At 43.5% G+C, this 57,671-nt stretch carries 50 protein-coding genes and 2 tRNA genes (2 of these 52 cut by a window edge); 29 read left to right on the top strand and 23 right to left on the bottom strand.

Features of this window, described 5'->3' with window-relative positions:
* Positions 1-754, top strand: the 3' portion of a protein-coding gene (miaA, locus tag AAA938_RS03990; RefSeq protein WP_338227349.1) for a tRNA (adenosine(37)-N6)-dimethylallyltransferase MiaA. 212 nt of this gene lie to the left of the window's left edge; only the last 754 of its 966 coding nucleotides appear in the window; the start codon falls outside the window, past its left edge; its stop codon occupies positions 752-754.
* Here the strand turns inward: miaA and AAA938_RS03995 are convergent.
* A complete protein-coding gene (locus AAA938_RS03995) occupies positions 712-1,047 on the bottom strand; it encodes a hypothetical protein (protein ID WP_338227350.1) in 336 nt (111 codons plus the stop codon). The two genes, miaA and AAA938_RS03995, sit on opposite strands and share 43 nt — an antisense overlap.
* 1 nt (position 1,048) lies before the next feature.
* A complete protein-coding gene (pfkA, locus tag AAA938_RS04000) occupies positions 1,049-2,023 on the bottom strand; it encodes a 6-phosphofructokinase (protein WP_338227351.1) in 975 nt (324 codons plus the stop codon).
* 143 nt (positions 2,024-2,166) lie between these two features.
* Here pfkA and AAA938_RS04005 point away from each other — a divergent pair, with 143 nt between their 5' ends.
* The 4 genes from AAA938_RS04005 (at position 2,167) to AAA938_RS20240 (ending at position 6,153) form a co-directional block, all read left to right on the top strand.
* Entirely contained in the window at positions 2,167-3,054 is an 888-nt protein-coding gene (locus AAA938_RS04005; RefSeq protein WP_338227352.1) for an aldo/keto reductase, read from the top strand.
* A 63-nt stretch (positions 3,055-3,117) separates the two neighbouring features.
* Positions 3,118-5,283, top strand: coding sequence for an acylase (locus AAA938_RS04010; RefSeq protein WP_338227353.1), 2,166 nt, complete (start codon positions 3,118-3,120; stop codon positions 5,281-5,283).
* A gap of 340 nt (positions 5,284-5,623) precedes the next feature.
* Positions 5,624-5,851: a hypothetical protein gene (locus tag AAA938_RS04015; protein WP_338227354.1), complete on the top strand. Its 228-nt coding sequence runs from the start codon at positions 5,624-5,626 to the stop codon at positions 5,849-5,851.
* Between the two features lie 44 nt (positions 5,852-5,895).
* Entirely contained in the window at positions 5,896-6,153 is a 258-nt protein-coding gene (locus tag AAA938_RS20240) for a type II toxin-antitoxin system RelE/ParE family toxin (protein WP_420915722.1), read from the top strand.
* 125 nt (positions 6,154-6,278) lie between these two features.
* Here the strand turns inward: AAA938_RS20240 and AAA938_RS04020 are convergent.
* Positions 6,279-6,352, bottom strand: a tRNA-Arg gene (locus AAA938_RS04020).
* A gap of 9 nt (positions 6,353-6,361) precedes the next feature.
* The gene (sucC, locus tag AAA938_RS04025) at positions 6,362-7,576 is read right to left on the bottom strand and encodes an ADP-forming succinate--CoA ligase subunit beta (protein ID WP_338227355.1); all 1,215 of its coding nucleotides are present in this window, start codon (positions 7,574-7,576) and stop codon (positions 6,362-6,364) included.
* A 139-nt stretch (positions 7,577-7,715) separates the two neighbouring features.
* On the opposite strand from sucC, the gene AAA938_RS04030 reads away from it, so the two are divergent.
* Positions 7,716-8,366, top strand: a complete 651-nt coding sequence (locus AAA938_RS04030) for an ABC transporter ATP-binding protein (protein ID WP_338227356.1) — start codon at positions 7,716-7,718, stop codon at positions 8,364-8,366.
* A 5-nt stretch (positions 8,367-8,371) separates the two neighbouring features.
* Here AAA938_RS04030 and AAA938_RS04035 read toward each other — a convergent pair whose 3' ends face one another.
* Positions 8,372-8,854 carry a peroxiredoxin gene (locus AAA938_RS04035; protein WP_338227357.1) on the bottom strand — a complete coding sequence of 161 codons (483 nt, stop codon included), beginning with the start codon at positions 8,852-8,854 and terminating at the stop codon, positions 8,372-8,374.
* Positions 8,855-8,973: 119 nt separating this feature from the next.
* Here AAA938_RS04035 and AAA938_RS04040 point away from each other — a divergent pair, with 119 nt between their 5' ends.
* From AAA938_RS04040 to AAA938_RS04050, 3 genes are read left to right on the top strand one after another with little or no spacing between them, the layout of a single operon-like run.
* The gene (locus AAA938_RS04040; protein ID WP_338227416.1) at positions 8,974-9,777 is read left to right on the top strand and encodes a DMT family transporter; all 804 of its coding nucleotides are present in this window, start codon (positions 8,974-8,976) and stop codon (positions 9,775-9,777) included.
* Positions 9,778-9,836: 59 nt separating this feature from the next.
* The gene (locus AAA938_RS04045) at positions 9,837-10,727 is read left to right on the top strand and encodes a hypothetical protein (RefSeq protein ID WP_338227358.1); all 891 of its coding nucleotides are present in this window, start codon (positions 9,837-9,839) and stop codon (positions 10,725-10,727) included.
* A gap of 27 nt (positions 10,728-10,754) precedes the next feature.
* Positions 10,755-13,499: a CHAT domain-containing protein gene (locus AAA938_RS04050; RefSeq protein ID WP_338227359.1), complete on the top strand. Its 2,745-nt coding sequence runs from the start codon at positions 10,755-10,757 to the stop codon at positions 13,497-13,499.
* Here the strand turns inward: AAA938_RS04050 and AAA938_RS04055 are convergent.
* The 6 genes from AAA938_RS04055 to AAA938_RS04080 all read right to left on the bottom strand — a co-directional run bounded on the left by AAA938_RS04055 (position 13,456) and on the right by AAA938_RS04080 (position 18,902).
* A complete protein-coding gene (locus AAA938_RS04055) occupies positions 13,456-14,502 on the bottom strand; it encodes an ABC transporter transmembrane domain-containing protein (RefSeq protein ID WP_338227360.1) in 1,047 nt (348 codons plus the stop codon). The genes AAA938_RS04050 and AAA938_RS04055 overlap by 44 nt on opposite strands.
* A 25-nt stretch (positions 14,503-14,527) precedes the next feature.
* The gene (locus AAA938_RS04060) at positions 14,528-15,595 is read right to left on the bottom strand and encodes a hypothetical protein (RefSeq protein WP_338227361.1); all 1,068 of its coding nucleotides are present in this window, start codon (positions 15,593-15,595) and stop codon (positions 14,528-14,530) included.
* Positions 15,596-15,607: 12 nt separating this feature from the next.
* Complete coding sequence (locus AAA938_RS04065) at positions 15,608-16,420, bottom strand: DUF2490 domain-containing protein (protein WP_338227362.1); 813 nt, start codon at positions 16,418-16,420, stop codon at positions 15,608-15,610.
* 250 nt (positions 16,421-16,670) lie between these two features.
* Positions 16,671-17,411 (bottom strand): hypothetical protein, encoded by a 741-nt coding sequence (locus tag AAA938_RS04070; protein ID WP_338227363.1) that lies wholly within the window; start codon positions 17,409-17,411, stop codon positions 16,671-16,673.
* Positions 17,412-17,530: 119 nt separating this feature from the next.
* Positions 17,531-18,301 carry a hypothetical protein gene (locus tag AAA938_RS04075; protein WP_338227364.1) on the bottom strand — a complete coding sequence of 257 codons (771 nt, stop codon included), beginning with the start codon at positions 18,299-18,301 and terminating at the stop codon, positions 17,531-17,533.
* Positions 18,294-18,902: an RNA polymerase sigma factor gene (locus AAA938_RS04080; protein WP_338227365.1), complete on the bottom strand. Its 609-nt coding sequence runs from the start codon at positions 18,900-18,902 to the stop codon at positions 18,294-18,296. Before AAA938_RS04080 ends, AAA938_RS04075 begins: the two co-directional genes overlap by 8 nt.
* Before the next feature lie 163 nt (positions 18,903-19,065).
* Here AAA938_RS04080 and AAA938_RS04085 point away from each other — a divergent pair, with 163 nt between their 5' ends.
* Genes AAA938_RS04085 through AAA938_RS04095 form a run of 3 tightly spaced genes read left to right on the top strand, consistent with a single transcriptional unit; the run spans position 19,066 to position 21,693 of the window.
* Positions 19,066-20,562 carry a nicotinate phosphoribosyltransferase gene (locus AAA938_RS04085; RefSeq protein WP_338227366.1) on the top strand — a complete coding sequence of 499 codons (1,497 nt, stop codon included), beginning with the start codon at positions 19,066-19,068 and terminating at the stop codon, positions 20,560-20,562.
* Complete coding sequence (pncA, locus tag AAA938_RS04090; RefSeq protein WP_338227367.1) at positions 20,549-21,175, top strand: bifunctional nicotinamidase/pyrazinamidase; 627 nt, start codon at positions 20,549-20,551, stop codon at positions 21,173-21,175. The genes AAA938_RS04085 and pncA overlap by 14 nt, the downstream gene beginning before the upstream one ends.
* A gap of 2 nt (positions 21,176-21,177) precedes the next feature.
* A complete protein-coding gene (locus AAA938_RS04095; RefSeq protein ID WP_338227368.1) occupies positions 21,178-21,693 on the top strand; it encodes an acyl-CoA thioesterase in 516 nt (171 codons plus the stop codon).
* A gap of 6 nt (positions 21,694-21,699) precedes the next feature.
* On the opposite strand, the gene AAA938_RS04100 is transcribed toward AAA938_RS04095, so the two are convergent.
* On the bottom strand, positions 21,700-22,017 hold the full coding sequence (locus AAA938_RS04100; protein WP_338227369.1) for an antibiotic biosynthesis monooxygenase family protein: 318 nt from the start codon (positions 22,015-22,017) through the stop codon (positions 21,700-21,702).
* 110 nt (positions 22,018-22,127) lie between these two features.
* Between AAA938_RS04100 and AAA938_RS04105 the strand changes: the two genes are divergently transcribed.
* The 9 genes from AAA938_RS04105 (at position 22,128) to AAA938_RS04145 (ending at position 33,590) form a co-directional block, all read left to right on the top strand.
* A complete protein-coding gene (locus tag AAA938_RS04105; RefSeq protein WP_338227370.1) occupies positions 22,128-23,069 on the top strand; it encodes a DUF4097 family beta strand repeat-containing protein in 942 nt (313 codons plus the stop codon).
* A gap of 407 nt (positions 23,070-23,476) precedes the next feature.
* Positions 23,477-23,845: a hypothetical protein gene (locus tag AAA938_RS04110; RefSeq protein WP_338227371.1), complete on the top strand. Its 369-nt coding sequence runs from the start codon at positions 23,477-23,479 to the stop codon at positions 23,843-23,845.
* Between the two features lie 92 nt (positions 23,846-23,937).
* Positions 23,938-26,436, top strand: coding sequence for a YbcC family protein (locus AAA938_RS04115; RefSeq protein WP_338227372.1), 2,499 nt, complete (start codon positions 23,938-23,940; stop codon positions 26,434-26,436).
* Positions 26,436-28,373, top strand: a complete 1,938-nt coding sequence (locus AAA938_RS04120) for a proton-conducting transporter transmembrane domain-containing protein (RefSeq protein WP_338227373.1) — start codon at positions 26,436-26,438, stop codon at positions 28,371-28,373. Before AAA938_RS04115 ends, AAA938_RS04120 begins: the two co-directional genes overlap by 1 nt.
* Before the next feature lie 33 nt (positions 28,374-28,406).
* Entirely contained in the window at positions 28,407-30,002 is a 1,596-nt protein-coding gene (locus AAA938_RS04125; protein WP_338227374.1) for a SulP family inorganic anion transporter, read from the top strand.
* Between the two features lie 110 nt (positions 30,003-30,112).
* Complete coding sequence (locus tag AAA938_RS04130; RefSeq protein WP_338227375.1) at positions 30,113-31,459, top strand: hypothetical protein; 1,347 nt, start codon at positions 30,113-30,115, stop codon at positions 31,457-31,459.
* Positions 31,460-31,627: 168 nt separating this feature from the next.
* Positions 31,628-32,083 (top strand): Rieske (2Fe-2S) protein, encoded by a 456-nt coding sequence (locus tag AAA938_RS04135; protein ID WP_338227376.1) that lies wholly within the window; start codon positions 31,628-31,630, stop codon positions 32,081-32,083.
* 32 nt (positions 32,084-32,115) lie between these two features.
* Positions 32,116-33,045, top strand: a complete 930-nt coding sequence (locus AAA938_RS04140; RefSeq protein ID WP_338227377.1) for a DUF5777 family beta-barrel protein — start codon at positions 32,116-32,118, stop codon at positions 33,043-33,045.
* Positions 33,042-33,590 (top strand): YceI family protein, encoded by a 549-nt coding sequence (locus AAA938_RS04145; protein ID WP_338227378.1) that lies wholly within the window; start codon positions 33,042-33,044, stop codon positions 33,588-33,590. Before AAA938_RS04140 ends, AAA938_RS04145 begins: the two co-directional genes overlap by 4 nt.
* An 82-nt stretch (positions 33,591-33,672) precedes the next feature.
* Here AAA938_RS04145 and AAA938_RS04150 read toward each other — a convergent pair.
* Positions 33,673-33,746: transfer RNA gene (locus AAA938_RS04150), tRNA-Ile, on the bottom strand.
* A gap of 533 nt (positions 33,747-34,279) precedes the next feature.
* Here AAA938_RS04150 and AAA938_RS04155 point away from each other — a divergent pair.
* Together AAA938_RS04155 and AAA938_RS04160 are read left to right on the top strand one after the other, a co-directional pair.
* Positions 34,280-34,909 (top strand): HAD family hydrolase, encoded by a 630-nt coding sequence (locus tag AAA938_RS04155; protein ID WP_338227379.1) that lies wholly within the window; start codon positions 34,280-34,282, stop codon positions 34,907-34,909.
* A complete protein-coding gene (locus AAA938_RS04160; protein ID WP_338227380.1) occupies positions 34,902-36,011 on the top strand; it encodes a site-2 protease family protein in 1,110 nt (369 codons plus the stop codon). The genes AAA938_RS04155 and AAA938_RS04160 overlap by 8 nt, the downstream gene beginning before the upstream one ends.
* Before the next feature lie 43 nt (positions 36,012-36,054).
* On the opposite strand, the gene AAA938_RS04165 is transcribed toward AAA938_RS04160, so the two are convergent.
* From AAA938_RS04165 to AAA938_RS04190, 6 genes are all read right to left on the bottom strand, one after another.
* Positions 36,055-36,351, bottom strand: coding sequence for a rhodanese-like domain-containing protein (locus AAA938_RS04165; RefSeq protein WP_338227381.1), 297 nt, complete (start codon positions 36,349-36,351; stop codon positions 36,055-36,057).
* A gap of 1 nt (position 36,352) precedes the next feature.
* A complete protein-coding gene (locus AAA938_RS04170; RefSeq protein WP_338227382.1) occupies positions 36,353-38,191 on the bottom strand; it encodes a T9SS type A sorting domain-containing protein in 1,839 nt (612 codons plus the stop codon).
* Between the two features lie 4 nt (positions 38,192-38,195).
* Entirely contained in the window at positions 38,196-38,939 is a 744-nt protein-coding gene (locus AAA938_RS04175) for a PASTA domain-containing protein (protein ID WP_338227383.1), read from the bottom strand.
* Positions 38,940-39,070: 131 nt separating this feature from the next.
* Positions 39,071-42,145: a T9SS-dependent choice-of-anchor J family protein gene (locus AAA938_RS04180; protein ID WP_338227384.1), complete on the bottom strand. Its 3,075-nt coding sequence runs from the start codon at positions 42,143-42,145 to the stop codon at positions 39,071-39,073.
* Between the two features lie 14 nt (positions 42,146-42,159).
* Positions 42,160-42,408 carry a NifU family protein gene (locus AAA938_RS04185; protein ID WP_338227385.1) on the bottom strand — a complete coding sequence of 83 codons (249 nt, stop codon included), beginning with the start codon at positions 42,406-42,408 and terminating at the stop codon, positions 42,160-42,162.
* Between the two features lie 6 nt (positions 42,409-42,414).
* Positions 42,415-43,509 (bottom strand): Mrp/NBP35 family ATP-binding protein, encoded by a 1,095-nt coding sequence (locus tag AAA938_RS04190; RefSeq protein WP_338227386.1) that lies wholly within the window; start codon positions 43,507-43,509, stop codon positions 42,415-42,417.
* Positions 43,510-43,666: 157 nt separating this feature from the next.
* Between AAA938_RS04190 and dnaG the strand changes: the two genes are divergently transcribed.
* From dnaG to AAA938_RS04215, 5 genes are all read left to right on the top strand, one after another.
* Positions 43,667-45,607, top strand: a complete 1,941-nt coding sequence (dnaG, locus tag AAA938_RS04195; protein WP_338227387.1) for a DNA primase — start codon at positions 43,667-43,669, stop codon at positions 45,605-45,607.
* An 81-nt stretch (positions 45,608-45,688) separates the two neighbouring features.
* A complete protein-coding gene (locus tag AAA938_RS04200; RefSeq protein ID WP_338227388.1) occupies positions 45,689-46,900 on the top strand; it encodes a bifunctional 3,4-dihydroxy-2-butanone-4-phosphate synthase/GTP cyclohydrolase II in 1,212 nt (403 codons plus the stop codon).
* A gap of 91 nt (positions 46,901-46,991) precedes the next feature.
* On the top strand, positions 46,992-47,627 hold the full coding sequence (locus tag AAA938_RS04205; RefSeq protein ID WP_338227389.1) for a hypothetical protein: 636 nt from the start codon (positions 46,992-46,994) through the stop codon (positions 47,625-47,627).
* Positions 47,628-47,631: 4 nt separating this feature from the next.
* A complete protein-coding gene (surE, locus tag AAA938_RS04210) occupies positions 47,632-48,411 on the top strand; it encodes a 5'/3'-nucleotidase SurE (RefSeq protein ID WP_338227390.1) in 780 nt (259 codons plus the stop codon).
* A gap of 185 nt (positions 48,412-48,596) precedes the next feature.
* The gene (locus AAA938_RS04215; RefSeq protein ID WP_338227391.1) at positions 48,597-50,465 is read left to right on the top strand and encodes an ATP-binding protein; all 1,869 of its coding nucleotides are present in this window, start codon (positions 48,597-48,599) and stop codon (positions 50,463-50,465) included.
* Here the strand turns inward: AAA938_RS04215 and AAA938_RS04220 are convergent.
* The 4 genes from AAA938_RS04220 to AAA938_RS04235 form a co-directional block, all read right to left on the bottom strand.
* Complete coding sequence (locus tag AAA938_RS04220; RefSeq protein WP_338227392.1) at positions 50,421-51,293, bottom strand: type 2 periplasmic-binding domain-containing protein; 873 nt, start codon at positions 51,291-51,293, stop codon at positions 50,421-50,423. The genes AAA938_RS04215 and AAA938_RS04220 overlap by 45 nt on opposite strands.
* Positions 51,294-51,358: 65 nt before the next feature.
* A complete protein-coding gene (locus AAA938_RS04225; protein WP_338227393.1) occupies positions 51,359-52,684 on the bottom strand; it encodes an MFS transporter in 1,326 nt (441 codons plus the stop codon).
* 23 nt (positions 52,685-52,707) lie between these two features.
* A complete protein-coding gene (locus tag AAA938_RS04230; RefSeq protein ID WP_338227394.1) occupies positions 52,708-55,146 on the bottom strand; it encodes a glycoside hydrolase family 31 protein in 2,439 nt (812 codons plus the stop codon).
* Positions 55,147-55,328: 182 nt separating this feature from the next.
* Positions 55,329-56,357, bottom strand: coding sequence for a LacI family DNA-binding transcriptional regulator (locus AAA938_RS04235; protein ID WP_338227395.1), 1,029 nt, complete (start codon positions 56,355-56,357; stop codon positions 55,329-55,331).
* 334 nt (positions 56,358-56,691) lie between these two features.
* Here AAA938_RS04235 and AAA938_RS04240 point away from each other — a divergent pair, with 334 nt between their 5' ends.
* Positions 56,692-57,671 carry the 5' portion of a SusE domain-containing protein gene (locus tag AAA938_RS04240; protein WP_338227396.1) on the top strand. Its footprint extends 58 nt past the window's final position, so only the first 980 of its 1,038 coding nucleotides appear in the window; its start codon is at positions 56,692-56,694; its stop codon lies beyond the right edge, outside the window.

The following is a 57,671-nucleotide window of genomic DNA, read 5'->3' on the forward strand; positions in this document are numbered from 1 at the left end:
TCATCTTGTTAATAGCCTTTCTATCCATGAGGAGTACGATGTGAGGAAGTTTGAAACAGATGCACTAAAGATTTCCGAGGATCTTTTTCAAAGAAAAAATGTAGTCATTGTCACTGGTGGTTCAGGCCTATTTGCGGACGCACTGACTGAGGGAATGGATGAAATTCCCACCGTCGATCCGGAAATCAGGGAGCAAATCATCGGCGAATACGAAAAGAATGGCTTGGAATGGCTGCAGGAGCAAATTGCAAATCTAGACCCAGATTATTATTCCCAAGTAGACAGGCAAAATCCCCAACGGCTGATGCGGGCTCTGGAAGTAATTCGAGGAACAGGAGCGAGGTTTAGTAGTTTTAGAAAAAAAGCTAAAGCCGACCGCCCCTTTCAAACAATAAAGATCGGACTGAATCGGGACCGGGAGGAACTCTATCAGCGAATTGATCTTCGCATGGACCAAATGATCAGGGAAGGTCTTTTTGAAGAGGCACAAGCTCTTTTTGAGTACCGAAATCTGAATGCCTTGCAGACAGTGGGGTATTCGGAGATTTTTGGTTTTTTGGAAGGGAAATACGATCGGGAAGAGGCTGTCCGCTTATTGAAGAGAAACAGCAGAAGATACGCCAAGCGCCAACTGACCTGGTTTAGAAGAGATGAAGCTATCCGATGGTTTCACCCTGATCAGGAATCGGATATTTTTAGCTGGATAGCCAATCAGATGGGTCCAAACCCGCTGAGCTTAGCCACCCAATTGTAAGGGGCTTTTTTGATCAGCTGATTGTACTGAAACTGATTTACTTTGAGTTCTCGGATCAGTTGGAGGCTGGAATCGGAAATCTTCGTATCAGTTCCCGCCTTTTTCAATTTCTCCATAATTTGGGATGGTTCCGTTACTTGATCTTTTTCCAATTCCAAATTGGGATGGGCTGATGCCAATCGATCAAGCAGGTCTTTCTGCAAATTGAGCTTTCGCTGCATGGTAGTTTTTACCGTCAGGAAAAAAAGCAGGCAAGCCCCGCCCATGGTAAGAAATAGAGGAATAAATCCCATATCAGATACTTAGGATGTCAATTAGTTTCAGATGGTCTTCGATCAATGGCTTGGGTTTGCCAATACAGTCTCCAAATGGGGTGTAAACGACTTGTTGATTCATCACTCCGGCCATACAATTGGTTTTGCCACTGAGTAAGCCTTCCACAGCAGCCATTCCACATCGGCTTGCCAAAACCCGGTCTCTGGCGGTTGGTTTGCCGCCTCTTTGAATATGACCTAAGGTGGTTACCTTAAATTCCTTCTCCGGATCTTTGATAGCCGTTTTGACCTTTTGCATGATTTCTTCGGCATTGCCCAAGTCATCCCCTTCAGCTACAACAATGATACTGGAGGTTTTTGTTTTGCGAAGATTTTTCAAAGACTTGACCACCGATTTCAGATCGGTTTGGGTTTCTGGTACCATTACAAACTCGGCACCCCCTCCGATTCCTGATTCTACAGCGATAAAGCCAGCATCCCGTCCCATCACTTCGATGAAAAAGATCCGGTCATGGGCTGCTGCAGTATCCCTTATTTTATCAATGGCTTCCAAGGCAGTGTTGACCGCAGTATCAAATCCGATGGTGTAGTCGGTTCCATAGATGTCATTGTCTATCGTCCCTGGACATCCTACAGTCGGTATTCCAAATTCCTCAAAAAACAGCTTGGCTCCGGTAAATGTCCCGTCACCTCCTATGGCTACCAGACCTTCTATGCCCAAAATTTTCAAATTATCGTAGGCCTTTTTTCTTCCTTCCGGAGTACGAAATTCCTCAGAACGGGCAGATTTGAGCATAGTGCCCCCTCTTTGAACAATATTACTTACTGAATGAGAATAAAGCCTCTTGATATCCCCCTCAATCATCCCTTCGTAGCCCCGTTGAATTCCATAGACTTCGAGTCCTTTGTAGATTCCCGTGCGCACAACGGCACGGATGCATGCGTTCATTCCCGGTGAATCTCCTCCTGAGGTAAAAACCGCAATTTTTTTCATGGTATAGGTTTTAAGCGCCCCAAAAATAGCCAATCTTCCAGCATATCATCCCAGAAATCGAAAAATTGAAGAGGAATTTATGGACAGATTTTCAGAGCTTGCTTACCTTAATTTGTATTTGAGGTAATTGTTCTAAAAAGTCTATGAATTCTGAATCCTTTTCTTTTTCACTTGGCAATTTTCCAATCGGGCTAGGTTGTATGTCTTTGCCTGAGCAATATTCGGAGGCAGAGAAAATACTTGAAGAAGCTTGGCAAGGAGGAATCCGGTTTTTTGATACGGCAGATCTTTATCAGGCCGGAAGAAATGAATCCAATTTGGGAAAGTTCCTTCAGGGAAAAAGGGATCAGGTGATTTTGGCCACCAAAGTGGGAAATCAACTGAATCCGGATGGAAAATCCTGGACTTGGAATCCTTCCAAGTCCCACATTTTGGATGCCGTAGAGAAATCGCTGGAAAGACTCAGGACGGACTATATCGATCTATACCAATTGCATGGAGGTACCATTGAAGACCCTTGGGAAGAGACTTTGGAAGCTTTTGAAATCCTCAAATCTCAGGGTAAAATTCGGGCTTTTGGGATTTCTTCTATCCGACCCAATGTGATTCGAAAGGTCATGCGCATGAATCCTCCTGCCACGATCATGATGCAGTATTCTCCATTGGACAGAAGGCCTGAGGAAGAGGTTTTTACTGTGTTGGAAAAGACGGATACCAAGGTTTTGGTGAGAGGAGGAATGACCAAAGGAATGCTGATTGACAAGGCGGCGGGTCCTTTTTTAGACCTTTCTGCACAGGAAGTCGAAGAGATTAAAAAGGAAATTCATTCTTTGGGGTTCTCTCCTGAATCGGTACTGATCAAATATTCTCTTGTAGAAAAATCCGTGGGAATGCTAGTGATCGGAGCCAGCAGTCCAGCGCAATTGAAAAGAAATTTGGAAGCTTATCAAGAAAGCCAAAACATCCCGGAGGAACTGATTTGGAATCTCAAGGGAAAGTTTACCCCCAACCAATACCAAGACCATCGATAAGATATTCATTTTGAGATTGCCGCTTTTTAGCTTATTTGTCTTTTGAAAAGGAATAGAAAACCCATGAAAAACTCACTCTTGCTTTTGGCCTTCCTGGCCTTTTTTTCCTGTAATACCCAAGAAACTGACCCGGAAATCGCCCGTTGGGAAGCACAAGCTGAACAAGTCGAAATCATTCGTGATGATTTTGGTGTGCCCCATATTTATGGAAAAACAGATGCTGATGCTGTTTTTGGCCTCTTGTATGCTCAATGCGAGGATGATTTTCGAAGAGTGGAAAGAAATTACGTTTGGGCGATAGGTCGCTTGGCCGAACTGGAAGGGGAGGAGGCGATCTACTCTGATGTCCGGGCCAATTTGTATATGACCGAAGCCGAGGCCAAGGCAGCCTACGAAAAGGCACCGGATTGGCTGAAAACCCTCTGCGTGGCTTTTGCTGATGGAATCAATTATTACCTGCATACACATCCGGAGGTGACTCCTCAAGTGATTACCTACTACGAGCCTTGGATGCCGATGTTCTTTTTTGAAGGTTCGATCGGTGGAGATATCGAGCGGATTTCTACCCAACGATTGAAAGCCTTTTATGAGGAAGATAAAGCTCTGGCTTCATGGGATGCTGAAAAAGAGATGGAAATGCTGCGGGAAGAACCCAAAGGCTCTAACGGAATTGCCATTGCGCCAAGTCTTTCCGAATCCGGAAATGCTATGCTGCTGATCAATCCGCATACTTCTTTCTATTTCCGTCCGGAAGTCCATGTAGTTTCAGAAGAGGGCCTGAATGCCTATGGTGCAGTGACTTGGGGACAGTTTTTTGTCTATCAGGGTTTCAATGAAAAGACCGGTTGGATTCACACCTCGACTTTTGTGGATTTTATCGATGAGTTTGAAGAGGAGATTTTGGAGGAAGATGGGATGCTTTTGTACAACTATGGAGGGGAAAAGCGGGAGATCAAGACTCAGGAAATCACGCTGAAGTACAAAGATGGAGAGGAGCTGAAGTCCAAATCTTTCACCCTTTACCGAACTCATCATGGACCAATTACCCACAAGGGAGATAATGGCTGGGTAGCCACCAAAATTAACTGGGACCCGGTCAATGCTTTGATTCAAAGCTATACCCGAACCAAGCTGAATAACTATGCGGAATTCAAAGAAATGATGAATATCCGCACCAATTCTTCGAACAACACGGTTTTTGCGGATGCGGAAGGAAACATCGCTTACTTCCACGGGAATTTTATCCCAAAAAGAAATCCGGAATTTGACTTTTCCAGACCGGTGGACGGAAGTGACCCGGCTACAGATTGGCAAGGATTGCATACCGTGGATGAAAGTATTTTGATCCTCAATCCGGAAAATGGTTGGATTCAAAACTGCAATTCCACTCCGTTTACCGCCGCGGGCCCCTTCAGTCCAAAAGCTGAAAATTATCCAAACTACATGGCTCCTGATCAGGAGAATTTCCGTGGAATCCATGCGGTCAAAGTACTCCAAAACGTCCAAAAACTGAATCTGGATAGCTTTTTGGCATTGGCTCATGATCCCTATTTACCTGCATTTGAATACCTGATTCCTGAGTTGGAGCAGGCATTTTTGACTGCCGGAAAGGGCAAAGAGAACCTGAAGGAAGCGGTTGATCTTTTGGCCGCCTGGGATTACAGAACGGGATTGAATTCAGTTCCCATGTCCTTGGCTCATTTCTATGGAGAAAACTATCAGCGAAGATTCCGAAGCATGAACCGATTTATCAATCCTTCCAAGGCTTCAGCACCCAAACCGGTTGAGATTTTGGAAGTATTGGAAGAAACTATCACGAAAATGGATGCTGACTTTGGTACTTGGAAAACCCCTTGGGGTGAGGTTAACCGATTCCAGAGACTCAGTGGAGATATTGAGCTAAAGTATGATGATAACAAACCCTATGTCCCTGTATCCTATGCTTCCGGTAACTGGGGAGCTTTGGCAGCCTACGGAGCAAGAACCTTCGAAGGAACCAAACGGCTCTATGGCTACCGGGGAAATAGCTTTGTGGCAGTAGTTGAGTTTGGTGAGAAGGTTCGTGCCAAGACCATCCTAGCAGGAGGTCAAAGTTCCGATCCGAATTCCCCACACTTCTTTGATCAAGCCCAGCGCTATGCCGATACCAATTTCAAAGAAGCAGCTTTCTATCGGGAAGATGTAGAGAAAAGAGCAGAGGAGAGATATCAGCCGGGGAAAAGAAAGTAATCCAAGAAAAGGGGCTTCGCTTTTGAGGCCCCTTTTTTTGTGGTTTGTCGAGAAAAAAAATTGGAAATCAAGGTTAATCCTGCCTTTAAGTCTTCGTGGCAATTTTCTAAAACAAAAAAAAGCCCAGACTTTCGTCTGAGCTTTCTAAGTACAGCCGGAAGGATTCGAACCCTCCACCTTTGAAACTGATTAAGTCTAAGTTTTCAGTTCTAATTTTTTGCCTAAAATCAAAATTTAAATTGCCTATCTTTAAAATTACATGAAATGCCCATGTGGAGAGTTTTCAAGCAGGGGAATGATTATCAGGGGCATTTCATCTGACTGAAAAAATTTAAAATAGATGAAAGTGCCCGGAATAAAGGAAGAATTGAAAACACTGATTGAGAAAGAGGATGACTTTCAGCTTTTAGAGTCGATTAAAACCTTGTTGGTGAAGTCCAGTTTTGATCCGGTTCTTAAAGAGAAACTTACCTCAAGAGCTTTAAAAGCTGAAAAGGATATCCTAGCAGGCAGGTTGTATTCTAGAGAAGAGTTAGAAAAAATTCTTGAGGCCAAGCTAGGTCAATGAGGATAATCTATACTGAACAATCCTTAATAAGCCTTGAGGATTCCATGCAGTTTTTGTTAAAGGTTCAAAGAATACCTCTTGAGAAAGTATTGGAGATTAAAAATCAACTTTTGAATAAGGTAGATAGCTTGGGAAAAAATCCTGATTTGGGTCAATATGAGGAATACTTGGAACACCTAGAAAAAGGCCATAGAAGATTAATTGAAGGTACTTTTAAGATTATTTATAGGGTGGAGGGTGATTTTATCTACATCACCGATTTTTTTGATTCCCGCCAAAATCCTAAAAAAATGAAAGGATAATCGGATTAGTTTCTAAAAAGGATGAGGTGAATTTTTAGCCAATAGTCATTTCCTTCCTGTCTCTAAGTCTTCGTGGCAATTTTCTAAAACAAAAAAAGCCCAGACTTTCATCTGAGCTTTCTAAGTACAGCCGGAAGGATTCGAACCCTCAACCCTCGGAGCCGAAATCCGATATTCTATCCAGTTGAACTACGGCTGCGTACTTTCTTTATTTTTCCAAAGCGGCCTTTACCCGCTCTGCTGCTTCTTTCAAGGTGATTGCGGAGAATACTTTCAATCCGGATTCGTCGATGATTTTAGCACCTTCTTCCGCATTGGTTCCCTGAAGCCTTACGATAATTGGCACGCGAATATCGCCAATAGATTTGTAAGCTTCAACAACTCCGTTTGCAATTCTGTCACATCTTACGATTCCGCCGAATACGTTGATCAGGATTGCTTTTACGTTTGGATCCTGAAGGATGATCCGGAAGCCAGCCTCTACAGTAGTGGCATTTGCTCCTCCTCCTACATCAAGGAAGTTGGCAGGCTCACCACCGGAAAGCTTGATCATGTCCATAGTGGCCATCGCCAAACCGGCTCCATTTACCATACAACCTACGTTACCGTCCAGTTTTACGTAGTTCAAGCCAGACTTGCCTGCTTCTACCTCCAAAGGATCCTCTTCAGCCAAATCTCTTAATTCAGCCAAATTAGGATGTCTGTAAAGAGCGTTGTCGTCCAAGTTTACTTTGGCGTCTACTGCTAAGATTTTGTCGTCGGAAGTCTTCAATACCGGATTGATCTCAAACTGAGAGGAGTCTGTTCCTACGTAGGCATTGTACAGAGAAGTGATGAATTTCACCATTTCTTTGTGAGCTGTTCCGCTCAACCCCAATTTGAAGGCAACTTTTCTAGCCTGGAAACCCTGAAGACCCACTTTAGGATCGATCCATTCTTTGATGATTTTTTCAGGGTGCTTTTCAGCTACCTCTTCGATGTCCATCCCACCTTCGGTAGAGGCCATGATCACATTGGATCCTGTCGCTCTGTCCAAAAGGATAGACATGTAATATTCTTTGGGCTCAGAAGCACCGGGATAGTACACATCCTCAGCGATCAAAACCTTGTTTACTTTCTTGCCTTCAGCACCGGTCTGGATGGTCACCAATGTACCGCCCAAAATAGCCGCTGCCTTTTCTTTTACATCTTCGAGTTTCTTGGCCAAAACCACTCCGTTGGAGCCGGTCTCTTGCACTTTGCCCTTTCCACGGCCACCGGCATGGATTTGAGCCTTGATCACATACCAGGAAGTACCTGTCTGAGCGTTGAGTTTTACTGCTGCTTCATGGGCGGCTTCAGGGCTGTCAGCGACAATGCCTTCCTGAATTCTCACTCCATATCCTTTGAGTACTTCTTTTGCCTGATATTCGTGAATGTTCATCCTCTGAAAATTTTTGCCCGAAGATAAGGGGATGCATGCGATAAATCAAACCGACTTTTTTCAATTTTTGGTAAAAAAGGCCGTTAGCTACTGGATTTGAGGGATTTGTTTTACTTTTAAAAGCACAAAAAATAGTACTATGCTGATTGCCAAAGGAATCCATAAATCTTATGGAAGCCTGAAAGTCCTGAAAGGAGTAAGTCTGGAAATTTCTTCCTCTGAGATTGTTTCTATAGTCGGTTCTTCGGGTGCCGGGAAAAGTACCTTGCTCCATATTCTGGGCACCTTGGATCATCCAGACCAAGGGGTCCTTGAAATGGACGGAAAGAATCTTCTAAGCTTAAAGGGAGATCAACTCGCCCGCTTCAGGAATGAAAAGATTGGCTTTATTTTTCAGTTTCATAATCTTCTGCCTGAATTCACAGCCTTGGAAAACATTCAAATTCCTGGATTTATTCTAGGTGCCAAAGAGTCGGATTTGCTGAAGAAAGCCAAAGAACTCGCCGAAATCCTGGGAATCAGCGCTCGGTTGGACCACAAACCCTCTGAGCTTTCCGGAGGCGAGCAGCAAAGGGTGGCCGTGGCCAGAGCCTTGATCAATAGTCCAGCGGTAGTCTTTGCGGACGAACCGAGTGGGAATCTGGACACAGCCAATGCCAAAGGTTTGCATCAGCTGTTTTTCCAGCTCAGGGATGAATTGAAGCAGGCTTTTGTGATCGTGACGCACAATGAGGAATTGGCAGAAATGGCTGATCGCAAAGTCCAGATGAAAGACGGCCTGATTGTCTGAGCGGCTTATTTTTCCAGTAACTTCAGCATGGACTGGGCGTGGGCCTTGTTTTCAAACATTCCTGCGAAGATCCCCACAATCTGATGGTTTTCATCCAAGAGGTAAGTAACCCGTTTCGGCATTTTGATCAAGGGAATTAAAGCATCATAAGCCTTACAAACTTTCCCGGAACTGTCAGAAAGCAAATCAAAAGGCAATCGATGGGCCTTTTTGAACTTTTCATGCGTGGGAATATCGTCTCTGCTAATGCCAAAAATGGGTATATCCAAATCTCTGAATCCTTCAAACTGATCCCGGAACTCGCAAGCCTCCGCGGTGCAGCCCGGAGTGAAATCTTTGGGATAAAAATACAGGACCACCGCTTTTCCTTTCAAATCTTTGGAGAGCGTGATGGTTTGGTCAGAGGTAGCGGGTAAAGTAAAATCAGGGGCGGCAGCGCCTTTTTTCAAAGCCATGGTTTTTCTTTTTTCAAATCTAACCCCGTTCATTCATCTTTGGTTTTTGCCGAATAAAATTTTGTGACTAGAACTTTTCTGCCTTCTCGTAGCTTTGTCTATGCAAGTCACCCTATCCGAATGAAGTTTTGAAGATCAACAGTGTCCAATCCATGCTTCTGGCCGGGATATTTTTTGCCTTGATGAATGTCTCGGTCAAATTTATCCCTCATATCCCTGCGATTGAGATTATCCTTTTCCGATCTGTCTTCAGTTTGATTTTTAGCTATCTGGTGCTGAAAAAGCAGGGCGTGTATGTTTTTGGAAACAATAAACCCATGCTGGTCCTTCGTGGAGTGGTGGGGTCGATCGGGTTGATTTCCTTTTTTTACACCCTCCAAAAAATCCCTCTTGCCAGTGCGGTGACCATGCAATACTTGTCTCCGATTTTCATATCGATTTTGGGAGTTTACTTCTTAAAAGAGCGGGTAAAACCCATTCAGTTTCTCTTTTTTGCGATTTCTTTCGCTGGAGTATTGGTCTTGCAGGGATTTGATACCCGGGTCAATTTGCTCTATGCAGGGATTGGAATTACCTCGGCTTTGTTTTCCGGGATGGCCTACAATGTGATCCGAAAGCTGAAGAATACAGAGCATCCACTGGTCATAATCTTTTATTTTCCGCTGGTAACGCTTCCCGTTGCTGGAGTGGTCAGTTTCTTTACATGGGTACAGCCTGAAGGCTGGGATTGGCTTTGGTTGCTTTGGATAGGGATTTGCACTCAGACTGCCCAGTATTTCATGACTTTGGCTTATCAAAATGCCAATGTGGCCAAAGTCTCCAGTCTGAGCTATCTGGGGATAGTGTATGCTTTGATTTTTGGCTTCTTTTTCTTCGGAGAGACCTTCCAAGTCATGTCCTATGTAGGGATGGCTTTGGTTTTGGTAGGGATATTGCTGAATTTAAGAGTGAAATAATTTTCAGGACGCGGTTACAAAAACAGACTTGACTGCGACTTAAAAGAAAAAGAACTGTAATGCGCAATTTCAACCTTTGGGTTCCTCAGGGCCTTTTCTTGCTGTTTTCCATTCTTGTTTTTTCCTGCGTGGAAAATCCTGAACGAGGCGAATTGGAGAATTTTGACTGCAATCAATTGGCCTACTCGGATACTTTATTTTTCATCAATGGAGCCGCGAGTCAATTGATTTCTCCAGTTAATTCCCTGAACGGGACTTTTTCTGCTTCTCCGGATGGGTTGGAGATTGATCCCGATACCGGACAAATTGATATCAATGCCAGTGAGACAGGTCTGAAGTACAAAATTATTTTCGAACCCGAGGGAAGTGATCAGGTCTGTGAGACTTTTTTGACAGTTGGCGGAGTGAATTATCTGGATGGGATTTATGTCTTAGGACAAAATCAAAACGTGGCCAGTCCTGTATACAACGGGGTTCCCGGTTTGCTTCTTCCCTGCGATGATGACGATGATGACGACGACGATGACGATGATGACGACGATGATGATGACGATAGCAGCTGTAAATTCGACGCGGATAATCCCACCGGGCAATTATTGGCAGATTTGGGTTTTGAGATTTCCAGTAAGGGAGATATCGATCTTCAAAAGACAGTAGAAAACGGCACCTTTGGATCCACTCCGGTCAATGGGACAATTTTGGATGTGGAGTTGTTTTATCAACTCAATGATTTGAGTGCACTGGCTTTGAATAAAATACCTCTTCGATTCTTTTATTACGAAACCTTGGCCGATGTTCCTCAGGAAGTATTGGATGATATCGAGGAAAAAAGGGATTTGATCAACGAAAGGACTTCAGACAAAAATCCTAATTTGCGGATCGCAAATACAGTCAGGCCTCCCCGAAAGCCAAGACCACCCTATGTAGTGATAGTAGCTACTTTGCAGTAAAGGCTTTGGGGACGATTTTCCCCTAAAATGCCTTCAAAAAAAGCTCTTGGTTTACTCTTTCTATTTTTGGGCAGCTTTTCCTGCCTTCAAGCCCAAACTTTCAGGGAAAAGTTGGAGCAGGCAGATCAGTTGTATTTTTTGGATGCTCCTACTGAGGAGCAGGATCGCAAGGCCTTGGAATTGTACGAAGAGGTCTTGTCTTTCACTCCCGAACCCGAGGAGTCCATGGACTTTGTTTTGGCTTGTGAACGAGCAGGCAATTTGTATTTGACTTTCAGAATGCCTGAAAAGGCTAAGTTTTGGTATGCCAAAGGAATTGAACTCGCAAGGGCATTTGGGCATTCGGATACCTTAGTCTATGCACATCACCTTTACTTGGGTGAGTCCTATTTTGGATTGAACCAATTTGACAGTTCCCTTTACCATCTGGAAACGGCTGAGCGAATTCAGTCCAAAATCGATCAGGGAATGCAGCCCGAGCGGCTTTACAATGCATTGGGCGTTTATTTTTTCGAGACCGGAAATTTCAATCGGAGTATTTCCTATTTCACCAAAGCCAATTCTTACCTCGATGCTGAAGACCCCAATCAACTCTACGCCCGATACAGTTTTTTGTCCAACAAGGCCTCGGCCTTGTACCGACTGGGAAGGTTTGATGAGGCTCAGGCCATTTATTCGGACTTGCTGAATTTCGGAATCAATAAGGATCAAATTCTCCTCAATTTGGCCAATACCTATTTAGAACAAAATCAGGGACAGGAGGCTCTGCAAGTTCTTGGACAAGTCAATACTGGTTTTGGAAATCGATCCCTTTCGTATCTGAATCTCAAGGCAAAAGCTTGGATGCAGGTCAATAGGCTTGATTCTTTGGAACAAACCTTGGAAACTGCCGAAAAACTCATTTCGGATGAATTTGCTAACAGAAAGATTCTCCAAAAAGCCATTTTTTATACCAATTCAGGGGATTTGGCTTTATTAAGGGGAAATGAAAAAACTGCTCTGGATTTGTATCAACGATCCATTGAGCAGCTATTGCCTACCTATTCTTCCTCTGGATTCATGGAAAATCCCAAAGAGTATCCTTTCGGGATTTCTTTTCTTTCCCTTTTTGAGGTATTGACCAAAAAGGCCGAGGCCTCTTGGAAGCTTTATCAAAGAGACAAAAGCAAGCAGTGGTTTGACCTTGGAATAGATACTTGGGAGGCTGCTTTCAGACTTTCCAGTTTTATCTCCGCCAACTATGACAATGATGAAGCCCGGATATTTTTAGGGGATCGGGTTTTGGAAGGATACAAAACCTACCTAAATGGATTATTTTTTCTCTCATCTTCTCAGGATAGGGAAATGACGATGAAAAGGATTTTCTCCCTTTCGGAACGCAGCAAGGCTGAGGCTTTGAAAATTGGAAGAAATCAGGAAGCAAAAAAGCGCCAATCCCAAATTCCCAAATCGCTGATTCAAGAGGAAAGGAATATTCTTTATGCCATCTCCCGGACCTATCAGCAGCAGCTCAATGCCAGTTCGGAGGATCAAATTCAGGATGTAGAGGCGGAATTGGCAGACTTGCAGGTAAGGCTTTCTAGATTGCGTGAAGATTTTAGAAAAATCGATGGTTTTACAGAGCAGAAAAACCGGGAAATTGATTTGGAAGCAATTCAGGAGAAGTTGGGGGAAGACCTCACCCTGATGACCTTTTTCTTAAGTGAGGCTCATCTTTTTGTTTTTGTCATTTCAGAGGATTCTTTCGAATCTAAAGCTATTGCTCTCGATCGGGTTCCTTTTGATGGCTTGGAAGCTTGGCTGAGAGGGATCAGAAATCCGGGTAGCTCTTCCCGATGGGGGACCCCTGAAGAGATCAAAGCCTTTTCTGAACTTGTTTTTGGGAATTTTCAAAGGACCTTAAAAAGAGGTGATGAATTGCTCATTGTTCCTCATGATATTTTAAATTCTGTTCCTTTTGAACTCATGCCTTTTGAAGGGGAAAAGCTTCTTTTGGAAGTACTTCCAGTCACCTATCAATATTCTTCCTGGGCCATTTTGGAAGCCTCAAAGGCGAAAAAGCAAAGTGGTTTTCTGGCATTTGCTCCTTTTTTGGGTGAGGAGGTAGAGACCAATTCGAGTGGTTTTGCCCGACTTCCTATGTCTTTTGCTGAGGTGGAGGATAGGAAAGGTCAAGTCCTGATCGGAAAAGATGCGAGCAGAGAGGCTTTCCTCAGTCGAGCCCATCAGGCTGGGATTTTGCACTTGGCTACTCATGCAGTAGCTTCCTCAGAGGATCCCAATGAGGCCTTTATCGCCTTTTATCCAGAAGAGGAGGAGTTCCGGGTTTTTGCTCCGGAGTTGGCTTTTCAGAATCTCCAAAATACCCAACTGGTTTATTTGAGTGCCTGTGAGACAGGGTCAGGAGTCTTAAGTAAAAGTGAAGGAATTATCAGTTTGGCCCGAAGTCTTTCCATAGCCGGTGTGGATCAGTTGGTTTTTTCTCAGTGGATCAGTGAGGATAAGGTAGCGGCCTTTATCGCTCAGCGGTTTTACCGATATCTGGATAAGGGAGAAAGCTATTCCAATTCCTTGCGACTAGCCAGGCTGGACTTAATCTCTGATCCCAAAATGGCCCAGTTTCATCATCCTTTTTATTGGGCAAATTTCCGTGTGGTCGGACTTCCTGATTCCAGTTCCGATGAAGAATGGGCCCTTTGGCAAATAGCTTTAGTAATCAGCTTCGGGCTTATGCTTCTCTTGGTAGGGGTATTAGTAATGGTTCGGAAGTAGTTTTGGACTTCCTCCTTTCTTTTTTACGAAGCAAAATTTCCACTTTATTGAGTGAAAGCATTCCTTTTTGGATGGTATTTGGAGCTTTGATGACATTTCGGATCGCCGGAGTCAAAGCAGATAGTACGAGCATAAAGGCGAGCAATTCTCCCGGAGTGCTTGAATCGGGAGTAAAATAAATAAGCAGAAGCAGGGAAAAGATCAGAGTAGGGCCGAGTAAGGTAATCAGGCTTTGTCTCAATGATTCTGCCTTTCTATACTGAAGATTGGCAGTCAAAACCCTGGATTTTTTTTGCTTGAATCTTCGGATGGTCCGGTCCATCAGCTTGTTTTCCCGGATTTGTTCATGTCTTCCAAAGCTTTCTGTGACCAGATTGATCAGATTGCTTTTGCTGTTTCTTTTCTCCAATATCAATGGAGTCTGATTTCGATCCAAGAAAATAAAAACCGGAAGCAGAAGCAGGGCCATTCCGAGGACAGTGAGTGTCCAAACGGGATTGAGCCAAAGCAAGACCAAAAAGCCAGTCAGAAGAAATAGAGCATCCCGGATTCCCCGAAAGATTCCGTTGACGAGCATATTTCGGATGGATTGCATATCGCCGCTGTAGCGGAGCAGATATTTTCCGAAGGGCACTTCAGAAAAAAGTTGAGTGGACCAATGGATCTGCTTCGAAAAAAGGTCTGTGGTAAGTCTGCTGATCAGTCGCTCTGCGGAATAGTTGATGGATTTTCTTTCGACAAAATCCAAGGTGAACTTCAAAAGAATCACGGTCAGAAAAACCCCGAAGAAGAGGGAGATGTCCAGAATCCGGATTCCGAATTTTTCCAAAAGCAGGGTTTTGCTGATTCCTTCCTGATAATTGAGGTCAAAGAAGGAACCGACCATCAGGCTCAGGAGAAAGGTGCAGAGGCTGGAAATCCAGCCCACTATTCCAATAGCCGCCAATTGCGGGTTTTTTCGAAACCAAAGCCTATTCAGCGTTTTATTTTTGATCCACTCCATGTGATTTGCTTTGATCTATTTTTTATTAAGCTTGAAGAAGATTGTATCCACGCTGGATTTCTGGCCATCTGCCCAGGCTTAAGTCTTCCAGATTCAGAATAGGCATGAAGAGCAGGTCTTGCTTTTCATACAGATATTCTTTCACTTCTTTGATAAGTAAGGTGCTGGCGGTGAAAAGTCCAGAAAGTGCGGAAGGCATGATTCCCCAGTTGATGAGGGTTTCCATTCCATGCACTGCAGAAAGACTATCTCCGGCAGAAAATACCACCTGATGTACCGTGCTCATAAAAACTGGATTTTGGAGAAGCATCCGGGTTTCCCTTTGAAATAAGCCATCGGCTATTTCTACGATGACAAATTCCGGGTTTTTGGAATTCACCTCAGCGAGTAAGGTCTCGTAAAGATTGAGAATTTCTGCTTCCGAACTGAGGTAGGTAGAAGGATAACCCAACTTGGAGAAATCCACAGAAACACAGGCTCCTAAGTCATAAGCTAGGTTTTTGTCCTTGGGATAGGCTGTTCCGGTAAGCTTGATATAGGCCGAAGAAATTCCTTTTTTGGCGAAGCCATGCCCCAAAAAGGCAGCTGTGGTTGTTTTCCCACTATCCATCGAAGAGCCAAGGGACAGGATTACTTTGGTTTTGAAGGCTTCTTTTCCGGTGAATTTTTTGATCGAATGCTTTCGTTCCCGTATGGTATTGATGATTTGGCCTTTGAGGTCCACAGCGATCCCGATCAATTTTAGTCGGGTAGGTCCTTCCTTTTCATACTTAGTATGGGTGCTTTCCAGAATCCCCACCACTCCTCCTCCTCCGAGAAGGTGATATTCATCCTGAATTTGGGCAGGAATATATCCCTCAAACTGATTAGTGGCATAGCGGGTACCAAAAACGCACATTAATTGGTCACCTGGAAGTATGCTCAGATTGCGTCCTGCGGACTGGAGTTGAGTGTGTTTTCCGATTTCAAGGACTTCAAAGACTGCCACGTCACCCGCTTGGAAGGCAGTATCTGCAGGAAGGGATTCGGGAGAAATAAGGCGCGTGGGATTGATATGATTGCAAAGCATTCCCTTTTTGATTCTTGTGTTCATAGGATATAGTGATTAGAAGTTGATTGGGAGAAAGCCTTCCCCATTGAGAGGTTTGATTTGATAGGACAAGGCAAGTCCGATGATATGTTGGTTATTAAATGGTCTTTGGATTCGGCCCGTATTGGGGTTGAGCACATTGATTTTATTGGTTTCTGAAAGGACCAGATTGAATTCATGCTGATTGATATAGTACAGGGAAAGTCGGATGGGTTTGGAGATTTTGAAATTGAAATTGGCCATCAACCTTCCCCTATGAAGTCCATTGGATGGTTTTCGGGCGATTTCCTCCCCACTCTCGGAAAAGTACCGGATAGGGGCTCCACCGATATTGAAGAAAAGTGCATAGTTCAGTGAAGGGGCGACTCTCAGGAAGTCCAGTCTTTTTCTTAGGCCAATTCTTGAACCCAAAATCACCCGGTAGTCGAATCTGGACTCTTGGTCATTGTGAGCTTCCAGCTGCAGGCTGTTTCTCAGGGTAAACCTGCGATCAAGCTTGATTCTATGGCTGCCCTCCATATTCCATCTGTGGGTAGTCCGACCGGAGCTCGGAAGATTCATCCAGGCTGTCCCCAGCTGGAGTCGCCAATCTTTTGAGACTTGATAGGTCAGGGCCGCTGCATACCAATTGAAGGAAGTTTCGAGACCAGGTTCGTCAATATTTAGTGATTTGATGTAGGAGGCTCGTATGTCCAATTTTTCGGTCAAAGGCGCACCCACATTGAAGCTGCTCCAAAGTCGGGTTTTATATTGTCCTTGTGCAGATTGAGGACTTCCGATCAGCAGTAAGAGCAGAAGGAAAAGAAAAGACAGGAAGTTGACTTTCATAAAAGGTTGATGATTTAATCTGCCTTTTGGTCGATCCTGCGGTTGGAATTGTAATCCTCCGGATTAATTTTTTTTTAGAATTTCTATAAAGAAAATAGTATTTAAAGGAGGAGGATTAAAAATTGAGAATGAGTATAAAGTATTGATTTTGAATTTTTTAAATCATTTCATTAAAAGAAAAAAGACGCCCCCTTGAGGTGTCTTTTCTAAGTATGGGAAAGGCTTTTTAGCCTAATATCAATTGATGAGATTAATTCATTTTCAATTCAATTTCAGTGGAGTCTTTGATTCTTTGCTCCACCTTTCTGAAAATAGAACCATTGATTTGCTTGGTGATCAAAAGCACGCCATCTGTCAATTCAGCGGCTTCCAATTCAGATGTGCTGACTCCGGAGAACCAACCCTCAGCATTAATCTGAAATAAGGCAAGGGGATTATTGACTGCATCCAAAAAGAAAAGGTCATCGTCATCTTCTGCTTCCAATTCCACTTCAAAATCCCAATCGTCGTCGTCATCTCCAAATACCTGAAACTTGAAGGGAACAGCGCTTCCATCTTGCTTATTAAAATTGCCGTTCAATTCAAGAGAAGGCTGATTTCGGTTATCAATCAAGTCCAATTCTACTTCGATTTCTTCATAGTTACCGGCAGGTATGGCAATGAAAAAGTCCACTCCGGAATCAAACTCATCAAAAGTGATCTTTTTGATTTCTGGGAATCTATATTCCAATTCTTTTTCAAACTCCCTTCCGGAATCATCCACTCCCTCGGTTTCCAGCTCGACTTCCTTTACCTGAATGAACCCTGAGTTGATTTCCAAGCCGGCATTGGTCAGTCTGGCTCCCGGATTAACTGAATTCTGAAGTTTGATTCCCATTCCGATTTTCACCTCACCGGTGCCGAGCACATCGGGATTGTTATCTTCCGAGCAGGAAGAAAAAGAGAATGCAAGAAATAGGAGCAGTGCGGGTAGAATAAGATAGTTTTTCATGTTTTCTTTTGATTTTTCTCTTAGTCGCAGCCAAGGGAAAAGATGTAACCATTACAAAAGAAAAAAATGAAAAAAACTCCCGGGAGTGGGAGTTTTCTTTGGTTTGCGGCCATTCTGGCTCAATATTTCCATTCCAAAAGAGTCATTTTCAGTTTGTCCCAGGCAGTGAAATTCTGGTGATAGGTGTGCTGAGGATCATTTTGGATTTTTTCCATTCTTGCTTTGGCATCACTGATTTTTCCCTGCTCCAAGTAGGCTTTCACCAGGTAGTAATCAATCTGATCAGCGAAGTCTTGGGATTGATTGAGCTGATTTCTATTTTCAATCGCTAGCAATAAGGTTTCTGAAGATTCGGGTTGACCTTGTTCTAGATTTGACATGGCCAAGATGAAATAATCCTTGGCGCTATAGATGTCTATTTCAGAAGCCAATTTTTTGACTGTTTCGAAATCTTTCTTTTGATAAGCCTCCTCCAACGTACTGATTTCAAATTCTCCGGATCTCATTACGGGGATTTGGTAATCCAAATGCTTGGAAGTGATACTTTCTGGTGAGGTGCTGAAAAACAGGACTGCAAAAACTCCCGCCAGAAGCAAGGTCAAGGATGCGGCGATTCTACTTACCCAAGTGAAAGGGGAGATGGAGCGGGTAGGGGTCTCAGACTCAATTGCAGAAAAGTCACGATCATTCAGGAATTCAGATTGAGATTTTCGGATCATTTCTTTCCAGGCAGCCATTTGGACTCCTTCACGGGCGAGTTTCAAGGCTTCCAGTTCCAATTTCAGTGCAGAATCCACTTTGAGGTCTTCAACTAATTGCTCAGCTTTTTCTGCTTCCATCAATCCGTCCAAATAGGCTTCCAGGTCTTCTATAAGGTATCTGTTATTCATGGCGTAGTGCTTTTTGTAGATGGGTTTGTAAGGAAGGGGAGGATTTTACCTGATCGGTCAGGCTTTGGAGACATTTGTATTTTTTGTTTCTCAAGACCTGCTCCGAACTGAACTCCAGTTTTTCACAGATTTCTTTCATTGGCAATTCTTCGAAATAGAAGAGAGTGAGCACCTGCTTGCATTTTTCTCCCAGCTTCTCGAAAAGATCCATCACAAAGCGGAGATTTTCATTTCGGCTGATTTCCTCCGAAATGTCCAAGTCCATTTCGTCTTTTTCCATTTCGTATCGTTCGTTTCTGGCACTCATGCTTTTTCTTTTTCTCAATTCCGAAATCCAAAGATTTTTGCAAATGCTATAGAGAAAGGACTTAATGGATGCCTCTCCCCTGAATTTGCCTTGAGTAACCAATTTGACAAAGACCAACATCACTTCCTGAATCAGGTCTGCAGCATCGTCTTGGTTGCCGGAGTTTCTGAGAATGTAGTTTTCCAGTACTCCATAATGCTGCTCATAAAGCTGATTGATCGCCTGATTGGGATTGGTTTTGGATCTAATCTGCTCCAGGAGCTCCTGATCGGTTAAATTTCGGTTTAGCTTCATCGGCTAATCATTACTTGGTCGACGGTGATTGGAAAAATGTAATCTCAATATCCAAATATTTTCCAATTCTTTCCATTACTCAAGCTTACTTGGTGGGGAAGGGCTTAGAATGTACCTTTGAATGTACTTGCTGAAGCAAAGCGGATAAAAGGCTATTCATCTCATGAAAATCACCAAGGATCTCTATCAAAGCAATCTGGTTTTACTCACTGATTTTTACCAGCTCACCATGGCCTATGCGTATTGGAAGGCAGGTAAAGGGGAGCAGGAGGCTGTTTTCAATCTATTCTTCCGAAAGCATCCCTTTCAGGGTGGATTCTCCTTGGCTGCGGGTTTGGATTATGTGATCGATTACTGCAAAAACTTCCGCTTTTCCGGAACAGACCTGGACTATTTGGCCCAAATGAAAAATCAGGATGGAAGTCCTGTATTCGCTGAGGAATTTTTGGATTACCTGAAAAATCTAAAATTCTCCTGTGATATCGAAGCAGTGGAGGAGGGGACGGTGGTTTTTCCCAATGCTCCTCTGATTCGGGTGAGAGGTCCCTTGATTCAGTGTCAACTATTGGAGACCCCTTTGCTCAACATCATCAATTTCCAGACCCTGATCGCTACCAAAGCCGCACGAATCAATGTCGCGGCCAATGGAGCCCCTGTTTTGGAGTTTGGCTTGAGAAGAGCTCAGGGAATCGACGGAGCCTTGGCGGCTAGCAGGGCAGCTTATATAGGAGGCTGCACTTCGACCAGCAATGTCATGGCAGGGAAGCTTTTTGGAATTCCCGTTTCCGGTACGCACGCGCACAGTTGGATCATGTCTTTTGAAACAGAATTGGAGGCATTTGAGGCTTATGCGGAAGCATTTCCAGAAAAATGCGTGTTTTTGGTGGATACCTATGATACTATTCAGGGGATCAAGAATGCAATCAAAGTAGGGAAAATCCTACGCGATAAAGGAAAGGAGATGGTGGGAATCCGAATAGATTCCGGGGATTTGGCTTATTTTTCCATTCAGGCAAGGCAAATGCTGGATGAGGCAGGGTTTCCAGAGGCTAAAATTGTCGCTTCCAATGACCTGGATGAGCAAATCATCACCTCTCTTAAAACTCAGGAAGCGGCCATAGATGTCTGGGGGGTAGGCACCAAGCTGGTAACTGCCTACGACCAGCCTGCCCTAGGTGCAGTCTATAAACTGTCAGCTATCAAGGATGAGAATGGAAAATGGGTACCCAAGGTCAAGGTCTCCCAACAGTCCATGAAAATCAATATTCCGGGTCTTCATAATGTGAAGCGGTATTACAGCAAAGACAAGGCTGTGGCAGATATGATTTATTTGGAAGAAGAAGAAATCAATCCCCGGGGAGTGGTCATCATAGATCCGATCGATCCTACCCGCCGGAAAAGGCTGATGCCTGCTTTTTACTCAGAAGAGGTGTTGCTGAAACCGATTTTCAAGGCTGGCAAGTTGGTTTATTCCATTCCCAGTTTGGAAAAAATCAGGGAGCGGGCAGCTCAGCAGCTGGAATCCTTGGATAAGACACACAAGCGCCTCGTCAATCCCCACCTCTACCCCGTAGGCTTGGAAGAAAATTTGCATCATCTCCGAATGGAACTGGTGCTGAAGTCTCAGAATTTTGAAAATGAAAAGAATGAGCAAGAATAAAGATTTAGTCCTGCTGATCGTTGATGTGCAAAACGATTTTATTCCCGGAGGAGCCTTAGCAGTAAGTGGAGGGGATGAAATCGTGCCGCTGATCAATCGGATTCAGGAAAATTTTGAGCATGTGGTCGCTACGCAGGATTTTCACCCTGCAGATCACGGGAGTTTTGCTGTGCATCACCCGGGGAAGTCTCCCGGGGAGCAGATCATTTTGGAGGGTCTGCCTCAGACGTTGTGGCCTGTGCATTGTGTGCAGGGATCAGAGGGAGCGGAATTTCATCCAGACTTATCCCGTGAAAAGTGGAAAGCTATATTTCAAAAAGGGAAAAACAAGCAGGTGGATTCCTATTCGGGGTTTTTTGACAATGCCAGAAGAGGAGATACTGGTCTAGGGAGCTATCTGAAGGAAAATGGAGTGCAAAAGGTGTATGTTTGCGGACTTGCTTTGGATTATTGTGTGAAGTTCACGGCTTTGGATTCCAATGATCTGGGCTTCGAAACCTATTTGATTCAAGACGCTACCCGAGCTGTAAACTTGAAGCCTGAAGACGGGAAAATAGCCAAAGAAGAACTCCGAAAGGCCGGAGTGAAAATCATTAACAGTCAAGACATCTGATCATGTTTGAATTTAACCCAGAGAAGCACTATCCAAAAGAAACAGAAAGTAGAGTCGTCATCCGATTTCAGGATTGTGACCCACTCAGACACCTGAATAACGCCAAGTATTTCGACTACTTTTTCAATGCCCGGGAGGATCAGGTGCCGAAGCTTTATGGTTTGGAGATCATCGACTTAATCCGAGTTTACAAAGCTGCTTGGGTGGTGTACAATCATAACATCAGCTACGTCAAGCCAGCTATGGTAGGAGAGTGGGTGAGAATCATGAGTCGCATCCTTTGGTACAATCACAACACGATTTTGGTGGAGTACTACATGACCGACGACTCCAAGACCCAGTTAAAGACCGTGCTTTGGTCCACTATGCGCTACGTGACTTTGGCAGAAGGGAAAAGTACCGATCATTCAGGAGCGGTCAATGACTTCCTAAAGGCGACTTCCTTTCAATTGGATATCAGTGAAATTCAAATCAAAGACCGGGTCAAGCAGCTGAAGGCTGAAATCGAAAAGAAGTAGAAAGTCCTACTTTTCAAACTCGTAGTCTCTTTCCACTACCGCGATTCGGGTCTTGTATCCCCTGTACCACTTTTCTCTTCCTAGTTTCTGGGCGAGAAGGTGGTCTGTATGCGCTTTCCACTTTCGGATCGATTCCAGATCTTTCCAATAGCTGACCGTGATACCGACTCCTTCCCGGGCACTTTCGTGTCCCAAATATCCCTCCTGTTCCTGGGCTAGCTGAACCATCCAAGTAGCCATTTCCGAATAATTTTCATCAATCTCAGTTCTCAAACTGGTAAAAATCACCGCGAAATAGGGAGGAGGGGGAGTTTTTGCAATCATTTTTTGGGAGGAAGTAGGGGTAAAGTGTTTTTGGGTTGTCTTGGAGGAAAGGGAATGGATTTTCCCCTTTCTGAAAAATACTAAACCAATTATTATTTACCCACACTAAAATGAAAACGCAAATAAAATCTCTGGCAAATTGGGCTCTGCTGGGTAGTTCTTTGTTCCTGATGACCTCTTGTTTTGAAGAATTGGATGTCGTGCAGCAAATCGACGAGGAGTTTACCGGTATCCAAATGATTGAAATTGAATCTGGATTTCTGGAGGTAAACTATCAGGGGATCGAAGGGATGGAGGAAGTAAAGTTAATCGGACAGTTGGAATCATCCCGAGGGGAGAAGTTCAGGATCGACTATTCCGTGGATGAAAACCGCTTATTGGTCCAACTGGATCAAAAGTCTGGATGGAGTACCGGAAGAAACCGGGGCTACCTCTACATTACCGGACCAAAAGCGATGGCACTTCAAATCAAAGGTGGTTCCGGAGAGATTAAAGTTCTTGGAATAAATTATCCAGAATTGGCAGTCTCAGTAGGTTCCGGAAAGATCCTGCTTGAAGATGTGCAAGCTGATGAAATCAAGGCAGAAGTAGGATCGGGTTCATTGGTAGCCAATCAAATCTCAGGCTTTGTCTTGGGGTCAGTAGGATCCGGGGAAATAAAAATCCGCAATATGAATGGAGACTTGGATTGGGATGCATCCAGCGGAAAAATCGACCTATTCAATATTGAAGGAGCTGTAAATGTGGAGATGAGTTCGGGTAGGGTGATGATGGAAAAGGTAAAGGAGCTTCAGACGATCAAAATAAGCTCAGGTTCTGTCCATGCCCAACAAGTCGGCCTGGGGCCAAAGACATTCCTTTCGGGTTCATCGGGTAATTTCAAGATTCAGACTTTTTCTGATTTGAATTCTTTCAATTTTGATTTGAAAGCCGGAAGCGGTAAAGTGGAAGTTGGGGACAGAGGCTCTTCAGGCACATTGCTGATCGATCATGGTTCTCCTTTTACGATTTATGGTCAGGTTTCCAGCGGAAACATTGAGATCAAAAATTAACCCTACATTTTCAAAAGCTTTGACATATGTCAAATAGTGGAGCCTGAGTAGGTTAGTTTAGATTTTTGCCCTAATTTTGTATGCATGCAGAATAAATTGATTCAAAGAATCGAAATTTTATTTGGCATATGAAACATTCCTTTCTGAGTCAGGTTCTCTATGAGTCCTTAAAGACAAGGAGAAAAGTTGTTCCAATCACCCCCAAAACCTCGGATTCCCGAGGTTTTTTTGTTTCTAAAAAATGGGGTCCATTTTCCTCAGAGTTACTTTCAATTCCGACTTTACCATTTGTTGGCTTGAACAGAAATTTCATTTTCATAAATTTTTTTAATTTTTAACATAAATAAATTCAATAAAAAATATTGCGGATTCAATTTTCTTTAATTTTACCTCGTGAATTGAATTTGATGGTTTCTTTCCTTTCCACATTTTTCCTTCTTCTGCGTTGGGTTTTGGTCTTTCAAAATCCTCTTGGAGATGTACTAGCCATTGATTCACAAGTATTTTCTAATCAAGAAAATCATCTCCATCAACAGCAGCTATACCTTCAGGAAAATGCCCAATTGCATAATCTATTTGGGTTTTGTGAAAATTATGGAGAAGAAAAAGAAGAAAGCGAGGAGGAAGGACCAATTGAAAACTTTCAGGGTCTTTATATTCATTTTCAGATAGTAAAGCTTTCTGGGAGATCCAACGATTTTACTGAAGAAAGGCCTGGAAAAGGCAGCCTTCATTTATACGATTTTTATCATTCCTGGAAGATCGCGCTGAGTTGATTATTGCCATTTAGGCACCGTTGTATGCTGTCCTCATCGGACAAAATCCTTCCCGAAAACCGGGAATACTCTATTCACTCAGCTAATTTACCATGAACCATTTCAAACAAGGCGAAGTCTTGCGAATGGGTGTGCTTTTGGAAGAATTGAAGCATTTTCTTCCGGCGCAGGCTCCGCTCAAGGACTTTGTCCATCATAATACCCTGCATGCTTTCCAAAACCTTCCTTTCAATCAGGGACTAAAGCAGGCAAAAATCCAATTTGGATATCGGGGATATCTCCCAATCGAAGACTACCGGAAGATGTACCGGGAGGGAAAAATCAAAGGGGAAATCCTCAAAAAGGTTTTGGAAGACCATTTCGGTCCGATTCATTCTCAAGAATGGGCAGTCAAATTATTGGATCAGAATTTCGAAGAAGTTTCCGTTCCTAAGATTGGCCGCTTAAGAGGGCTTTGGAAAAGTGAGTACCACTTTAATCTGGATAAAATCACCCATCCCTTTTTGTTTAGAATCCTTTCTGCTTATCTGGATCAGGGGATTTCAATTTGGTCCTTTCCTGTTCAATCAGGCGGATTTTTGGATTCTATCCGATGGATGGAGAGAAGTAGTGCCTCTTCATTGCTGAAGTCGAAGCGCGCCAAGCTGCTCTTGCACAAGGAAGATCTTGTATTGGAAGACCTTCTTGAGATTTTGGTAGAAAGGCCGGAAGCTTATGGCTGGTATTTGTTTGATCAGCAGTTTGCTCATCCGGGCTGGTCCGGGATGGTTGCAGTTTTGGAAAATCAACCCGAAAGTCTTCTGGATTCAAGGAGCATTTCCCTAGAAGAAATGATCAAGTTTGAATGCCTCCTGGAGATCGATGCTTTGGATCAAAAGTTTGGAGAAAACTGGGCGCCAATCGGCTTGAGATTTCCTCATTCCACGGCAAGCTTTTTTGAGACCACTCCTTTTGAAGAAGTTGATTTGGCCTTGCAATGTTGGCAGGAGGCCTTTGAATGGAGCTATTACGATGAGGTTTTGGCAGGAATAGCTGCTGTGAAAAGGGAACCGGTCACTCCGGATGTTCCCGGCTTTCAAGCCTTATTTTGTATAGATGACCGGGAATGTTCTACGCGAAGGCATTTGGAGTTTGTAGATCCTTCCTGCGCCACCTATGGGACGCCGGGTTTTTTCAATGTAGAGTTTTACTTTCAGCCCGAGTTTGGGAAGTTCCATACCAAATCCTGTCCGGCACCTGTCACCCCCAAATACCTGATCAAGGAGACTGCCAACCACAAAAAGCTGGCAAAGGATGCCCATTTCAATCAAAACAGTCACTCACTGATCCGTGGTTGGTTCAATGCTCAAACCTTGGGCTTTTGGTCTGCACTTCGTTTGGTTGGAAATATTCTGACACCTTCCAGTTCGGCTTTGGAGGTTTCTTCTTTCAAGCATATGGATCCCAAGGGAAGCCTTACCATTGAATATCAAGGGTTGGAGGAAAATGGGCTTCAGGTAGGGTTTAAGGTGGAGGAAATGGCGGACCGAGTGGAAGGATTGCTAAGAAGCATTGGTCTTTTGGATCGATTTTCCACTCTTGTCTACCTGATCGGTCATGGTGCATCCAGTATCAACAATACCCATTATGCAGGCTATGATTGTGGGGCTTGTTGTGGACGACCTGGGTCGGTCAATGCCCGAGTGGCAGCGGCCATGGCCAATCATCCTGAAGTCAGACTTCTTCTTGAGCAAAGAGGGATTTGGATACCTGATTCTACCCAATTTGTTGGGGGACTTCATGATACCACCAAGGATGAAATCGAATACTACGACGTAGAATTCCTTAATCCGCAGAATCTCCGCAAGCATGAAGAAAACAAAAAGAAATTTGCCCGAGCTCTCGAAATCAACGCGTTGGAGAGATCCAGAAGGTTTGATACGCTGGAAAAGGGAAAGTCTCTGGGAAGACTTCATGAAGCAGTAAAAAAGCGGGCTTTTTCTCTTTTTGAACCTAGGCCGGAATACAATCACGCAACCAATGCGCTTTGTATTGTGTCCAGAAAGTCCACAATCAAGGGATTGTTTTTTGACCGGAGAGCCTTTTTGAATTCTTACGATTATCGAAAAGACCCGGAAGGTAAAGCACTGGCAAAAATCCTTGGAGCTGCTGCCCCAGTCTGTGGAGGAATCAATTTGGAATACTACTTCTCTCGAATGGACCCGGACAATCTTGGTGCAGGGACAAAGCTTCCTCACAATGTCATGGGCCTGATTGGTGTGGCCAATGGGGCGGACGGAGATCTCAGAACAGGCTTGCCTTATCAAATGGTAGAAATCCATGATCCCATCCGCCTATTGCTTGTGGTGGAGCAGTATCCTGAAGTGGTACTTCAGGTCATCCGATCCAATCCGGCTACTTATGAATGGATTTCGAATTCTTGGTTGCATTTGGTAGTCATAGACCCAGAAGATGGCTCTTTTTTGAGATTCAGAGAGGAAGGGTTTGAGGTCTATGAACCGCTATCCCATGTAGATCATATTGAGCATCTCCAGGATAAGCTGCTCCTTTCTAAAGAAAATCTACCCGTGTACTTAATCGACTCATTGTAATGGAATTATCAGCTTGGATACAGCTCATGATAGGGATTCCTTTAGTGGGCTTTGTAATCAGTGTGTTAGTGCCGGAGGCAAAAGAGAACCTGCTTTCCAAAGTGGCATTTTACACTGCAGGACTGAATTTATTCAGCGTGTGTTTATTTCTGGTTTTCTGGGCTTGGGACGGTTTTCAGGCTTTGAATCTTCGGGAATTTGTTTTGCTCAAAACCTCACATTTTGAGTTTTTGGTTGACTTCTTCTTTGATCGGGTTGGAGCAGTGTATGTAGTCATCGGGTCAATGCTGACTTTCCTGATTACCTTTTACAGCCGGTACTATCTCCATCGGGAGAGAGGATACAAGCGGTTTTTCAATACTGTTCTTTTCTTCTACCTGGGCTTCAACATTACGGTCTTGGCTGGAAATTTTGAAACCCTCTTTATCGGATGGGAGATACTGGGCTTGGCATCTTTTCTTTTGGTGGCTTTTTACCGGGAAAATCTGCTTCCTACCAGAAACTCCATCAAAGTCTTTTCGATCTATCGAATAGGCGATGTGGGGATGATTTTGGCTATGTGGGCCAGCCATCATTTGTGGAATGAAAACATCACCTTCCTGAAGCTGTCCAATGCTGAACTGGTGTCTGAAAGTTTGGCGGGCAATTCAGGGATCGGGTTTTTCATTGCCATGATGCTCTTGCTTGCAGCAGCCGCCAAATCGGCACAGTTTCCTTTCTCATCCTGGCTACCCAGGGCTATGGAAGGTCCTACGCCTTCTTCAGCCATCTTCTATGGGTCCCTTTCGGTTCACCTTGGGGTGTTCTTACTCTTGAGAACCTACCCCTTTTGGGAGAATCAATACGCGGTTAGGGTGTTGATTGGCTTGATAGGATTGACCACGGCGGTGATTTCCAATTTGATCGCCAGAGTTCAAACCTCCGTCAAAACACAAATCGGCTACGCTTCCCTTTCTCAAATCGGGATTATGTTTATTGAAGTAGCGGCTGGTTTTGAAGTTTTGGCTTTGATCCACTTCTCCGGCAATGCATTCCTGAGGACCTATCAATTGTTGGTATCGCCCTCTATCGTGAGTTATTTAATTCGGGAGCAGTTTTACGGATTCGAACCCAAAGCCCAAAAGCCAACTTCAAGCTGGCTGGAAAAAGCCAAGGTATCCATCTATGTCTGGAGTCTTAAGGAATGGAACCTGGATCGCCTAGTCAACCGGATTTTGTTCAATCCCATGAAAAAATTGGGTCACAAACTGGACTTCCTAAGCTATAAGACGGTGCTGTTCTACTTTGTGCCAAGCTATCTGCTCGGCTTTGCCTTGTTGGTATTGGGTTATAAACTACCTCCATCGCTTCACGCTGTTCTACCTTCGGTTTTTGCCTTCATAGCCCTTTTGCAGGTGCTGAAGTCCTTTTCCGAGAGAAAATCAGCTAGGCTGAGTTGGATAATGTTGATAATGAGTCATTTCTGGATGGTTTTGGCTATTGCAGAAAATGAGAATTTTTCATTCCGGGAAATAACGGTTTACCTGAGCGGTGTCATAGTCTTTGGGCTATCAGGTTTGCTTGTCATCTCTTGGATGAAGAATAAACTGGGTCAGTCTGGGCTTTATGAATACCAAGGTTATGTCAGAAAATACCCCGGATTGGCATTCCTATTCCTGCTGAGTGTGCTTGGGTTGATGGGATTTCCGATTTCTCCAACTTTCATTGGGGAAGACTTGCTCTTCAGTCATATCCATGAAGACCAATATTTATTGGCTGCATTTGCCGCCTTGGCTTTTGTGATGGAAGGGATTTCAGCCATTCGAATATTCGGAAGACTCTTCCTTGGCACTAAAATAAACCATGCCGCTGAGGAATTTGGTTTCGGTCCCCATCTCTTTGCCAAAAAGAGAAATCACTCCAATAATTCATCCTTCAAATCATCCATTTCATCCTGAATCATTCAGGAACAAGGATAAAATCTTATTCATATGAAAACCACATCAAAAATTAGTATACCCAAAGACGGTTGGGCAGGTTTGAAAGAGAACTTTCTTTCAGATGCTACTGCCGGATTTATTGTCTTTTTATTAGCCATGCCCTTGAGTTTGGGCATTGCCAAAGCTTCCGATTTTCCACCCATCATGGGCTTGATTACTGCAATCATCGGTGGCTTGGTTGTCAGTTTCTTTGCAGGTTCACGACTCACGATCAAAGGCCCTGCGGCAGGTTTGATCGTAGTGGTGGCTGGTTCGGTGGCTGATTTCGGCGGAGGAGAAGCCGGCTGGAAATTGGCACTGGGTGCCATGGTTGTAGCTGGCTTGGTTCAGATAGGTTTTGGCTTCCTGAAACTGGGTAAGCTGGCTGATATTTTTCCTCTTTCGGCAATTCACGGAATGCTCGCTGCGATCGGTATTATCATCATTGTCAAGCAAATCCCCGTGCTATTGGATGTGAATCCTGAGCTTTACAAGGGGCTGAGCATCATCGAAATGATTACTTCCATTCCTCGGTTTTTGGCCAATTTTGATCCTCGAGCTACTCTTATTGGGGTTTACAGTTTGGCGATTATGTTGGGTTGGCCTTATCTGAAGGAGTTCAAATTGGGCAAAATCCCCGCTCCCTTAATGGTTTTGTTGGTTGCTATACCATCGGAGTTGGCTATGGATTTTGCCCACACTGAGCCTGCATATGCCTTGCTACATATCGGCAATCTGGTAGATAATGTAAAATACAATGCCGATTTCTCCGGCATCGCCCAAACCGGCGTGTTTATCAAATATGTGATCATGTTTGCTCTTGTGGGGACTTTGGAATCCCTTCTTACAGTCAAGGCTATTGATTTGAGTGATCCTTTCCGAAGAAAATCCAACAATGACAAGGACTTGATCGCAGTGGGGATAGGAAATACCATCAGTGCTTTGGTAGGGGGCTTACCGATGATCTCCGAAGTAGCAAGAAGTTCAGCCAATGTGAACAACGGAGCGAAAACCCGTTGGGCCAATTTCTTTCATGGGTTTTTCATCCTGGTTTTTGTTTTGGTAGCTACTCCGGTAATCGAAATGATCCCTAATGCTGCTTTGGCGGCTATGCTGATTACGGTTGGGATCAAACTGGCCCATCCCAAGGAGTTTGTCAATACCTTCAAAATCGGGAAGGAGCAATTGGCAATTTTCTTAGTCACGATTGTATTTACCTTGGTAGAGGACTTATTGGTGGGTATAGCAGCAGGGATTCTGCTCAAAGTGATTTTGCACCTGATCAATGGGGCTCCACTTAGTTCGTTCTTGAAGGCGCCTACTTCCATTTCTTTTTCTGGAAATGAATACCTGGTGGAGATCGAAAAGGCGGCTATTTTCTCAAACTTTTTGGGAATCAAAAAGAAGCTGGAAGAAATACCTGCTGGTTTTCAAGTGACGATTGACCTGAAAAATGCGGTAATGGTGGATCATTCCGTTATGGAAAATCTACACCATTTCCAGCATGAGTATGAGGAAAATGGTGGAACTGTAAGGATAATCGGTCTAGACCAGCACAAACCGGTATCCGATCACCATTTGGCAGCGCGTAAGCTCAAGCCGGCTTAAATCGCTCTTTTTCACTTTAAGATCATTCCAATTTCAAAATGAAAATGCACTCTTCACCTCCTTCACCAAGGAGGAGGTGGAGAGCCCTTTTCCAAATTCAATTAAAAAAAATGCAATCTCTTTCCATTCGATTTATACTTACTCTGATTTTCTTTCGGGCGGTGATTTTATCCTCGCAAGCTCAAGGAGATCAAGAGGTTAAGCTTTATCTCAATTCTGAGAAAACCCACTGGGTAAAAGGAACAGGATTGGGACAAATATGGGTCCGATATACCGACTTAAATCCAGGGTCCACTGTTTTTGGTACACCCAAGGATGAGGTGTTTGACGTGGGACTTCGGCGTGTTCGATATCAGGTAATGGGACAAATCACCGATCAGGTTTTTGTCTACACGCAATTTGGCATCAATAGTTTTGGCTCTCTGTCAGGTAGAAAACCCGGACTTTTTCTGCATGACGTTACTGCAGAATATGCTTTGATTCCGGGCAAGTTGAGTTTGGGTGCGGGTCTGCACGGCTGGAATGGTACGGTCCGTTATTCCTCTTCTTCTGTGGGCTCGATTTTAGGCTTGGATTTGCCCTACATTGAAGAGTCAACCAATGACCTTACTGATCAATTTGTTAGAAAATTGGGGGTGTTTGCAAAAGGTCAACTGGGTAAGCTTGATTACAGAATCTCTGCTTCCAATCCCTTCCCGATTCAGACTGCATTAAGTCCCGTGCCGACTCTGCCTGAAGATGTATCTCAAATCGCTTATTACAGTAAATCGGCCCCTGCTATCAACTATCAGGGGTATTTCTTTTGGCAGTTTCTGGATAAAGAATCTAATCAGCTTCCCTATATGACCGGGACTTATTTGGGAAAAAAGAGAGTTTTCAATATCGGAGGTGGATTTTCCACTCAAGATCATGCAGTGGAATACCGGGAAAGTGTAGGCGAACCTGTGATTCAGCAGGCGAGTCGTCAGTTTGGGCTGGATGTATTTTATGATACCCCGATAGATAAGGAAAAAGGCACCGCTTTGACCGCTTATGCGGCATGGATTGATTATGATTTCGGGCCTAATTACCTGAGGGCCGCAGGTGCCATGAACCCTGCAAACGGGATAAATGAGCAAGGAACCTTTAACGGTCCGGGGAATAACATTCCACTGATTGGCACTGGAAAAGTCTATTATACTCAATTCGGGTATCTGATGAAAAAGGACCTATTGGGTAAGCTGGGTACGCTTCAACCCTATGGGCAGTTTACCCTTTCTGATTACGAGAGGGTAGAGACACCTATTTCCACTTACGCCATCGGAATCAACTGGCTTCAAGCGGGTCATCGATCCAAGCTTTCGCTTGATTACCAAAGCAGGCCAATTTTGGTAGAGGGTACAGGGGAAAAGCTAGTCCTTGATTCTGCTAACCCTAGAAAGGGAATGTGGGTCATGCAGTATCAGTTTAGTTTTTGATAAATCCGAAACAAAAGGATGGATTTTGATTACAAAAAGTCCAATAGAAGAGACTAATAGAAAAATTGAAAAGCGTCACAATTTCTTTTAAGCGAATCTTAAGGGTCTGCTAAGGAAACTAGAGACGTACAGATTTCAAATTTGTACAACACCCTAATTACTAAAATCATGGAAGAAAAAATGAACCGTATGGAGTTTCTAAAATCTCTTGGATTGAAAGGAGCTTCATTGTTTGCCGTGTATTGTGCAGCATCAGGTCTGACCAGCTGCATCAACGAAAGTATGGATCCCAACTTAAACCCGGGTACCGGAGGTGGAGATCCTAATGTGTTGAGTCTGGACTTGAGTAGCTCTGCCTATTCCGGATTGAATACGGTTGGGAATTACGTCATAGTCAATAGGATTGTGATTGCCCGGATTTCTGATACTGCATTTGCTGCAGTCACTCAAGTATGTTCTCATGAAGGGAAAAGGAAAGTGTATTTCCGATCTGGAGAGTTTTATTGCCCTGAGCATGGGGCCAGATTTGATACTTCTGGAAATGGCCTTAACTCCAAGGGATCTAAAGGCTTAAAAACCTACCCGACAGAGTTGACTGGAACCACATTGAAAGTGATGTATTGATAATGGAAAGAATTTCAAACTACATAGTTGGCTTGGCTTTCATACTTGTCCTTTTCGGTCTTGGGCAGATTTCTCCTGCTTTGGCTCAGGATGATCTTTTGCAAATGTTAGAAAAGGAACAATCCAAAAAGCCATTCTACACTCTTGCGACCTTCAAAGCTACCCGTCTGATCAATGGACAGACTATTGAGACGATTTCCAAAAATCATCTCAATTTCTGGATATCTCATCGCTTTGGTGCGGTCAATAGTGGTTTTCTTGCCAATTTCTTTGGCTTGGATGAAGCGAAAATCAGACTTGGTTTAGAATATGGATTGACAGACAATTGGTTGATAGGCGCCGGGAGAAGCTCTCTTGAAAAGACCTATGACTTCTACACCAAATATAAAGTCCTAAGACAATCCAATAAATTTCCCGTAACAGTGACAGGATTGGCTGGCTGGGCTATCAATACCATGGAGACAGGATATTCTATGGAATCTGGCTCAGAAATGCGCTTTAATTCCAACCTGGAAAGGTATTCTTACTGGGGACAAGTCTTGATGGCTAGAAAATTCAATGAAAGACTTTCCCTCCAAGTAATGCCAACTTTTCTGCATTACAATAAGGTGGAGGATCCGTCAATTCCAAATGATTTGTGGGCTCTGGGAATAGGAGGGAGGTATAAGCTTACTAAGCGGTTTACTCTGTCCGGCGAATATTATCATTCCTTTTCTGATCCGGGCGCTTACGAGGCAAGTGCCGGAAAAACCTATCCCTATCACGATGCGATTTCGATCGGGGTAGATATTGAGACTGGTGGGCACGTCTTTCAATTGCATTTTACCAATTCCCGCGGAATGATAGAAAAGCATTTTATCGGACAAACGGTGGGTTCTTGGGAGGACGGAGATATTTATTATGGATTCAATATTTCAAGGACATTCAGCTTTGACAAAGCTGCTAAACACAAAAACAAATGAAAACCGTTCTAAAACTAACCCTAATTCTCTTCTTTACCGAAGTGGGGAATGCTTGGGCACAAACGCTTTATGGTACATCGGTAGGTGAGGTTTCATTTTACTCAGATACTCCTTTAGAAACAATCGAGGCTCTGAATAAGAAAAGTGGAGCCATTATCAATTCGGATTCCAGAGAAATTGCTGTTCAGATGAGAATCACAGATTTTGTTTTTCCCAACAAGCTCATGCAGGAGCATTTCAATGAGAATTACTTAGAAAGTGAAAAATATCCAACGGCCGTTTTCAAAGGAAAAATCAAAGAGGAGGTAGACTTGACTGTACCCGGTACCTATCCGGTTACGGCCGATGGGAGCCTTACAATTCATGGTGTGACCAAGCCAATTTCTGTGAAAGGAAAAATCACTTCAACTGGGAAGGACTTAAGGTTAGAATTTAAATTCCAGGTGATGCCCGAAGATTATCAAATAGAGGTTCCTTCTTTAGTGATTACAAAAATTGCCGAGAATATTGATGTCACGGGCAATATGCTTTTGGTGAAGCGATAGGATATTCAATTTTCTCAAGAAAATAGTATTTAAAATAGATGGGTGCATAAAAAATAAAGGCTGGAATAAATCCAGCCTTTTGTGGGCCCAGCTGGGCTCGAACCAGCGACCTCCTGATTATGAGTCAGAAGCTCTAACCAACTGAGCTATAGGCCCATTAATTTTTATTTCAGCGACCTCCTGTCCCGATAGGTCGGGGAGAGTCAGAAGCTCTAACCAACTTGTCCCGATCTTTATCGGGAGCCCATTAATTTTTATTTCAGCGACCTCCTGTCCCGATAGGTCGGGGAGAGTCAGAAGCTCTAACCAACTTGTCCCGATCTTTATCGGGAGCCCATTAATTTTTATTTCAGCGACCTCCTGTCCCGATAGGTCGGGAGAGTCAGAAGCTCTAACCAACTTGTCCCGATCTTTATCGGGAGCCCATTAATTTTTATTTCAGCGACCTCCTGTTCCGATAGATCGGGAGAGTCAGAAGGTCTACCAACTTTTCCCGATCTTTATCGGGAGCCCATTAATTTTTATTTCAGCGACCTCCTGTCCCGATAGATCGGGAGAGTCAAATGCTCTAACCGACTGAGCTATGGGCTCTCACACTACCTCAATTATCCGCTTCTTCAAGCCTCAAATCTTGGTTTTGGGAGTGCAATGTTACATATTTGAGTTCAATTACACAACTTGACTTTCGAATGAAAAATAGCCCGGATGTTGACTTTTTGATATTTGATTTGGGAAACGTAATCATTGACATTGATTATCAGCGATCTCTGAATCTGATCAAAAGCAAGCTGGAAGAATCACTTCATGATCGGGTTGATTTTTTTTACCAAACTGAGTTTCATAAGTCTTACGAAAAGGGGCTGATTTCCTCTGTCCAGTTTAGAGATGAGGTGAGAGATTATTTCAGCCAATCTTGGTCAGATCAGGAGATCGATACATTATGGAATAGCCTGCTTGGAAAAATTCCACCTCAGAGACTGGAATTGGTGAAAGAGCTGCGTAAAAAATATCAGGTTGGAGTACTTAGTAATACCAATGAAATTCACATCGATGCCGTTCACGAAATGCTAAGATCTGAGCATGGGCTTGACCGTTTTGATCCGATTTTTGATTGGGTGTTTTACAGTCATGAGATGGGATTGGCGAAACCCTCTGCGGAGATTTATGAAAAAATGTTGGCTGAGCTTAACACCTCTCCAGACCGAGTTCTATTTTTTGATGATTTGAAAGCAAATGTGGAGGGAGCTAAGGCTGTTGGGATAGAAGCTGTTCAAGTGACTGGTCCTCGGGTAATCTTTGATTTTTTCGGGAATGTATAAGCCTAAAGAGTATTTCATTCACGGATTATTGTTTGTTCTGACTTTGGTGACAACCACCCTTGCCGGAGGTGAATGGGTATACAGCAAATCCATCCTTGGTTCTGGCGAGTCCGCATTGACTTGGGAGTATTTCGTAAAGTCGATGGCTTTTTCAATTCCTTTTATCGGGATTCTTTTGATCCACGAATTGGGACATCTATTCACTTCTATTTATCACCGGGTGAAGTGTACGCTTCCATTCTTTATTCCTGCTTGGCTAGGATTTATTGGTGCCCCATCGATCGGAACTTTTGGAGCTATTATCCGGATGAAAGGATTTGTCAACAGCCGAAAAAAGTTTTTTGACATTGGAGTGGCTGGACCTTTGGCTGGGTTTGTGATCGCTTTTGGGGTTTTATTTTATGGTTTTACCCACTTGCCACCAGCAGAATACATTTACGAAATCCATCCAGAATATGCTGATCCTAATTTTCAAGGATACGGTGAGGATGTGATTAACTTCGAATTGGGACAAAACTTACTGTTTTATTTGATGGGAGAGATTCTTGCGGATCCTGAACGGATGCCTGATATGGGAGAAGTTATCCATTTTCCCTTCCTGTTTGCAGGTTATTTGGCTTTGTTTTTCACCGCGTTGAATCTTTTACCGATTGGTCAACTGGATGGCGGACACGTAGTTTTTGGCTTATTTCCGCATCATCATAAGCTGATCTCCTTAGTGGTCTTCACCTTGTTTTTATCCTACTCTGGGATGGGAATGATCTCTCCGATGATACCATTTGAGGATTTGATAATCAGAATTCCCTTGTATGTTGGGTTTTTGTACATCTGCTATTCCAGAGCAGAACTTTCTACCCAATCGAAATGGACTTTTGCGCTTTCTATTGCTGCAGGACAATACGCATTGAGCTTTATCAGACCTGAATGGGAAGGATATCAGGGATGGTTATTTTATGCTTTTCTTTTGGGTAGGCTGATGGGATTGAGACATCCCGAGGTAAGTGGGTTCGTTCCATTGGATACCAAGAGAACATGGATAGGTTGGTTGGCAGTGGTGATTTTTATTTTGTGCTTCTCACCCCGGCCTTTCATATTCACCTAAAAAATAAACCCTGAGAAGAAATCTCAGGGTTAAAATTTTCTTTTTAAAGTTCTCGATAAGCCAGAATTCCGCCTAGCACATTTCTTACTTGGGTGAAGCCCTTGCCTTCCATAAATTTCTTGGCATTTCCGCTTCTGGCTCCGGATCGACAATGAACGACGATTTCTGAGTCTTTGTGCTTTTCTAATTCATTCAAGCGGTGGGGGAGTTCTCCCAGTGGGATATTTTGAGCACCTAGGTTATCCTCCTCATATTCCCACTCTTCGCGGACATCGATGAAAACGAATTTTTCTCCTTTGTCCAATCGGCTTTTTAATTCTTTTACAGAGATATCTTCCATTTTATTTGAGGACTTGTATTCGAAATGATTCCAAACTCGACCCAGAAACAAGGTTAACTATGTAGATTCCGGGTCTTTGACCGCTAAAGTTAATCATTTCCTCCTCCCCGAGGGATTCCCTTGGTAATAAAATCTGCCTTCCGAAGGAATCAAAAATCTGAATTTCCGCAAATTTCCCCCTTATAGTTAGTCTGTCTCTAACAGGGTTGGGATAGAGTAGAAAGGTCTCCTGAGGGGCTTCGCCTCCCTCAAGTACCTGATTGACAGTGACGTGGGGTCTTATCATCAGGGAACCTAATACCTCCTCGTTTTGAACCCATCCGCCTCCGACATTGTAGAAAATTTTATCAGCCTGATTATTGGTTTTATCCAATCCCACATGGATAAAATCATTCGTAAACTGGGTAAATCCAACAAAAAACTCAGGTCCTACCAAAATGGCAGTATCCAAAGGAAAGTAAATAAACTCCTGTCCAGGTTCTTTAACGGGGATGGCTCTTTCCAAGGAGAAAATTGGCCTTAGACTCAAATCTTCCCAAATCACCAAATCGATCGCTTGATTGGCTTGGTTTGCATTGGTGAAGTTGATCGATATTCCATGCAAAAGCACCGGTTCAGGACTTTGGAATTGGACAGCCAATTGTCCTGAGCGCTGATTGATTCCTGCAGAATAATCAGCAGAACCTCCATCATAGGCAAAGAAGTCACGAAGCGGAAAAACGCTGGAAACCGTATCATTATCTGCAAAATTGACCTGCTCAAAAAATGTGGTATCACCAGCACTAATTGTGAAAAGAGGGTCATCCCCAGTAGTCAGATAAGTCTCAAAGTAGAGGTCGGCAGCTTTACCAAAATTGGGAATTGATTCAAATTCTCTGCTTGAAAAAGCCCTTCTTTCCAAAGCATTGGGTACTGGATTGAATGGCGAATCTGAATTGATCGGCAGAACAGCCTGCCTGATGGAATCTTGGGCAGTGATGGTATATTCCATGGCTCGGAATCTGTTTTCCAGATTCAGAAATTCATTGGATACCAGACTCCAATTATTTTGTTGGAATCGATCCAGAATTTCCCAAGGATATGCCCTATAATCTCCTAGTTGAACAAAATTAGGCTGAGTGATCGCTCGGTCAGGGTAGGTAAGGTCTGATAGGCTTCTTCCGGAATTAAGATATATGTAGTCTAGTAGCCATGCATCAAATGGTCCACTTAGTCTCCCTGAGGATAAGAACCTGAATTGAAAGGCCTCATGCAATAGGTTGGGATCAATAGCAATTATTTCCTGGGCAAAATTTTCCCGATCCCTTTCATCTCCTCCATTTTGTGCCCAGACCGTCACCCAATTCCCATCCGGATTGAGTAGCTGAAGAATCAGTTGGTCATTGGAGTCCGGCGCTTCTGATTTACCTCCAGCCTGCCAGAAAAAGCTGATAAATAGACTATTGCTCTCATTTTCTGATAATCCACTTAAATCAAAAGGCCTGCTGGTTAATATGTCACTTTCCCCCTGATCACGGTCTTGTCGGGAATAGGGTCTTCCGTTTTCGTCGACACCATTAAACAGAATCATCCCCAAAGAGGGAGGGTTGTTGCCAACTGTTTCTGTGTAAGATATTCCGTCAATGGACCATTTGGTGGTGTCGATTCCTTTAGAAAAATCATCCCAAAAAGGGAGTGAGTTTTGGTTTAAAACCCTTTTGTCTGTTCCTGATTTTGCCTCTGAAATTTTGATTTTTTCGACAGGATCTAATTGGGCAAACTGGGCAAAAGAAGAAGTATTTCCCCAAAGAAGAAGAAGGAAAAGAAGAGTTAAAAAATGGATGAATGATTTCTTTTTCAAGGATTTAATTTCTAGAAATCCAAAACTCAATCGGTTCGCCTGTTTTTACCTGGCTTCCGGAACCGGGAATCTGCATAAAGACTTTTCCGACAGGAATAGTATCGTTTTGTGCATAATTTTTACTTCCTACCCGCAAGCCAGAGCCTAAAATAAGGAATTCTGCCTCATCTTCATCTAAGCCGATCAAATTGGGTACTTGCAGAAATTGATTGCCCATGCCATCACCTACTACTAAGTCGATTTTGGCACCTTTTGGCACTTCAAATCCTTCAGGGACCTTTACGCCTCGGTAGCGCTGTTCAAGGACCACATTGATTCCAATATCCGGCACATAGATGATTTCACCCCGTTCCAAACCCATATTTGCAAGGATTTCTTGGGCGTTTCTCAGTAGCCCATTCACCAGATTGGGCATCTTGAGCATCGGGGCATTCCTGGAGTTGAGGGTGAGATAAACTTTTCTTCCGCTTTTCACCTGAGAGCTGGACTTTGGTATTTGCTTCAGGACAGCTAAAGCTGGAAATTCGGTGCTGTAAAGTGAATCAGGAGAAACCTCATATTGAAGCCCGGTGGATTCCAATAATCCTACTGCTTCCTCATAGGTGTATCCTGATAGATCAGGGACAGAAACTGTTTCGCCATGATTGGTATAAACAGGCAGGTAAACTTTCAAAAAAAGGAATCCAAGAAGGACCGAAAGTCCGATAATTATCGAAAGGTGTAAAAGGATTTTTTTAATTGAATGCATCGTGGGGTTTCTGGTGATTTCAATTCATTGCAAGATAAGGCGAATATCAAAGAAATTGCCTCATTAGGTTCAATTTGGCTTTTTCAATCGCAAAAAATAAGCCGAAGGTGAATTTCCTTCGGCTTTTAACTTTAATTAATGACTAACCTTTTGATTTCCTGTAGAGAATCAGAGTTAATTCTAAGGATGTATAAACCTGGCGCAAAAAGCTCTCTGGAGAAAGTGTAGGTTTGGTTCAGAGTAGCTGGATAGGAAATATCTTGGATCACACTGCCTGTTGCAGAAATTATGGTGATCCTCACAGATTCCCTTCTTGGCAAATTAAACGCAACATTGAAGTAGTCTGTAGCTGGGTTTGGATAGAGTACACTGCTGCCTTCACCGGGAATCACCGGGTCAGGATTGGCACTTAAGAAGAGTTCCATGTTGTCAAGATAGACAGGAGTGTCATTATCACCCTCTACATTCAGGGCAAAAGCTACTCGGACATTGTTTTTGCCGCTACCTGCAAAATCTGTGAGATTGACATATTTTCTCTGGAAATCACCCGGGGAATTGGGATTCGCAGCACCCACGTCAACTGTAGATAGGTCCGCTCCGCGTTCTTGCCAGACTTGGGAATAAGTTACCCCTCCATTATCACTTGCAAAGACGCTCAAAGTGGTATTGGGATCGATCTGCCCGGCTGCTAAATCAAAGAACAAACTGGCTTGTTGACTAATAGAAAGATCAAAGATCGGAGTACCCAACCAATAACTGAGACCTCTACTTCCATTCTCGAGAACTGTCAAATTATTAGAACCTGATCCGCCTGACACGGCACTGACTCTCCAAGCTGTATTTCCGCTTTCCGGATTAATAGTGACCCAAGGCGACAATTCCGTACTTACATTAAAGTTTTGTCTCCAAGGCACTTCCTGACGGGCGGAATTATTCTGATTGAACCGCACAAATAGCGGGTAATTCTCAGCATTCTGATCAAAGTTTGGCTCTCTGAGCTGATATTGTAATCTGTTTTGACCCGGTGTAGAGGAGTTGTTGAGTTCCAGAATAATTTCCTGATCAGGGACAAGCGTGGTACCTGAGGCAATGAAATTCTGTGCTCCTCCTGAATTGGTACTTCTGCTGAATACAAATCCGGAAACTGGAAGATTACCGGTGTTTTTAACAAGGATTTCCTCGCTTTCAGTTTCTCCGTTATTAATCGGGCTTGGTGAAATCACATCAGAAATCTGAACTTCGTATTTGAATTCTTCCTGAGGCAAAATCCGGATATTTCGGATGTAGATATTGTTTCCGAAAGAATTCCTGTTGATAATACCTACCCTCACTTTTTCTAAATCTCTGTATTTGGCAAGATTTACAACCTCCGTTCGGAAACTATTTGAAGAAGTAGGAGTGAATTCGTCCAAAGTAGGCGTTGAGGTCTGAAGCCTTATTCCTGATTTTCTGTAATTGGAATTGACAAAGTCATAGTTGTCTCCGCAATCCGATGAAATGGCCACAATCAGTTCATCCTGAAATCCTGCCTGATTGTAAGGTGCATGGGCGACTTCAAACACCAATTGTGCATTGGGGTATTTTCTCAAATCGATGGTAGGAGAAGTAAAAAAGTCCAACTGACCAGTCGCATCATATTCATAATTTCTGACGAAAAGGACTTCTTCAGTTGATCCGGAGAGCGTCACATTAATTTTAGTCCAAGTAAAGGACTCATCAGGGTTGGTTACAATCCAATCTCCCGGGAAGGAGGAGATGTTGAAGGCGTAGGGAAGATCAATCTCACCTTGAATCACAGGATTGCTGCTAGCTGTATTATTAGAAGGATTTCCGTCTTGCTGACCATTTACTTGCTTGATTTCAAACTCAAACAAATTTGTCCCTGAAGCTGGTACAGAGATGGAATTGAACGAAACAATAGCGGTTTCACTGGTTTGAAGATTGAGTGAAAAAACTCTGCTTTCTAAAAGAGTACCGTTTCTTTTTACTTCAATTCTTGCCGAAGTGATCGGATTTTGACCTGCATTGGCGATTTCCAATCTTGGCTCCACATTCAAATCACAGATGGCTACATTTGGCTCGATCACTTTCAGAATAGCCAAATCCAAAGAAGCGAGTTCCGGTTCTATAGTGGCTCTGTTGTTAACTAGAGTTACTCTTCGAGGACTGTTTGCCAGTACTACATTGAATCGCTCTACCTGACCTAAGGTAAATAGGTTCATACAGGCATCAGGCGTATAGTCCATGTAGTTTTGGATCATGTCATTGGTTCCACAGGAAATCCGGCTGGGATTATCATTGCATATGTTGTTTGAGTTGTCTTGCTCAGGTGTATCAGATACAAAATCATCCACTCCACAGCCTCCATCGCCCCAAATATGCCTTAGGCCGAAATAATGCCCCACTTCATGAGTGGCGGTTCGACCTCTGGAAAAAGAAATGGCACTTCCTCCGATTCCAAAAAACCGATAATCTATGGTAACTCCATCAGTCAGTGCGGAGGTTGGCGGAAAGTTAAGACCAGGAAGGTCAGAAATGGGAAAAGAGGCATAGCCGATAAAAGGAGATACCAAGGGCACCACCCATATATTCATGTATTCTTCAGGATTCCACTGACTAAGCTGACCGATGAGTGTGGCATCGTTGGGATTGTAGGTTGATTGAGGGCCTTGCAATCGGACGATTCCGGTGGTTGGCAATCCATTTGGGTCCTGCTTGGCCAGTACAAACTCAATTTTGGAATCAGCTGCAACCGGCCTGAATTCTAAAGGAGTTCTATTGGCATCTGCATTTAAACGTCTGAAGTCCTCATTTAGAATTCGGATCTGCTCGAATATCTGCTCATCGGGTATGTTTGTCCCGTCTCCTATTTCCGTTCCGTTATGAATTACATGGACCACCACAGGGATGGTTCTGATCTCTTCCTGAATTCTAAATACCTGAGGTGTATTCCTTCTTTCAGTAATTTTCTGCTCAAACCATTGCTCCAAAAATTCTTTGCTTCCGAAATAGCCCATGTCCTTTTCCAATTGCCTTTCCAGGATGCCATGGCCGCATTTTTCTGAATGGGTATGTGCTTGGGCGTTTGAGGTAGGAAAAGAATCGATAGCCTTGAGCTCAAATTTTTGGCTAAAGGAGGAATTGGCCATCAAAAAACCAAAAAGGAAAAATGATGCAATGCGCAGAAGCTGAAAGCCTTTTTTCATTCAGAATATTTTAATCAGGCAATGGTAAGGTTGACAGCTTCTACCCGTGTGATTTCAGGAATAGCTCTTTTTATGGCTTCTTCCACTCCAGCTTTCAGCGTCATGGAAGACATCGGACAAGAACCACAGTTCCCGGTCATTTCGATTTTCAAAACCAGATCATCTGTCAGCTCCACTATTCTTACATTACCGCCATCTGCCTCCAGATAAGGTCTGATTGTATCCAAGGCAAATTCTATTTTTTCTCTAAGTCCGGTTTCCATTTATTGTTATGCTTTTACTTCTACTACGGATGTTTTTTCAATTGACGCATTACGGATGGCAATTTGTCTTGCAACGGACTCTGCCAATTCCATATATGCAGTTTGAGTGGGGCCTTTTTTCAATACGGCCGGGTATCCCGTATCTCCACTCTCCCGAATACTCTGTACAATAGGTATTTCACCTAAAAACGGAGCGTTGTATTTTTCGGCTAGCTTTTTTCCTCCTTCTTTGCCAAACAGATAGTATTTATTGTCTGGCAATTCTTCCGGCGTAAAATAAGCCATATTTTCAATAACACCTAAAACGGGAACATTAATTTGAGGCTGCTTGAACATCGAAATTCCCTTATTGGCATCAGCTAGAGCGACTTTCTGTGGGGTAGTGACAATCACTGCTCCGGTGACGGGTACAGTTTGTACCATGGTGAGATGAATATCCGAGGTCCCGGGAGGAAGATCAATCAATAAATAATCCAGTGCACCCCATTCCACATCGGAAATAAACTGCCTCAAAGCAGAACTTGCCATTGGGCCTCTCCATACTACAGCACTGTCGGTAGGAGTCAGAAATCCAATAGACATCAGCTTCACTCCATATTGGCTGATCGGTACGATGATATTTTTATCTCCGACTTTTTTCACTGAGGGTTGTTCGCCCTCAACATTGAACATCGTAGGGACAGATGGTCCGGATATATCTGCGTCGATGAGACCAACTTTGGCACCGGTTTGGGCAAGGGCTACAGCCAAGTTGACTGCCGTGGTGGATTTACCCACACCTCCTTTTCCTGAAGCTACAGCGATGATGTTTTTTACTTGAGGTAAAATAGGAGTGGCATCTCTCACGGTGGTAACTTGGGAGGTCATAAAGAGATCCCATTCCCAATCCTTTCCAAAATCCTCTTCCAGTGCTTCAATGCAGTTGTTTTTGATGACTTCTTTAAGAGGACAGGCAGGGGTAGTCAATACTACGTGAAAGCTTACTTTCTTTCCTTCGATATGGATCTTTTGAATCATTCCCAAGGAGACCAAATCTCTTTTCAGATCCGGATCTTCTACCCTTGAGAGCGTTTTCTTTATTGCGTCTTCGGTCAATTGCATGTAATAGTCAAATTGGTGCCGCAAGGTAAAGCAAGAAAGCCGCTTTGAAAAACCTGGGCAAACATTACCTGACAAACTACCTAAGGCGAGGAATAGTTCTTAAATTTCACCGCTGAATGTCTTGCATTCCTTTAAATTTATAGAATCCCCCTTTTTCATGATCAGCAAACACACCACAGATTTAGTCAAAGACCGCGTCGATATCGAAGAAGTGGTGGGAGATTATGTGCAGCTGAAAAAGAAAGGGCAGAATCTTTGGGCTTGCTGTCCTTTTCATGGAGAAAAGACCCCTTCTTTTTCTATTTCACCCGCCAAGCAGATTTATAAATGCTTTGGATGTGGAAAAGCCGGGGATCCAATCCAATTTGTCATGGATATCGAGGGCATTGGATTTCAGGAGGCGATCCGGCATTTGGCAGGAAAGTATGGGGTTGCCGTTGAGGAAGATGAGAAGCTGACTCCTGAGCAAAACCAAGAGCATACCGAGAGAGAAAGTCTCCTGATTGCCATGAATTTTGCGAAGGACTTTTTTGTCAAAAACCTCCAATCTGAAGAAGGAAGGTCTATCGGACTCAGCTACTTCAAAGAGAGAGGTTTTACACCTCAGATCATCGAAAAATTTGATCTGGGTTACGCATTAAATGGTTGGGATCATTTGCTCAGTGAGGCAAAAAAGGCTGGTTTTCAGGAAGAAATTCTGCTTAAAGCTGGATTGATTTTGCAAAAGGAAGGCGATCCGAGCCGGCTTTATGACCGCTTCAGAGGACGTGTGACCTTTACGATTCACAACATCAGCGGAAAGCCTATCGCTTTTGGTGCAAGGATTCTCACCAAAGACAAAAACCAACCCAAATACATCAACTCCCCGGAGACCCCTGTTTATCACAAAAGCGATGTGCTTTATGGGATTTTTCAGGCCAAAAAAGCGATTCGAGACCAGGACAATTGCTACTTGGTCGAAGGCTACACCGATGTCATCTCCATGCACCTTTCGGGTATTGAGAATGTGGTCGCTTCCTCGGGGACCTCTCTTACTGACGGTCAGATCAAGCTCATTCGTCGGTTTACGAGTCATGTTACGGTGCTTTATGATGGAGATGCGGCAGGCATTAAGGCTTCCCTTCGAGGCATTGATTTATTGCTTGAGGGTGGGTTGAATGTCAAAGCTGTTGTTTTTCCGGAAGGAGAGGACCCGGACAGTTACTCCCGGAAAGTGGGCTCTCAGCAGTTTCAGGACTATTTGAAGGAGAATAGCAGGGACTTTATCGGATTCAAAATAGGGCTCTACAAGGATGAAATTGCCAAAGACCCGATTCGCAAAGCAGAAGTGATCCGCGAGGTTGTTCAGAGTATTGGTAAGATCCCGGACCCCATCATCCGGTCGGTTTATGCCAAAGAAGCGTCTGGACTTTTGCAAATTGATGAAGAGATCATTTTTGCCGAGCTCAACAAATCTTTAATCAAGCATCAAAAAGAACTCTACCAAAAGACCAAAGAGGAAAAAGAGGCTGAGGAAAAATTGGAAGAGCTGATTCCTACCAAGGAACAGGCGCTTTCTGTGGATGATTTGCTCAGCCTACAGGAGCGAGAGACGATTCGTTTGTTGCTTTTTTATGGAGTAGAAAAACTCGGAGACGAGGAAGGAACCAACCTTTCCGCCTACTTGCTTTCGGAGACAGAAGGGATTGATTTTCAAACTCCTCTCTACCAAAAAATTCTGGCTGAATTCCGAAAAACCTTAGCAAAGCAACAAGTGCCGGGGATCGAGTTTTTTACCAGTCATCCCGATGAGGAGATGAAAAAGGAAGTCATAGACCTGATTACCCCTCGGCATGAAATCAGCACCCACTGGCACGAGCGATTTCAGATATTTATCACTACGGAATCTGATGATTTGGCCTCTACCGCCTTCAAAAATGTGCTCAGGCTCAAAAGAAGACTGGTGAAAAAAATGCTGGAAGAAGCTAAATCCAAAATCAAAGAAGGTGAGGAATCCGGTGTGGAAATAGAAAAGATCCAGGAATTGCTTCAGGTTTTCATGGAGTTGAAAAAGGTTCAGTTTGAAATTGACCGGGAATTGGGGATAGTCATTGGCTAAACCAAACTTTCTTTGGTTAGCTTCGGTTTTAAGGACGAAAAGGCTTTACCTTTGACTATTCAAAATTTAATCCAATACCCAGTGGAAAACTTCCAACTAGACCCCATAGAAGACGCAATCGAAGCCATCAAAAACGGGGAGGTAATCATTGTAGTGGATGATGAAGATCGGGAAAATGAAGGCGATTTCGTCTGCGCTGCCGAGAAAGTCACCCCTGAAATCATCAATTTCATGGCTACCCATGGCCGTGGTTTGATTTGTGCCCCTCTGATTGAAGACCGATGTGAGCAATTGGGGCTGGAATTGATGGTTGGAAATAACACTGCGGCTTTTGAGACTCCATTTACTGTATCAGTGGATTTGATTGGGCACGGTTGTACCACAGGAATTTCCGCTTCTGATCGTTCTAAGACAATCCGCGCCTTGATCGACAATTCTATCCACCCGAGTGAATTGGGTAAGCCGGGACATATTTTTCCCCTGAAGGCAAAAAGAGGAGGAGTACTCCGGCGAGCTGGACATACCGAAGCAGCTATTGATTTGGCTCGCTTGGCGGGATGTGCTCCAGCAGGAGTTTTGGTAGAGATCATGAACGAAGATGGATCCATGGCTAGACTTCCTGATTTGATCGAAGTGGCCAAGCGATTCAATCTTAAATTGGTTTCCATCAAGGACCTGATTGCCTATCGCCTAAAGCATGAGTCGCTGATCAAGCGCGAAATCGGTGTAGAAATGCCTACCGCTTGGGGAAATTTTGATTTGATTGCCTTCAAGCAAACCAATACGGATGAGATCCATATGGCTCTGATCAAGGGCACTTGGGAAAAGGATGAGCCGGTCTTAGTTAGAGTGCATTCTTCCTGTGCCACAGGAGATATATTTGGCTCTTGCCGATGTGATTGTGGTCCACAACTCCATGCAGCGATGAAGCAAGTGGAAGAAGAGGGCAAAGGAGTGGTTCTTTATATGAATCAGGAGGGAAGAGGCATCGGTTTGATCAACAAGCTGAAAGCCTATAAGCTTCAAGAGCAAGGCATGGATACCGTGCAGGCCAACTTAGCCCTTGGTTTCCCTATGGATAGCAGAGATTATGGAGTTGGAGCTCAGATCTTGAGAGACTTGGGAATCAGTAAGATTCGACTCATTTCCAACAACCCACAAAAAAGGGTGGGATTGATTGGGTATGGATTGGAAATCGTGGAGCAGGTTCCAATTGAAATCAAGCCCAATCCTCACAATGAAAAGTATTTGAAAACAAAAAGAGATAAATTAGGGCATAACATCCTAAAATGAAGTAACGGAGGCTCTCTTAAATTCGTCAAAGAAACAGACTGGGAAACTTGATTCCTTTTTGACACGTTTACCCTTACAAATGAATAATAGTATGAAAAAGGCACTTACAGGATTATTGCTTTTGTTCATCATATCCGGTGAAGCGATCTCTCAAAATCAATTTCCGTCTCAAATATGGCATAAGGGAAACATTTTTTTAGCTGACGGACAAGGTTATTCAGGTTTGATCAAATATGACTTGGATAACAACGTGGTACAATTACAAACCGATGCGGTAAGTACTTTCACAGCTTCCAATGTTTCCAATTTTGAAATTTATGATGAGGTATATGGGGGAATCAGAAAGTTTTACAGCCTGCCCTATGCCTTAAATGGGGAATACGAAACGCCAATTTTCTTTGAGTTGCTAACGCAGGGAGACAACATCGCCTTACTCTGCAGAGAATACATTGCCACCGATAATCGCGGGATGAACAATTGGGGCCCTATGACCATGAACCCTTTTTGGGGACCTCCTATGATGACCGGTTACCGATTGGCTTTCAATTACTATTTTTTGAAAAATGGTCAAATCCAACGCTACAGTCTGAAAAAGAAGGATTTATTTACCATGCTACCTGGCTATGATGATGAAATCAATCTTTTCATGCGAAAAAACAGACTAGAGCATGACAAGCGCGGAGATTTGCTTAGAATTACCGCCTATTACAACGAATTGCAGAATTAAACTCATGTCAAGACCTCTTATACTCGTCTCCAATGACGATGGGATCACTTCGAAAGGGATCCGTGTGCTTGTTTCAGTAATGAAAAAACTGGGTGACGTCGTTGTAGTTGCCCCGGATAGTCCTCAGTCAGGGATGGGTCATGCCATCACTATTGGAGAAACGCTCAGATTGTACGAAGAGGAGATTTTTGAAGATGTTTTGGCCTACAAGTCAAGCGGTACTCCGGCTGATTGTGTCAAATTGGCCAAGCACTATGTCTTGAAAGACCGCAGCCCTGATTTGGTAGTGAGTGGAATCAATCACGGTTCCAATACGTCTATTTCTGTTCTTTATTCCGGAACCATGTCCGCAGCCATAGAAGGCGCACTTGAGGGATATCCTTCTATAGGATTCAGTCTCTGTGATTTTTCTTCCAAGGCAGATTTTTCCCATGTGGAAGAATGGGTTGAAAAGATCGCAAGACAAGTTTTGGAAAAGGGAATAGCCAAAGGTGTGGCATTGAATGTGAATTTTCCCCCAAAAAGAAATGAACCAATCAAAGGGATCAAACTTTGCAGGCAGGCTGATGCAAAATGGCAAGAGGAATTTTCTGAGCGATTTGACCCAACCGGTAGAAAGTATTTCTGGATGGCTGGCAATTTTGTGAATTTCGACAAGGGAGAAGACAATGACGAATGGGCCATTGCTAATAATTACATCTCGATTGTGCCATGCCAATACGATTTGACGGCCTATCATGCTATCTCTCAGATCAATAAGGATTGGGACTGGAGTCAATTTTAACTCCAATTTCTAAAGGCCATTTCTTTCTCATGGGTATATTTTACCCGAAACTTTCTATTTTGCGACAGCAAAAGTCTCTACCCCCCTCTGTGAAGTTTGTTTTCTTTTGTTTTCTATCAGTTCTGACCTTCTTCAGTGCGTCCATTTGTGCGCAAAGTGGGGACAGGGAATCTATACTTGCGCAATTGAAAGGCAAGGAACGGTATGATTTTCTTAATGCCAACGCGACACAGTTAAGAGAATCGGAGCAGGATTTGGCGATTCAATATTCATTAGAAGCAGACTCATTGGCTAGCTTGAATGATGATTATTCAGCCAAAAGCAGGGCTTTGGAGAATCTGGGCTGGATTTACTACAGGAGAGGGCAGTGGCAAAAGTCCTTTGACAATTCTACAAAGGCCTACGAGTTTGCACTTTTAGCAGAAGATAAGCTGCAGGCAGCCCGAATTATGAACAATCTTGGGGCGCTTTACTACGAGCAACAAAACTATGACAAGGCTATTGAGCAGTTTCGGAAAGGGTTTGAATTGGCTCTTGAGGCAGGGGATATCAGCACACAGATCAGAAGTCTGAATAATATTGCATTAAATTTTACTCAAAGTGGCCGGCAGGATTCAGCCTTGTACTATGCCAACCAATCCATAGCGATCAACGAAAGCGCTGGAAGTCCCTACTTGCTGTCATTTGCCAATCGGGTCATTGGAGATGTATTTCTTGCAAAAGGTCAATATGACACAGCAACTACCATCTATGAGACTTCATTGGAAATGGCCAGAGCTCAACAAGTCAAATCCTTTGAAGCTGGAGTTTTGCATCGATTAGGCAATGCTTATTTTTTGAATGGGGAAATCCGTAAGGCGGAGGAACTGCTGAATTATGCGGTGGATTTTTGCGAGGAAAACCAGTTTTTGGACGAATTGACGAAGAGCCATAAATATTTGGCTGAGGTCTACAAGTCTCAAGGGAATATCAATCAAGCCTTTTTCCATCTTTCTTCTTACCAAACTTTGAGTGACTCTCTGCAAAGCAAGGCAAGTAAGGATAGACTAGCTTTGATGCAGGGGATGTTTGACCAAGATTTGGCTAACAAGCAAGTCGAACTTTTGAAGGCTCAAAACGAAAGTCAGAAGTATAGAATTCAAGCCAATAATAGATACATGTTGATTGGAGGGATCGCTTCCTTGATGATTCTTCTTTTGGGAATTTGGATGTTTGTTCTTAACCGTAATCTGAAAAAAACTCACGCTGATTTATTAGTTCAGCAGCAAAAATCTGAATCCCAAAATTTAGAGCTGGAGTCTAAATCCAAGGAACTGATTGAAATCAATGAAACTAAGAATAAGCTTTTTTCTATCCTCGGCCATGATTTAAAAGGGCCGATTGGACAGGTCAAGTCCGTTATGGATTTGATGTTGAAAGAACAATTGGATCAGGATGAGTTTATGGAGCTTCTGGAATATCTGAAAAATGATATAGACACAGTAGATTTCACACTAAATAACACGCTAAAATGGTCTGTTGCCCAGATGGAGGGCTTCGAGATCAATTCTGTCCAATTTGATTTGAGCAAGGTCATTGAAAATGTACTAGCACTTTTGCAGCATTCTATCAAGAAGAAAAACCTGGTCATTTTCAATCAGACGGGTTCCAATATTTTTGTCTTTGGAGAACCAGAGTCAATGGAAGTTTCGATCCGAAATATTATCAACAACGCCGTCAAGTTTTCAAATCCCGGAGATGCCATTACCATCTACACAGAGAAAGATAAGGGTTGGGTTAGCCTTTTTATTCTTGATCAAGGCGTAGGTATGGAAAAGAAACAACTTGAAAAACTGCTCTCAGAAAATTATATCTTGACCAAATCTCAACCCGGTACTTTAAAAGAAAAAGGGTCAGGACTAGGGCTTCAATTGGTCAAGGAATTTGTGAAGAGAAACAATGGAGAAATATCCATCGAAAGCCAATTGGGACATGGAACGAAAGTATGTATCAAACTGCCTTTGGCCCCATTATCTCCGGAGACTGATTCCGTCACCAAGAAGAAACTCGCCTAGAGGAATTTTTTTATCCAGAATGTCAAAATGGACTAATCTATCTTGAATGGATTCCATTTGGGATTGGCTTATTTCTGGTTTTTGGCACCATTCAGTCTGGACTAACCAAGAATCCACATCATTCTGATCCAAATGATATTCTTCAGAAAGGACTTGGCTTACTTTTTCCATGGCTAAAACTTCCCTAATAAGACTATAAATCCCATCTCTTACTTTTTGAGCGATGCCGGGGAATTCATCCAAACTCTTTTTGGAAACTACCATGACAAAACAGGGCCAGGGGCTTTTAACCTCACCCATTCGCTTCATGGCATGCTTTTTTACCTCGGGGGCTGTAGTATATTTTTCCCAAAGAAACATTCCCTCATTCCCTTTAGAAAAAGCTTCTTTGGCCCCGTCCATATTTCCGATCTGCTCAAAGGTCAGGCTTTTTGAATCCCATTTTGCACTTTCAGCGAGCACTTTGGCCATCAAGTGAGACCCAGAACCCATTCTGCTCACCAAAAAATGAGGGTTATGGATTTCGGAAATAGATTCAGCCTCCAAGTCAGGTTTGACATGGATGCCCCATACCAAAGGACTGAGGACATGAAACCCTGCCATAAGGATAGGATTGCCATCTTGCACTTCCTTGAAGAAGCTCTCAGTGAGCAAAATCGCCATTTCCACTTCTCCTTCCCGAAGGTATTTACTCATCTGCCCAGACCCTTTGGATTCTTCGGTCCATTCAATGGTAATACCCTCTGACTTCAAAGGTTGTCTTTGAGCCAATAGTCGAAAAGGAAAATTGAAATGCTCGGGTACCCCGACTATTCGGTATGTCTTCATGGAGTAAATGTAAAAAGCCAGTCTCGAAAAACTGGCTTTTGGAAAATACAATTCGCTAAAATTACTTAATCGTGTGTTGCTTTCGGGTCGGTAATGAATAGGTTGCTCAACCCCGCCAAAATGAGCAGAGTTCCTGCCAAAAGCATCGTGTTGATTACAGCCTCTCCAAATATCAGCTTATAAAGGAAATTTACCCCTCCCAATGCTGCTACAATTTGGGGAATTACAATGAACATGTTGAATATTCCCATGTAAACTCCCATTTTCTTGGGATTGACTGAGCTGGAAAGCATAGCGTAGGGCATGGATAGAATACTTGCCCAGGCGATACCCACCAAAGAGAAACAAATGTGCAGCATCCAAGGCTCTTGAATAAAATAAATCAGAATGAATCCACATCCACCGGCAATAAGGCTGAGCAAGTGAAGAAGACGTCTGTTGATTTTTACTTTGGAAGCGACAAATGCCAAAATCAGAGCATAAAACATGGATACTAAACCATAGGTGCCCAAATAATTTCCGACACTGTCTGCAGCATCATTGTAGGCCGCCGAACTGGTATCTGTTGCCCCAAAAACATGCTCAGTGATAGCAGGCGTAGCAAAACTCCACATCGTAAAAAAGGCAAACCAAGAAAAAAACTGTACCAATCCCAGCTGCTTCATTACCTTGGGCATGCTGGAGATATTGCTGAAAATCTCCTTGAATCCATGAAGGATCCCTTGGTTGGCCGCTTTTTCTTTTTCAAACTCCTCCAAATCCTCCGGTGGATATTCCTCTGTAGTCAAAATGGTATAGAGAATGGAGGTGAACAAAACCAAAGCTCCTATTCCAAAGGCGTACTTGACCGAGTCGGGAACTACTCCTGCAGCTGCTGTATTGGGCACGCCTAATTGGGTCATAAGCCAAGGTAAATTGGAGGCGACCCAAGTTCCGATCCCGATGATCAGAGTTTGCACTACGAAGCCATACGAACGCTGTGAGTCAGGTAGCTTATCTGCCACCAAGGCTCTGAAGGGCTCCATCGAAATATTAATGGAAGCATCCAAAATCCAGAGGGCTCCTGCGGCCATCCAAAGTGCAGAAGAGTAGGGGGCAAAGAACAAAGCTATGGTGCTCAATACGGCCCCGATAAAGAAGAAAGGCTTTCTTCTTCCAAATTTGGGATGCCAAGTGCGGTCGCTCAAATACCCAACAATCGGCTGAACCAAAAGTCCGGTCAAAGGGGCGGCAATCCAGAGGAAGGGAATGGTATCCTTATCCGCACCGAGTGTTTGAAAGATTCGGGACATAAAGCCTCCCTGCAGGGCAAATCCAAACTGAATTCCCAGAAATCCAAAACTCATGTTCCAGATTTGCCAAAAACTCAGGCGTTTTTTGTGATCGGTCATTTGGGCGGGTGTGAGGGTTGAGGTTAAGAGAGTCCGTTAATTTCGAAAGAGTCTGAAAGGTGGTCGATTTCCAAATAAGGAAGCTGATCAATCTCAAAATAAGGGTGGTTATGCTCAGGAAGTGGATCAAATTCTGTCAATCTTGACAAAAAGGCATAATCTGTATTTTGAAGAGAGTGAGACCTACCTGCAATTTCTACTTGAGAGGTCTTAAATCCATGGAAATAGATTCTGAGCCTTTTGAAATCACTTGTGTATGCTCCTTCCCCGGAGGTGAAGCTCAGTTTACCTTTTGTTGGCTCAAAGGAAATGGTTCTGGAAAAATACTTTCCATCTTGATATGCAAATCCATCTCCTTCATCTTCATAATGCAAGTAGGTGGAGCCGTTTTTCCCTTGGTAAACATGGAGTTCCAGAATCCCATCATGTGCTTCACCGGTATGTTCTATTTGAGATTGCATGGCAAAAATGCTACCTCCTTGCACATAGACTGGAAGGTAATTCAGTGGACAATCCTGGTAAATAGTCTGATCACCTGCATGTCGCTGATCGGAGAATAGATAGTACCAATCCCCTTTGGGAAGGTGGACTTTGGTAATTTCCTTATGGCTCTCCACAGGGGCGACTAGGAAGGAATCACAGAATAAATATTGATTTTGGAAGGCCGACTGGAAAACTTTTTCGTCTTGAGAAAACTGTACCGCCAAGCTTTCAGCTAGAGGAAGACCGGTCTTTGAGCTCAAGTAAAACTTGCTGTAAATAGTGGGTAGAAGCCTATATCTCAGCTTCATGTAGTTTCTGCTGATTTCCTCTGTCTCTTCACCAAATGCCCATGGTTCCGCGTCGTTGCTGTTGATCATGGAGTGGGCTCGATAGAAAGGGGAAAAAGCTCCGATGCTCATCCATCTGGCAAAAAGAGATTGACTAGCTTCCCCGGCAAATCCTCCTACATCGTACCCGGCAAAGGAAACTCCGCTCAATCCCAGGCTATTTACCAGTCGAATGCCAGCCATCATATGCTCTTCAGAGGCTACATTATCCCCGGTCCAAGCTGCTGCATATCTCTGAATCCCCGCAAAACCCGATCGGGTAAGGACAAAAGGTCTTTTATCCGGATTCTGATAAAAGCTTCCCTCTTGTGCACTTCTTGCCATCTGCATGCCGTAGACATTCCTTGCTTCACGATGGGAGGTGGTTCTTCCTTCCATGTGAAACTCGATCAGATTGGGGGTAAACTGACCCCAAGAGGCCGGTTCGTTCATGTCGGTCCAGAAGCCATCTACTCCAGCGGCTGTGTAGAAAGCCATCTTTTCTGCCCACCATTTGCGGGTTTCTTCCCTAGTGAAATCGGGGAAGGCACACCAGCCTGGCCATACTTGGGCCTCGTAGGTTTTTCCGTCAGGATACTTGACAAAAAGGTCCTTTTCCAGTCCTTCATCGTAGGGGAAATATCCTTTTTCAGTTTTAATTCCCGGGTCCATGATGACCACCACTTTAAATCCTTTGGCCTTCAAAGCTGAGATCATGGCTTTGGGGTCGGTGAATTTTTCCCCATCAAAGGTGAAAACCTTGTAGGCCTCCATGTGGTGAATGTCCAAGTAGATCACATCCGCAGGCATTTTTTTATCGCGGAAACCTTGGGCCACAGCGTAAACCTCCGAATCCGGATAATAAGAATAGCGACACTGTTGAAATCCTAGAGCCCACTTGGGTGGCATCTGCATTCGGCCAGTCAGTTCTGTGTAGGATTGAATGATGCCTTTGATATCCGGCTGATAGATGAAGTAGTAATCCAAATCCCCATCTTCTGCACTGAAATAAGTGAAGCGGTTGGTCGAGGCTCCAAAATTGAATACGCTCTTGTGTGTATTGTCCAGAAAAATTCCGTAGGCTCCATTCTCATGCACTCCCATGTAAAACGGGATACTCATGTAAAGTGGATCGTCACCCACACCGTAGGCAAAGTAGTCCGTATTCCAATGCGTGTAAGCCTTTCCGGATCGATCCAGATTACCTGTTTTTTCCCCGAGGCCGATAAATTTCTCTCCTTTTTGAACTTGTTTGTAGTTGCTAATCTCCGACCCAATCCAAGAGACGGACAAGGGATCATCTGAATTCAATAATCTACCTTCCGAAGTGAAAAAACTTAGCTGAAAAGAATCTAGCCTTACCTTGACTTGGAGAAGAGAAGAATGAATTTCGAGGTGATTTTCATGTTCAATGAGGCTAAGCTCAGTCTCTACGGGTTGGGAAATTACCGAATAGGGGTTGGATTGGAACTCTTCAAATCGACTGATTTGAATACGGACAATCCCTGGTTGGAAAAATGTCAGTCTAAATTGAGCCCGATCATTTCTCCCCTCAAGAAGAGGATTTTCAAAATTCCAATCCAATACAGAGCCGAAAGATTGACTGCGTACTGATGTTCTTGATGTACTGATTGAATGCAAGGTGCTGGACATGGGTAAAAGCCTAAAATACCTAAAGAAACCTTGCTAAAATAGAAAGTAAAAACTAGGATAAAAATCAGAGTGCTAGGCAGTAAATCCCCATTTAAACAAAGGAAACGGCCAAATTGAAAAGATTTGGCCTATTCAAACGTTTGCAACTTTTCCTTCAAAATCCTGAAAAAAAATCAATTCATTTACCTTACGGAGGATTTTCTTACCAGAAGTTCGGTGTCCAGCATCACAGAATCCTGAAATTGGTCCACAGATTTTTTCTTTTCTACCAGGTCCAATAGGATCTCAGTGGCCGTTGCCCCCATCTTGAATCCCGGTTGGGCTACCGAGGATAGGGTAGGGTCTATCATGGAGCAAAATTGCCAATTGCTGAATCCTACTATGCCTATGTCCTCGGGGACACGCTTGCCGGCAGCTTTGCATGCCAGCATCGCACCTACAGCAGCCATATCGTTATTGGCAAAGAAAGCATCCGGCTGGACTTTGAATGTTTTGAGGATTTCACTTGTGATTTTTTGGCCTTCGTCGTCCGTCCCATGAGTGCACTCTACTACCCAATCAGGATTATATTCCAGCCCATGATCTTCCAGGGCATTTTTGTAGCCCCTATGTCTCTCCTGAGAGATTTTTAGGTTGGATGGGCCAGCCAAATGGACAATTCGCCGATAACCCTGCTGCAAAAGATGACGGGTGGCTTCATAAGCTCCGCTATAGTCGTCCACCACGACATTGACTGTGTTTTCCAGGTTTGGGATTCGGTCAAAAAAAACGATAGGAAAACCTTTGTCCAGAAGGTTTTTGAAATGGTCAAAGTCGGTGGTTTCTTTTGAAAAACTCACCAAAATCCCGTCAATCTGATTATCCATCATAGTTTGAACGCTGGATTTTTCCCGGGCTATCATTTCATTGGTTTGGGTAAGGATGACTTTATAACCTCTGGAGTAGGCCACTTCCTCAATTCCGCTTATCACGGTGGAGAAAAAGAAATGTACCACTTCGGGAATGATTACTCCTATAGTAAAGGATCTGCTTTTTCTCAGTGAAAGAGCGATTGCATTGGGCCTGTAATTCATTTTTTCAGCCAACTCCTTTACTTTCCTTTTGGTCTCATCGCTGATTCCCGGATAGTCTTTCAGAGCTCTGGACACCGTAGAAGAAGAGACATTAAGTTCCCTTGCTATGTCCTTGATAGTAGCTTGTTCTAATTTCATAAAAAATTGTACTTTTTGGTGTTTTGGGTTTGTTAACTGAATTACAGCTCTAAGGTCGCTTTTCGCAATCGATTTAGAGGTATTTTTTTCAAAATAGAAAAATTTGAAGAATCGTTTCCAAAAAAGTTGATGAATGCAAACGATACCGCAAACGTCTGCATAAAAAAAAGATTAGTAGATGATTTTTATCCTATTGCATCTTCTCGTATACGATTTTAAATTCTCCTATCGATTCCAAAACCAGAGTTGAAAATATAGCTTAGGTTAATTTTGACTTTGACTTTTGGAAATACAAAATGGTATTATTCAAAGTAAAACAATCAAACTCAGAATTATGAAAGTAGCTAGACGCTTAAGTTGGGTGGTGGCAGCAATTCCTATGCTGTGGGCATGTGACAATTACGAAATGCCACCCGTGATTCCTCAGACCGGTGCACAATTGACCGATCCTGTAGGTGGTTCATCCTTGGTACTTGTCAAAGAAGACGCAGAAACTTCAGTAATTTCTTTTACGGTTTCAGCTGCAGATTTTGGAACAACCGGTGAAATCACCAATACACTCCAAATGGATCTTCCCGGAGCAAATTTCGCTTCTCCAGTTAATTTGGGAGAATCTAAAAGCAACATCATCGAGGTAAATGTCGCCGAGCTCAATGAAGCTGTTTTGGCAAAGGGTCTGCCTGCAGAGGCTGCTGCTAATGTGGAGTTCAGAGTCCGCTCCTCGATCAACCTTCCATTAAGTCCAATCTTCGGTGAAACGACCACTTTGTCAGTTACTCCTTTTGACGCTACAACTACCTTCCCGGTGATGTATGTCCCTGGAGATTATCAGGGATGGGATCCTTCTAACGAGATGACTGTTTTGTATGCAGAGAATTTCGACAACAAGTTCAAAGGATTTGTCCATATCATCGGTGGATCGAGAGAATTTAAGGTTAATGAAACCAATAGCTGGGATATCAACTATGGTGACGATGGCGCAGACGGTACCCTGGAAAGAGATGGAGCTAACCTCAAAGTAACTGCTGATGGTACTTACGAGCTCAATGTGGATCTAGCTGCTAAAACTTACACTATCGGACCAGTTAGAAGATGGGGAATCGTAGGTGATGCTACTGCAGGTGGTTGGGATACAGACACTCCAATGAATGTGTTCGATAAAACTACTAACCAATTGAAAATCACAACAGATCTCAAAGCAGGTGCTTTCAAATTCAGAGCAAACAACAATTGGGATTTCAACTATGGTGGATCCAATGGTGAATTGAATGCCGGTGGTGACAACATCGCGATCTCAGAGGCAGGGAATTATAC

Origin of the sequence: Algoriphagus taiwanensis, assembly GCF_036245645.1 — a bacterium.
Lineage (GTDB): Bacteria > Bacteroidota > Bacteroidia > Cytophagales > Cyclobacteriaceae > Algoriphagus > Algoriphagus taiwanensis.

Bases quoted from the DNA above. Each gene is read 5' to 3' on its own strand.
- AAA938_RS04235 (WP_338227395.1), bottom strand. From the start codon at position 56,357: ATGAAATTAGAACAAGCTACTATCAAGGACATAGCAAGGGAACTTAAT.
- AAA938_RS04080 (WP_338227365.1), bottom strand. From the start codon at position 18,902: ATGAAGCTAAACCGAAATTTAACCGATCAGGAGCTCCTGGAGCAGATT.
- AAA938_RS04060 (WP_338227361.1), bottom strand. From the start codon at position 15,595: ATGAACACAAGAATCAAAAAGGGAATGCTTTGCAATCATATCAATCCC.
- AAA938_RS04100 (WP_338227369.1), bottom strand. From the start codon at position 22,017: ATGATTGCAAAAACTCCCCCTCCTCCCTATTTCGCGGTGATTTTTACC.
- AAA938_RS04160 (WP_338227380.1), top strand. From the start codon at position 34,902: ATGTATAAGCCTAAAGAGTATTTCATTCACGGATTATTGTTTGTTCTG.
- AAA938_RS04110 (WP_338227371.1), top strand. From the start codon at position 23,477: ATGGTTTCTTTCCTTTCCACATTTTTCCTTCTTCTGCGTTGGGTTTTG.
- AAA938_RS04010 (WP_338227353.1), top strand. From the start codon at position 3,118: ATGAAAAACTCACTCTTGCTTTTGGCCTTCCTGGCCTTTTTTTCCTGT.
- AAA938_RS04165 (WP_338227381.1), bottom strand. From the start codon at position 36,351: ATGGAAGATATCTCTGTAAAAGAATTAAAAAGCCGATTGGACAAAGGA.
- AAA938_RS04135 (WP_338227376.1), top strand. From the start codon at position 31,628: ATGGAAGAAAAAATGAACCGTATGGAGTTTCTAAAATCTCTTGGATTG.
- pfkA (WP_338227351.1), bottom strand. From the start codon at position 2,023: ATGAAAAAAATTGCGGTTTTTACCTCAGGAGGAGATTCACCGGGAATG.
- AAA938_RS04120 (WP_338227373.1), top strand. From the start codon at position 26,436: ATGGAATTATCAGCTTGGATACAGCTCATGATAGGGATTCCTTTAGTG.
- AAA938_RS04105 (WP_338227370.1), top strand. From the start codon at position 22,128: ATGAAAACGCAAATAAAATCTCTGGCAAATTGGGCTCTGCTGGGTAGT.
- AAA938_RS04230 (WP_338227394.1), bottom strand. From the start codon at position 55,146: ATGTCCAGCACCTTGCATTCAATCAGTACATCAAGAACATCAGTACGC.
- AAA938_RS04225 (WP_338227393.1), bottom strand. From the start codon at position 52,684: ATGACCGATCACAAAAAACGCCTGAGTTTTTGGCAAATCTGGAACATG.
- AAA938_RS04055 (WP_338227360.1), bottom strand. From the start codon at position 14,502: ATGGAGTGGATCAAAAATAAAACGCTGAATAGGCTTTGGTTTCGAAAA.
- AAA938_RS04030 (WP_338227356.1), top strand. From the start codon at position 7,716: ATGCTGATTGCCAAAGGAATCCATAAATCTTATGGAAGCCTGAAAGTC.
- surE (WP_338227390.1), top strand. From the start codon at position 47,632: ATGTCAAGACCTCTTATACTCGTCTCCAATGACGATGGGATCACTTCG.
- AAA938_RS04045 (WP_338227358.1), top strand. From the start codon at position 9,837: ATGCGCAATTTCAACCTTTGGGTTCCTCAGGGCCTTTTCTTGCTGTTT.
- sucC (WP_338227355.1), bottom strand. From the start codon at position 7,576: ATGAACATTCACGAATATCAGGCAAAAGAAGTACTCAAAGGATATGGA.
- AAA938_RS04070 (WP_338227363.1), bottom strand. From the start codon at position 17,411: ATGAAAAACTATCTTATTCTACCCGCACTGCTCCTATTTCTTGCATTC.
- AAA938_RS04085 (WP_338227366.1), top strand. From the start codon at position 19,066: ATGAAAATCACCAAGGATCTCTATCAAAGCAATCTGGTTTTACTCACT.
- AAA938_RS20240 (WP_420915722.1), top strand. From the start codon at position 5,896: ATGCAGTTTTTGTTAAAGGTTCAAAGAATACCTCTTGAGAAAGTATTG.
- AAA938_RS04040 (WP_338227416.1), top strand. From the start codon at position 8,974: ATGCTTCTGGCCGGGATATTTTTTGCCTTGATGAATGTCTCGGTCAAA.
- AAA938_RS04015 (WP_338227354.1), top strand. From the start codon at position 5,624: ATGAAAGTGCCCGGAATAAAGGAAGAATTGAAAACACTGATTGAGAAA.
- AAA938_RS04145 (WP_338227378.1), top strand. From the start codon at position 33,042: ATGAAAACCGTTCTAAAACTAACCCTAATTCTCTTCTTTACCGAAGTG.
- AAA938_RS04175 (WP_338227383.1), bottom strand. From the start codon at position 38,939: ATGCATTCAATTAAAAAAATCCTTTTACACCTTTCGATAATTATCGGA.
- AAA938_RS04095 (WP_338227368.1), top strand. From the start codon at position 21,178: ATGTTTGAATTTAACCCAGAGAAGCACTATCCAAAAGAAACAGAAAGT.
- AAA938_RS04155 (WP_338227379.1), top strand. From the start codon at position 34,280: ATGAAAAATAGCCCGGATGTTGACTTTTTGATATTTGATTTGGGAAAC.
- AAA938_RS04075 (WP_338227364.1), bottom strand. From the start codon at position 18,301: ATGAATAACAGATACCTTATAGAAGACCTGGAAGCCTATTTGGACGGA.
- AAA938_RS04180 (WP_338227384.1), bottom strand. From the start codon at position 42,145: ATGAAAAAAGGCTTTCAGCTTCTGCGCATTGCATCATTTTTCCTTTTT.
- AAA938_RS04130 (WP_338227375.1), top strand. From the start codon at position 30,113: ATGCAATCTCTTTCCATTCGATTTATACTTACTCTGATTTTCTTTCGG.
- AAA938_RS04190 (WP_338227386.1), bottom strand. From the start codon at position 43,509: ATGCAATTGACCGAAGACGCAATAAAGAAAACGCTCTCAAGGGTAGAA.
- AAA938_RS04220 (WP_338227392.1), bottom strand. From the start codon at position 51,293: ATGAAGACATACCGAATAGTCGGGGTACCCGAGCATTTCAATTTTCCT.
- AAA938_RS03995 (WP_338227350.1), bottom strand. From the start codon at position 1,047: ATGGGATTTATTCCTCTATTTCTTACCATGGGCGGGGCTTGCCTGCTT.
- AAA938_RS04065 (WP_338227362.1), bottom strand. From the start codon at position 16,420: ATGAAAGTCAACTTCCTGTCTTTTCTTTTCCTTCTGCTCTTACTGCTG.
- AAA938_RS04185 (WP_338227385.1), bottom strand. From the start codon at position 42,408: ATGGAAACCGGACTTAGAGAAAAAATAGAATTTGCCTTGGATACAATC.
- AAA938_RS04115 (WP_338227372.1), top strand. From the start codon at position 23,938: ATGAACCATTTCAAACAAGGCGAAGTCTTGCGAATGGGTGTGCTTTTG.
- pncA (WP_338227367.1), top strand. From the start codon at position 20,549: ATGAGCAAGAATAAAGATTTAGTCCTGCTGATCGTTGATGTGCAAAAC.
- AAA938_RS04050 (WP_338227359.1), top strand. From the start codon at position 10,755: ATGCCTTCAAAAAAAGCTCTTGGTTTACTCTTTCTATTTTTGGGCAGC.
- AAA938_RS04035 (WP_338227357.1), bottom strand. From the start codon at position 8,854: ATGAACGGGGTTAGATTTGAAAAAAGAAAAACCATGGCTTTGAAAAAA.
- AAA938_RS04125 (WP_338227374.1), top strand. From the start codon at position 28,407: ATGAAAACCACATCAAAAATTAGTATACCCAAAGACGGTTGGGCAGGT.
- AAA938_RS04005 (WP_338227352.1), top strand. From the start codon at position 2,167: ATGAATTCTGAATCCTTTTCTTTTTCACTTGGCAATTTTCCAATCGGG.
- AAA938_RS04205 (WP_338227389.1), top strand. From the start codon at position 46,992: ATGAAAAAGGCACTTACAGGATTATTGCTTTTGTTCATCATATCCGGT.
- dnaG (WP_338227387.1), top strand. From the start codon at position 43,667: ATGATCAGCAAACACACCACAGATTTAGTCAAAGACCGCGTCGATATC.